The organism is Xenorhabdus griffiniae (assembly GCF_001028135.1).
Classification (GTDB): domain Bacteria; phylum Pseudomonadota; class Gammaproteobacteria; order Enterobacterales; family Enterobacteriaceae; genus Xenorhabdus; species Xenorhabdus bakwenae.
Map to the genome: position 1 here is coordinate 1 of NZ_LDNM01000005.1, position 56,255 is coordinate 56,255.

General features: G+C 40.6%; 66 protein-coding genes and 4 pseudogenes (1 of these 70 running past the window's edge). 59 read left to right on the plus strand and 11 right to left on the minus strand.

Annotated features, from left to right (window positions below; all coding sequences use genetic code 11):
- The coding region (locus AAY47_RS01350; protein ID WP_047766456.1) for a transposase at positions 1-375 on the plus strand (375 nt) is incomplete at its 5' end.
- A 223-nt stretch (positions 376-598) separates the two neighbouring features.
- Here AAY47_RS01350 and AAY47_RS01355 read toward each other — a convergent pair.
- Positions 599-1,156, minus strand: a complete 558-nt coding sequence (locus AAY47_RS01355; RefSeq protein ID WP_047766457.1) for a hypothetical protein — start codon at positions 1,154-1,156, stop codon at positions 599-601.
- Between the two features lie 607 nt (positions 1,157-1,763).
- Between AAY47_RS01355 and AAY47_RS01360 the strand changes: the two genes are divergently transcribed.
- The 15 genes and pseudogenes from AAY47_RS01360 to AAY47_RS01425 all read left to right on the plus strand — a co-directional run bounded on the left by AAY47_RS01360 (position 1,764) and on the right by AAY47_RS01425 (position 15,535).
- Positions 1,764-2,390, plus strand: coding sequence for a hypothetical protein (locus AAY47_RS01360; RefSeq protein WP_053014181.1), 627 nt, complete (start codon positions 1,764-1,766; stop codon positions 2,388-2,390).
- A gap of 119 nt (positions 2,391-2,509) precedes the next feature.
- Positions 2,510-3,595: a metallophosphoesterase family protein gene (locus AAY47_RS01365; RefSeq protein ID WP_047766458.1), complete on the plus strand. Its 1,086-nt coding sequence runs from the start codon at positions 2,510-2,512 to the stop codon at positions 3,593-3,595.
- Positions 3,595-4,353, plus strand: a pseudogene (locus tag AAY47_RS23235) (AAA family ATPase); the annotation flags it as partial. The gene AAY47_RS01365 and the pseudogene AAY47_RS23235, both read left to right, overlap by 1 nt.
- Before the next feature lie 654 nt (positions 4,354-5,007).
- A pseudogene (locus tag AAY47_RS23240) lies at positions 5,008-5,514 on the plus strand (exonuclease); the annotation flags it as partial.
- Positions 5,504-6,376 (plus strand): hypothetical protein, encoded by an 873-nt coding sequence (locus AAY47_RS01375; RefSeq protein WP_047766460.1) that lies wholly within the window; start codon positions 5,504-5,506, stop codon positions 6,374-6,376. The pseudogene AAY47_RS23240 and the gene AAY47_RS01375, both read left to right, overlap by 11 nt.
- A 21-nt stretch (positions 6,377-6,397) precedes the next feature.
- Positions 6,398-6,970 carry a hypothetical protein gene (locus tag AAY47_RS01380; RefSeq protein ID WP_047766461.1) on the plus strand — a complete coding sequence of 191 codons (573 nt, stop codon included), beginning with the start codon at positions 6,398-6,400 and terminating at the stop codon, positions 6,968-6,970.
- Between the two features lie 119 nt (positions 6,971-7,089).
- A complete protein-coding gene (gene nrdA, locus AAY47_RS01385; protein ID WP_047766462.1) occupies positions 7,090-9,378 on the plus strand; it encodes a class 1a ribonucleoside-diphosphate reductase subunit alpha in 2,289 nt (762 codons plus the stop codon).
- Between the two features lie 109 nt (positions 9,379-9,487).
- On the plus strand, positions 9,488-10,609 hold the full coding sequence (gene nrdB / locus AAY47_RS01390; RefSeq protein ID WP_047766463.1) for a class Ia ribonucleoside-diphosphate reductase subunit beta: 1,122 nt from the start codon (positions 9,488-9,490) through the stop codon (positions 10,607-10,609).
- Positions 10,610-10,708: 99 nt separating this feature from the next.
- Positions 10,709-11,518 (plus strand): nucleoside triphosphate pyrophosphohydrolase family protein, encoded by an 810-nt coding sequence (locus AAY47_RS01395; protein WP_053014182.1) that lies wholly within the window; start codon positions 10,709-10,711, stop codon positions 11,516-11,518.
- Between the two features lie 204 nt (positions 11,519-11,722).
- Positions 11,723-12,853: a thymidylate synthase gene (locus AAY47_RS01400; RefSeq protein WP_047766464.1), complete on the plus strand. Its 1,131-nt coding sequence runs from the start codon at positions 11,723-11,725 to the stop codon at positions 12,851-12,853.
- A gap of 12 nt (positions 12,854-12,865) precedes the next feature.
- Complete coding sequence (locus AAY47_RS01405) at positions 12,866-13,303, plus strand: hypothetical protein (protein WP_047766465.1); 438 nt, start codon at positions 12,866-12,868, stop codon at positions 13,301-13,303.
- Entirely contained in the window at positions 13,300-13,791 is a 492-nt protein-coding gene (locus AAY47_RS01410) for a dihydrofolate reductase (RefSeq protein ID WP_047766466.1), read from the plus strand. The genes AAY47_RS01405 and AAY47_RS01410 overlap by 4 nt, the downstream gene beginning before the upstream one ends.
- The gene (locus tag AAY47_RS19850; protein WP_053014183.1) at positions 13,788-14,444 is read left to right on the plus strand and encodes an AAA family ATPase; all 657 of its coding nucleotides are present in this window, start codon (positions 13,788-13,790) and stop codon (positions 14,442-14,444) included. Before AAY47_RS01410 ends, AAY47_RS19850 begins: the two co-directional genes overlap by 4 nt.
- Positions 14,445-14,504: 60 nt before the next feature.
- The gene (locus AAY47_RS19855; protein WP_053014184.1) at positions 14,505-14,966 is read left to right on the plus strand and encodes a hypothetical protein; all 462 of its coding nucleotides are present in this window, start codon (positions 14,505-14,507) and stop codon (positions 14,964-14,966) included.
- The gene (locus tag AAY47_RS01425; RefSeq protein WP_047766467.1) at positions 14,963-15,535 is read left to right on the plus strand and encodes a 3'-5' exonuclease; all 573 of its coding nucleotides are present in this window, start codon (positions 14,963-14,965) and stop codon (positions 15,533-15,535) included. The genes AAY47_RS19855 and AAY47_RS01425 overlap by 4 nt, the downstream gene beginning before the upstream one ends.
- 188 nt (positions 15,536-15,723) lie before the next feature.
- Here AAY47_RS01425 and AAY47_RS01430 read toward each other — a convergent pair whose 3' ends face one another.
- Positions 15,724-15,984 carry a bacteriocin immunity protein gene (locus AAY47_RS01430; RefSeq protein WP_047766468.1) on the minus strand — a complete coding sequence of 87 codons (261 nt, stop codon included), beginning with the start codon at positions 15,982-15,984 and terminating at the stop codon, positions 15,724-15,726.
- A gap of 2 nt (positions 15,985-15,986) precedes the next feature.
- The gene (locus AAY47_RS20250; protein WP_072059717.1) at positions 15,987-17,333 is read right to left on the minus strand and encodes a colicin-like bacteriocin tRNase domain-containing protein; all 1,347 of its coding nucleotides are present in this window, start codon (positions 17,331-17,333) and stop codon (positions 15,987-15,989) included.
- Positions 17,334-17,553: 220 nt separating this feature from the next.
- Here AAY47_RS20250 and AAY47_RS01440 point away from each other — a divergent pair.
- A pseudogene (locus AAY47_RS01440) lies at positions 17,554-17,970 on the plus strand (transposase); the annotation flags it as partial.
- A 100-nt stretch (positions 17,971-18,070) separates the two neighbouring features.
- On the opposite strand, the gene AAY47_RS01445 reads toward AAY47_RS01440, so the two are convergent.
- Together AAY47_RS01445 and AAY47_RS01450 are read right to left on the minus strand one after the other, a co-directional pair.
- On the minus strand, positions 18,071-18,385 hold the full coding sequence (locus AAY47_RS01445; RefSeq protein WP_047766469.1) for a CcdB family protein: 315 nt from the start codon (positions 18,383-18,385) through the stop codon (positions 18,071-18,073).
- Positions 18,386-18,387: 2 nt separating this feature from the next.
- Positions 18,388-18,624 (minus strand): type II toxin-antitoxin system CcdA family antitoxin, encoded by a 237-nt coding sequence (locus AAY47_RS01450; RefSeq protein WP_047766470.1) that lies wholly within the window; start codon positions 18,622-18,624, stop codon positions 18,388-18,390.
- Between the two features lie 339 nt (positions 18,625-18,963).
- Between AAY47_RS01450 and AAY47_RS19860 the strand changes: the two genes are divergently transcribed.
- The 14 genes from AAY47_RS19860 to AAY47_RS01520 all read left to right on the plus strand — a co-directional run bounded on the left by AAY47_RS19860 (position 18,964) and on the right by AAY47_RS01520 (position 28,057).
- Complete coding sequence (locus AAY47_RS19860; RefSeq protein ID WP_053014185.1) at positions 18,964-19,803, plus strand: hypothetical protein; 840 nt, start codon at positions 18,964-18,966, stop codon at positions 19,801-19,803.
- Positions 19,804-19,971: 168 nt separating this feature from the next.
- Entirely contained in the window at positions 19,972-20,580 is a 609-nt protein-coding gene (locus tag AAY47_RS01460) for a phage N-6-adenine-methyltransferase (protein WP_047766471.1), read from the plus strand.
- A 131-nt stretch (positions 20,581-20,711) separates the two neighbouring features.
- Positions 20,712-20,945, plus strand: a complete 234-nt coding sequence (locus tag AAY47_RS01465) for a hypothetical protein (RefSeq protein WP_047766472.1) — start codon at positions 20,712-20,714, stop codon at positions 20,943-20,945.
- 159 nt (positions 20,946-21,104) lie between these two features.
- Positions 21,105-21,356 (plus strand): type II toxin-antitoxin system Phd/YefM family antitoxin, encoded by a 252-nt coding sequence (locus tag AAY47_RS01470; RefSeq protein WP_047766473.1) that lies wholly within the window; start codon positions 21,105-21,107, stop codon positions 21,354-21,356.
- Positions 21,346-21,627, plus strand: a complete 282-nt coding sequence (locus AAY47_RS01475) for a type II toxin-antitoxin system RelE family toxin (protein WP_047766474.1) — start codon at positions 21,346-21,348, stop codon at positions 21,625-21,627. The genes AAY47_RS01470 and AAY47_RS01475 overlap by 11 nt, the downstream gene beginning before the upstream one ends.
- A gap of 650 nt (positions 21,628-22,277) precedes the next feature.
- Entirely contained in the window at positions 22,278-22,523 is a 246-nt protein-coding gene (locus AAY47_RS01480; protein WP_047766475.1) for an AbrB/MazE/SpoVT family DNA-binding domain-containing protein, read from the plus strand.
- Positions 22,523-22,873 carry a type II toxin-antitoxin system PemK/MazF family toxin gene (locus AAY47_RS01485; protein WP_047766476.1) on the plus strand — a complete coding sequence of 117 codons (351 nt, stop codon included), beginning with the start codon at positions 22,523-22,525 and terminating at the stop codon, positions 22,871-22,873. The genes AAY47_RS01480 and AAY47_RS01485 overlap by 1 nt, the downstream gene beginning before the upstream one ends.
- Positions 22,874-23,474: 601 nt before the next feature.
- On the plus strand, positions 23,475-23,825 hold the full coding sequence (locus AAY47_RS01490; protein WP_235428264.1) for a hypothetical protein: 351 nt from the start codon (positions 23,475-23,477) through the stop codon (positions 23,823-23,825).
- Positions 23,826-25,030: 1,205 nt separating this feature from the next.
- Positions 25,031-25,483, plus strand: coding sequence for a hypothetical protein (locus tag AAY47_RS01495; protein ID WP_047766477.1), 453 nt, complete (start codon positions 25,031-25,033; stop codon positions 25,481-25,483).
- A 217-nt stretch (positions 25,484-25,700) separates the two neighbouring features.
- Positions 25,701-26,021 (plus strand): type II toxin-antitoxin system RelE/ParE family toxin, encoded by a 321-nt coding sequence (locus AAY47_RS01500; protein ID WP_047766478.1) that lies wholly within the window; start codon positions 25,701-25,703, stop codon positions 26,019-26,021.
- Positions 26,011-26,295, plus strand: a complete 285-nt coding sequence (locus AAY47_RS01505) for a helix-turn-helix domain-containing protein (protein WP_047766479.1) — start codon at positions 26,011-26,013, stop codon at positions 26,293-26,295. The genes AAY47_RS01500 and AAY47_RS01505 overlap by 11 nt, the downstream gene beginning before the upstream one ends.
- Positions 26,296-26,762: 467 nt before the next feature.
- A complete protein-coding gene (locus AAY47_RS01510; protein ID WP_083446819.1) occupies positions 26,763-27,086 on the plus strand; it encodes a type II toxin-antitoxin system RelE/ParE family toxin in 324 nt (107 codons plus the stop codon).
- A 45-nt stretch (positions 27,087-27,131) separates the two neighbouring features.
- Positions 27,132-27,428, plus strand: a complete 297-nt coding sequence (nadS, locus tag AAY47_RS01515; RefSeq protein ID WP_047766481.1) for a NadS family protein — start codon at positions 27,132-27,134, stop codon at positions 27,426-27,428.
- 323 nt (positions 27,429-27,751) lie between these two features.
- A complete protein-coding gene (locus AAY47_RS01520) occupies positions 27,752-28,057 on the plus strand; it encodes a hypothetical protein (RefSeq protein WP_047766482.1) in 306 nt (101 codons plus the stop codon).
- Positions 28,058-28,716: 659 nt separating this feature from the next.
- Here AAY47_RS01520 and AAY47_RS01525 read toward each other — a convergent pair.
- Together AAY47_RS01525 and AAY47_RS01530 are read right to left on the minus strand one after the other, a co-directional pair.
- On the minus strand, positions 28,717-29,391 hold the full coding sequence (locus tag AAY47_RS01525) for a hypothetical protein (protein ID WP_047766483.1): 675 nt from the start codon (positions 29,389-29,391) through the stop codon (positions 28,717-28,719).
- A gap of 419 nt (positions 29,392-29,810) precedes the next feature.
- The gene (locus AAY47_RS01530; protein WP_047766484.1) at positions 29,811-30,323 is read right to left on the minus strand and encodes a hypothetical protein; all 513 of its coding nucleotides are present in this window, start codon (positions 30,321-30,323) and stop codon (positions 29,811-29,813) included.
- Positions 30,324-30,473: 150 nt separating this feature from the next.
- Between AAY47_RS01530 and AAY47_RS01535 the strand changes: the two genes are divergently transcribed.
- The 3 genes from AAY47_RS01535 (at position 30,474) to AAY47_RS01545 (ending at position 32,388) form a co-directional block, all read left to right on the plus strand.
- Positions 30,474-31,304: a hypothetical protein gene (locus AAY47_RS01535; protein WP_047766485.1), complete on the plus strand. Its 831-nt coding sequence runs from the start codon at positions 30,474-30,476 to the stop codon at positions 31,302-31,304.
- Positions 31,305-31,748: 444 nt separating this feature from the next.
- Positions 31,749-32,060 (plus strand): helix-turn-helix domain-containing protein, encoded by a 312-nt coding sequence (locus AAY47_RS01540; RefSeq protein WP_047766486.1) that lies wholly within the window; start codon positions 31,749-31,751, stop codon positions 32,058-32,060.
- A 112-nt stretch (positions 32,061-32,172) separates the two neighbouring features.
- Positions 32,173-32,388, plus strand: coding sequence for a Cro/CI family transcriptional regulator (locus AAY47_RS01545; RefSeq protein WP_369813301.1), 216 nt, complete (start codon positions 32,173-32,175; stop codon positions 32,386-32,388).
- Positions 32,389-32,694: 306 nt separating this feature from the next.
- Here AAY47_RS01545 and AAY47_RS21935 read toward each other — a convergent pair whose 3' ends face one another.
- Complete coding sequence (locus AAY47_RS21935) at positions 32,695-32,844, minus strand: hypothetical protein (RefSeq protein ID WP_160300187.1); 150 nt, start codon at positions 32,842-32,844, stop codon at positions 32,695-32,697.
- 405 nt (positions 32,845-33,249) lie between these two features.
- Here AAY47_RS21935 and AAY47_RS22350 point away from each other — a divergent pair, with 405 nt between their 5' ends.
- Positions 33,250-34,266, plus strand: a complete 1,017-nt coding sequence (locus tag AAY47_RS22350) for a DUF6453 family protein (protein WP_047766488.1) — start codon at positions 33,250-33,252, stop codon at positions 34,264-34,266.
- A 486-nt stretch (positions 34,267-34,752) separates the two neighbouring features.
- On the opposite strand, the gene AAY47_RS01560 is transcribed toward AAY47_RS22350, so the two are convergent.
- Together AAY47_RS01560 and AAY47_RS01565 are read right to left on the minus strand one after the other, a co-directional pair.
- Positions 34,753-35,043, minus strand: coding sequence for a hypothetical protein (locus AAY47_RS01560; protein ID WP_047766489.1), 291 nt, complete (start codon positions 35,041-35,043; stop codon positions 34,753-34,755).
- A 41-nt stretch (positions 35,044-35,084) separates the two neighbouring features.
- A complete protein-coding gene (locus AAY47_RS01565; RefSeq protein WP_047766490.1) occupies positions 35,085-36,725 on the minus strand; it encodes a DEAD/DEAH box helicase in 1,641 nt (546 codons plus the stop codon).
- A gap of 81 nt (positions 36,726-36,806) precedes the next feature.
- Between AAY47_RS01565 and AAY47_RS01570 the strand changes: the two genes are divergently transcribed.
- The 24 genes and pseudogenes from AAY47_RS01570 to AAY47_RS01685 all read left to right on the plus strand — a co-directional run bounded on the left by AAY47_RS01570 (position 36,807) and on the right by AAY47_RS01685 (position 56,208).
- Entirely contained in the window at positions 36,807-37,508 is a 702-nt protein-coding gene (locus AAY47_RS01570; RefSeq protein WP_235428265.1) for a ParB/RepB/Spo0J family partition protein, read from the plus strand.
- Positions 37,508-38,182, plus strand: a complete 675-nt coding sequence (locus AAY47_RS01575; protein WP_047766492.1) for a ParB/Srx family N-terminal domain-containing protein — start codon at positions 37,508-37,510, stop codon at positions 38,180-38,182. The genes AAY47_RS01570 and AAY47_RS01575 overlap by 1 nt, the downstream gene beginning before the upstream one ends.
- Entirely contained in the window at positions 38,179-38,826 is a 648-nt protein-coding gene (locus AAY47_RS01580) for an ATP-binding cassette domain-containing protein (protein WP_047766493.1), read from the plus strand. Before AAY47_RS01575 ends, AAY47_RS01580 begins: the two co-directional genes overlap by 4 nt.
- Positions 38,810-39,703 (plus strand): hypothetical protein, encoded by an 894-nt coding sequence (locus tag AAY47_RS01585; protein ID WP_047766494.1) that lies wholly within the window; start codon positions 38,810-38,812, stop codon positions 39,701-39,703. Before AAY47_RS01580 ends, AAY47_RS01585 begins: the two co-directional genes overlap by 17 nt.
- Before the next feature lie 16 nt (positions 39,704-39,719).
- Positions 39,720-39,983: a hypothetical protein gene (locus tag AAY47_RS01590; protein WP_047766495.1), complete on the plus strand. Its 264-nt coding sequence runs from the start codon at positions 39,720-39,722 to the stop codon at positions 39,981-39,983.
- 162 nt (positions 39,984-40,145) lie between these two features.
- On the plus strand, positions 40,146-40,751 hold the full coding sequence (locus AAY47_RS01595) for a hypothetical protein (protein ID WP_047766496.1): 606 nt from the start codon (positions 40,146-40,148) through the stop codon (positions 40,749-40,751).
- On the plus strand, positions 40,751-42,010 hold the full coding sequence (locus tag AAY47_RS01600; protein WP_047766572.1) for a phage terminase large subunit: 1,260 nt from the start codon (positions 40,751-40,753) through the stop codon (positions 42,008-42,010). Before AAY47_RS01595 ends, AAY47_RS01600 begins: the two co-directional genes overlap by 1 nt.
- A gap of 34 nt (positions 42,011-42,044) precedes the next feature.
- The gene (locus tag AAY47_RS01605) at positions 42,045-43,610 is read left to right on the plus strand and encodes a hypothetical protein (RefSeq protein ID WP_047766497.1); all 1,566 of its coding nucleotides are present in this window, start codon (positions 42,045-42,047) and stop codon (positions 43,608-43,610) included.
- Positions 43,611-43,633: 23 nt separating this feature from the next.
- Complete coding sequence (locus tag AAY47_RS01610) at positions 43,634-44,500, plus strand: DUF6651 domain-containing protein (RefSeq protein ID WP_047766498.1); 867 nt, start codon at positions 43,634-43,636, stop codon at positions 44,498-44,500.
- 64 nt (positions 44,501-44,564) lie between these two features.
- Positions 44,565-45,449, plus strand: coding sequence for a major capsid protein (locus tag AAY47_RS01615; protein WP_047766499.1), 885 nt, complete (start codon positions 44,565-44,567; stop codon positions 45,447-45,449).
- Positions 45,450-45,514: 65 nt separating this feature from the next.
- On the plus strand, positions 45,515-45,763 hold the full coding sequence (locus AAY47_RS01620) for a hypothetical protein (protein ID WP_047766500.1): 249 nt from the start codon (positions 45,515-45,517) through the stop codon (positions 45,761-45,763).
- Positions 45,764-45,818: 55 nt separating this feature from the next.
- Positions 45,819-46,250 (plus strand): hypothetical protein, encoded by a 432-nt coding sequence (locus AAY47_RS01625; RefSeq protein WP_047766501.1) that lies wholly within the window; start codon positions 45,819-45,821, stop codon positions 46,248-46,250.
- Entirely contained in the window at positions 46,250-47,089 is an 840-nt protein-coding gene (locus AAY47_RS01630) for a hypothetical protein (RefSeq protein ID WP_047766502.1), read from the plus strand. Before AAY47_RS01625 ends, AAY47_RS01630 begins: the two co-directional genes overlap by 1 nt.
- Position 47,090: 1 nt before the next feature.
- Positions 47,091-47,444: a hypothetical protein gene (locus AAY47_RS01635; RefSeq protein WP_047766503.1), complete on the plus strand. Its 354-nt coding sequence runs from the start codon at positions 47,091-47,093 to the stop codon at positions 47,442-47,444.
- The gene (locus tag AAY47_RS01640) at positions 47,429-47,926 is read left to right on the plus strand and encodes a hypothetical protein (RefSeq protein ID WP_047766504.1); all 498 of its coding nucleotides are present in this window, start codon (positions 47,429-47,431) and stop codon (positions 47,924-47,926) included. The genes AAY47_RS01635 and AAY47_RS01640 overlap by 16 nt, the downstream gene beginning before the upstream one ends.
- Complete coding sequence (locus AAY47_RS01645) at positions 47,923-48,303, plus strand: phage tail terminator protein (protein WP_047766573.1); 381 nt, start codon at positions 47,923-47,925, stop codon at positions 48,301-48,303. Before AAY47_RS01640 ends, AAY47_RS01645 begins: the two co-directional genes overlap by 4 nt.
- A gap of 14 nt (positions 48,304-48,317) precedes the next feature.
- Positions 48,318-48,806: pseudogene (locus tag AAY47_RS01650) on the plus strand (hypothetical protein); the annotation flags it as partial.
- A gap of 178 nt (positions 48,807-48,984) precedes the next feature.
- Positions 48,985-49,302 carry a hypothetical protein gene (locus AAY47_RS01655; RefSeq protein WP_047766506.1) on the plus strand — a complete coding sequence of 106 codons (318 nt, stop codon included), beginning with the start codon at positions 48,985-48,987 and terminating at the stop codon, positions 49,300-49,302.
- A 104-nt stretch (positions 49,303-49,406) separates the two neighbouring features.
- Positions 49,407-49,652 (plus strand): hypothetical protein, encoded by a 246-nt coding sequence (locus AAY47_RS01660; protein WP_047766507.1) that lies wholly within the window; start codon positions 49,407-49,409, stop codon positions 49,650-49,652.
- A gap of 2 nt (positions 49,653-49,654) precedes the next feature.
- Positions 49,655-53,695 (plus strand): tape measure protein, encoded by a 4,041-nt coding sequence (locus tag AAY47_RS01665; protein WP_047766508.1) that lies wholly within the window; start codon positions 49,655-49,657, stop codon positions 53,693-53,695.
- A gap of 3 nt (positions 53,696-53,698) precedes the next feature.
- Entirely contained in the window at positions 53,699-54,031 is a 333-nt protein-coding gene (locus AAY47_RS01670; RefSeq protein ID WP_047766509.1) for a phage tail protein, read from the plus strand.
- 52 nt (positions 54,032-54,083) lie between these two features.
- The gene (locus AAY47_RS01675; RefSeq protein ID WP_047766510.1) at positions 54,084-54,791 is read left to right on the plus strand and encodes a phage minor tail protein L; all 708 of its coding nucleotides are present in this window, start codon (positions 54,084-54,086) and stop codon (positions 54,789-54,791) included.
- The gene (locus tag AAY47_RS01680) at positions 54,788-55,561 is read left to right on the plus strand and encodes a C40 family peptidase (protein ID WP_047766511.1); all 774 of its coding nucleotides are present in this window, start codon (positions 54,788-54,790) and stop codon (positions 55,559-55,561) included. Before AAY47_RS01675 ends, AAY47_RS01680 begins: the two co-directional genes overlap by 4 nt.
- Positions 55,558-56,208, plus strand: a complete 651-nt coding sequence (locus tag AAY47_RS01685) for a tail assembly protein (RefSeq protein ID WP_047766512.1) — start codon at positions 55,558-55,560, stop codon at positions 56,206-56,208. The genes AAY47_RS01680 and AAY47_RS01685 overlap by 4 nt, the downstream gene beginning before the upstream one ends.
- 17 nt (positions 56,209-56,225) lie before the next feature.
- Here AAY47_RS01685 and AAY47_RS01690 read toward each other — a convergent pair whose 3' ends face one another.
- Positions 56,226-56,255, minus strand: partial view of a type II toxin-antitoxin system RelE family toxin gene (locus AAY47_RS01690; protein WP_047766513.1) — the end only. Its footprint extends 270 nt past the window's final position; 30 of the gene's 300 nt are visible here — the last part of the coding sequence; the start codon falls outside the window, past its right edge — the gene reads right to left on this strand; the stop codon is at positions 56,226-56,228.

Genomic DNA, 56,255 nt, shown 5'->3' on the forward strand with positions numbered 1-56,255 from the left:
GAAGCTGCCTGGGATTTAGCCGCCCCGATAAAAGGGTATCTACTCGGTGATAAAGGCTATTTAGGTATTGAATTTAAACAGGAAATGAAGAAGCAGGGCATTGAGATGATTACGCCGATGCGTGCCAATATGGATGATCCTCTTCCCAAGGAAACGAGAAGCATGATCAATGCCAAACGCCGTTTAATTGAAACCGTGATTGGTCAACTTGCCGGACAATTTGCTATCGAGAAATGCTGGGCACGGGATTTGTGGCATTTGAGTAATCGAATTGCCAGAAAACTGCTTTCTCACACGTTGGGTATTTTTGCCAATTTTAAACAAGGTAAAAGTCAGCGCGACTGGCTTCAACAAGCCAACGTTATAGGATGTTAAAGTCGAGCATCGCGTATTATTACTATCGATAGCGGTCATGTCACATGCTATAAAGGTTTATTTACTCTTTATAGTAGTCATAGCACTCGCTATAGTGGTCATATGATAGCATTTACCGAAGTGCGTTTTATGGCGAGTAAGATTGTGAAACGCTACTTAGCTGGGAAGATCATCATTAGGAGTGGGACTATAGCCTGCCCCACTAGATTCGATAAGTGATTTGTTATTCTTCTAAACTATCTTTTACCTTAGAAACCCATTTGTTCTTTTCTTCTTTAGAGCAACCATCTAAAAAGCGCATTTTTCTCAAATAACCGTTTTCGTCGTCGTTCGCGTAAGAAAACATAAAGCACTCACGTTCGACTACATCTTCTGCCCTGTTTTTCCATTTAACGTTAACCTCATAAATATTAAATGGAAGTTTTCTATCATGAAAATAGTATTTACCACCCCATACGTGGTCTACGTCAATATCAGTTAACTCAAATCCTGTAGCTTTTCTTGCAGCCCTCATAGCTGATAAGAAAATCGGGTTATCGTCATGCCCAGTCAATTCATCTTCAAGGTAGCTTTTAGTTTCACTTACGTAATTATTACCAAATACCAACCATTTAAAAGTAGTAAAGGCTAAAAACCCTGATAAAACAATAGCTATGGAATATAAAATAACTTTTAGGGGTTTTTCTTCCAGTGGGGGAGCTGAACGATAAGCACGAAGAGATATAAAAAAAATATACCCAGACAGAATACATGTAGACAAGTTTAAAAAAAAGTGAAGCACTTTAATGCACCAAATAAAATGATTAATAATCAATCTGTTGATAGGTTATATCAGTGTACCACAACAAAAATTATTAATATAATGACCATATTTCTATATTCTACCGAGTCTTCCCATTCAACAACTGCGTTGAATAAATCGTAATTGCTCTGTGGATAGAATTTTTCCCTACTCACTATAGTGGTCGTAATTACTATCTACAGCGGGCAATTATCTCTCTATAGTAGTCATAAGTACTGCCAACAGTGGTTGAATTACTCTTTATAGTGGTCACAGATCCATTCTAAAGCCTTACATGGCGCTGGATTCCAGCTACGGGGATCTCTTATGATCTTAAATGGATCTCTCAGGGTCTTATTATTGGAACTATCCTGTGGAAAATATGAATAACTTACTTTTTGATTCCAAAATTAAAATTAACTATTTGTTCTATAATGGAATTATAAGATTTATACTAATAGATTATCTATGAATAACATTTACTAAAAAACCAATGTTGACCACCTATTACCCAATTTACTCAGAATATAAGGCACTGTTTGGTACAACCTTATTTTTTTCAGATACGATTATAGCGCTTAAACAGAAAGAAAAATAAGGCAAATCAATGATCGATCTTAAACAGAAACAAAAAAGAATCAGACGCTTAGAAACAGGTGTCTATACTATTGAACCTGAGTCTCTGCGATCTAGAAATGATCATCTTTGTCGGATTTGCTCAATCATATCTAACTGCCCTCTCCAACGCTCGCTAAAACTCACTCAGAGCTATGCAGAGGCTACCATACGTACTTGTGCTAGATTTGTACCCTCTATCTCATTTAATGCGCCCTACACTGGCTTAGAACACCCTATGTTTAATACGCTAAGGGCAGGTACTACATGGCAAGAACGATTAGTAAAAGGAAAAGTTATTGCGCTGACTGACTCTAAAACAGGTGAAATCCTCCGGTTTGGAATGGTACGTAGCGTTGTTTCAGGTTCTATCGATAAAATGCTTGAGATACACGCTCAATTCAACCATCTTGCTATGGGAGGCAAATCTATCGATGAAGTGAAAACTGTTATTCAAAAGTCCTACGGCCACTTTTTAAAACCTGATTCCAAATTAACCGCTATCTATATTGAAAAAATTAGTCATTCACTTATCGATGAGATAGATAGGAAACTCGGTGATCCACCTGAAACCATACAATCGAACGTGATTAATCTATCACGGCATCGCAACCAGTAATTCTCTCTAAAGGCGCGTAACACCTATAGCAACTTATTTTCTTTCTTCTTTGCCTTTTCTATTCTGTTATTATCCTAATTTCAATATGTATATGAATACTTACATAAAGGTAAAGCTAAATGAAAAAAGCGCTATACGGATTAATATCTGACACGCATTACCATGTTTGGGATGCCTTTGCGACCACTTCGCACAATGGAATGAACTCTCGCCTAAAAATTCAATTGGATGCTACTTGGGAAGCAGCTGTCGCAGCAAAAGAGGCCGATGCAAAAGCGTTATTTCATGCAGGTGATGTTTTTCACGTTCGTGGCTCCATTGCGCCTACAGTTCTTCATTTCACATCAGAGCTGTATAACAAAATCATCAATACACTCGGTTTGCCGGTATATATCCTTGCTGGTAACCACGATCTAGAAACTAACGACTCTGTATTCTCAGCAAATGCTTCAGCTTCATTTTCAAAAATAGGCGCTAATATTGTCTGTTCTAAGGCACCACAATCATTTGATATTGATGGTGTAAAGGTTCACATGATTAGCTGGTATAGCGACCATAAATCGCTACTGAACACAGTCAAAGAACTGGCGAAAACCATCAATATATCAGTACCAAATGATCTGATTATTCATACTTCAATTAATAAAGCGATCCCCGGTATGCCAGATGTAGGTATGGAGGCAGAAGAGTTTAACGGTTTGGGTTTTCGCTATGTTCTTTCTGGTCATTATCACAACCACAAAGAAGTTATTCCCGGTGTTATTTCGGTTGGGGCACTGACCCATCAAAACTGGGGAGATATCGGCACTACCGCTGGCTATATGCTGATTAATCAAGATGGAACATATAGCCAACATGCAACTAAAGCCCCTATTTTCCTTGAATTAGATAACGAACTTACTCCTGAAATGGTGAAAGGCAATTACGTCCGAATTCGCGCTGTCATCAAAGATGATGAACACGGCAAGAAGTTAGAAGAAATGGCAAAGCTGCTAGGAGCAAGTGGTATTACTCGTAATTTTACGAAAGAGGCCTCTCTGGTAAGTGTTGGTTCTGCTACGGCGGGAACAACCAAGATCGACAGCCTTAAAGAATCTGTCGGTAATTATTGTGCGCTTATAGGGAAATCAGATACCTCTATTGATGTGGCAAAACTGACAGCGGTATGTGAGGACGTGTTATCCCAAGCAGAGGGAAAAGCATAATGAAATTCATCAAAATGACTGTTGAAAACTTCATGCGTATTGCAGAAGCAGAAGTTGAATTGAATGACCGTGGCTTGGTCTTGATTCAAGGTAAAAATACAGACGATACATCAGCCAACAGTAACGGCTCAGGCAAATCCACTTTGATGAATGCCTTATGTTGGGGGCTTTACGGTGAAACAGCTAATGGTCTGAAAGCTGATGATGTGTTAAGCACAGGGTTTGAAAAGAATTGCCGAGTTTCTATCGTAATTGAAAATGAAGACAGCAAACGTTATTCCATAATGCACCACCGTGCTCATACTACCAATAAGAACCGCTTGATAGTGTCTTGTGAAGATGGTGATCTGACAAAAGGTACTGACAAGCTCACTCAGGAGTTTATCGAAAAACTGATAGGCGCTTCCAAAGAGGTATTTCTGGCTTCAATCTATGCCAGTCAGGAAAACATGCCTGATTTACCGGGCATGACCGACAAGAATTTGAAAGCTATTGTTGAAGAAGCTGCTGGGGTTGATCGTCTTACCTACTCGTATGAAATAGCTCGTGATCGGCATAACGCAAAACTTGCTGAACGTGACGGTGTTGATGGGAAAATTACTGTTGCCGGCCGTGCATTTATCAGTGCCCTGGAAACTTCCGAGGAAACTGAACACTCTGCTGCCAAATGGGAATCGCAACGTAAGGTACGTATTGCAGAGGTAAAAAAATCCATTGAATTGGCTGAAATTAATCTGGTCGAATTACAGTTGTCCAATAGAGATAACCCATCACTCGAATCAATCGATGAAAAAATTACCGCCATCCATACTGAAATTTCTGGCGTAACAGAACATGATCGCAAGGTCAGTGAACTTGAGTCTGCCATTGCTAAAACTCGTTCAATGCAGACGATTAAACAGAGTGAAATAGATCGTCTAAAAGCACAGGCTAAACGTGCTATGACCAATGCCACGGAAGTTGTGGCTCAAGTCGGTGTGCCATGTTCTGAATGTGGTAAACCTTACTGTGAAAGCGATTTGGCGACTGTCAAAAAAGGTCATGTTGATAAGGCTAGAACAGATATGGCTACCATTACTGCTGAGCTTATACCGGTGATTAACATAATCACCGACCAGCTCACAAAAGCAGAGGAAAAGCTGGAAATCTTAAAAACCTCCCGCCCGAACATTGATGTTCAAATGGAAAACATTGCTCATCTTCAAAAGCAACGAACCTATATTGAAAAATCAGCTTCCAATGAGAAAGCCGCCGAAGTTTATTACAAGGCAGAAACTGAGAAATTAAAAGAGATTGAAGCTGAAACTAACCCATTCACCGTACTCATTGAAAAAACCAAAAGAGAAGCCTTGCTCCTAAAAGATAATTTAAAGAATTTAAAAGAGAACAAGGTAATTTTAGATGGAGAATGTTTCTTGTTAGAACACGCGAGGAAAGTCTTTTCTCCTTCCGGTGTCAGAAGCCATATTTTATCTAATGTTACACCTTTCTTAAATTCCCGCACTGCGGAATATCTTAATACGCTGTCTGACGGTTCTATCGAAGCAATCTGGTCTACGATGGAAACTACCAAAAAAGGCGAAATTAAAGATAAATTTAATATTGCAGTTTCCAAAGAGGGGGCGTCTAAGTCTTTTGCCGGTTTATCTGGTGGTGAAAAGCGTAAAGTCCGTATTGCTACCGCACTGGCATTACAAGATCTCGTTGCTAACCGCGCAACTAAGAACATCCAATTATTCATCGGTGATGAAATTGATGATGCATTAGATGTAGCAGGTTTGGAACGTCTAATGGCAATTCTTGAAGTTAAGGCTCGTGAGCGTGGCACAGTGATGATTATTTCCCACAAGGAAATGAAGTCATGGTTCAGGGAAACAATCACTGTTGAATCAAAAGGTGGTCGTTCTTATGTCAACTAAGTTACCTATCGAATCTGCCATTGCTTCGGCGGTAGCTGTTGCTGATGCAATCAATCTAAGCCGAGTCTACAACTTAATGAACGTGAAAGAGATTCCGGTTTTCGCTTACTCCCATTCAATTGATGAAAATTTATGTGTAGCAGAGGCTGGAATGGAGTTTGAAAAATCAGACGCCACTGGCAGTTTTGCTATTACTCCTGACAAATGGCGTATATCCAAGCTGTTATTGCAAAAAGTTATGTCATCCGCAGCTATTGAAAAAGTTGATAGTTGGTTATCGATGAAAATGTTAGAGGGGAAAGAGCTTCTAATGCTTCATTTCCACCGTGTGCATACGGTACTTGATGGAAAAAGCGAATATATCATCATGCCGATCCTGACTGACAGAGACGGAAAAGATATTCAAGAAAACCGACGTGTTCTGATTGAGGAAATCAATCACCTTGATTTAAACGCAACACTACAAATGGAAACTCATTATCATGCTGCAATTGAAAAGCTCACAGAAACACTTAAAAGAAACTTTTTTGAGTCCAGTTATACCAGTGGGCTATCGGTTTCCAAAAAACGCTGTACAAACCATACAGACAATATTTACGGGGTAACGTGTGGTGACTTCATCTTTAAAGTAGAGGTAAAGCATGATTGTTCTGAACTCACTCAGGATTTAAACGCAATTGCTACTTTGTCACGAAACTACTCCTTGTCAGAACAACTTAACTCCGAAAAATTTAATTCAGTCACAAAAGCACCTGAAACTACAAAAATTGAAATAGCTAAGGTATCGGAAAGAAGCATTATTGATGACGCCATTGTGAGTATTGCTGTTAACGGCAGAGCGTTTGAGTTTGGCTCTTTTTAGTTAAAAAACACAGGTAACACAGTGAATAAAATTATCAAAGTAGTCGGTATCGACCCTTCTCTATCCAATTTTGGTATTGTTTTTGGAGAGCTGGATATCGGAAATAACACGGTTGTGAAAATTGAACGCATGGAGCTGACGCAAACAGAATCAGGCGATACCAAAAAGTCTGTTCGGGTGAACAGTGACGATCTCCGTCGTGCATCGGAGATTTGGAAAAAGGCAAAACCCATTATAGATCAGGCTCAATTAATATTCTGCGAGTTACCTGTTGGCAGCCAGTCAAGTCGGGCACAAACATCATACGGTATTTGTATTGGCGTTCTGGCTTGTATTGATAAGCCACTAATTCAGGTTACACCTATTGAAATCAAAAAGTTTGTTGCCGATAAAAAGACCACGACTAAAGAAGAAATAATTGCATGGGCTACCCAAAAACACCCAGAAGCCCCGTGGTTAACTCGTAAAGAAAAAGGCAAAGTTAAGTTGGTTAATAAAAATGAGCACTTAGCCGATGCCATTGCTGCAATTCATACCGGTATACAAACCGATCAGTATCGCCAAGTAGCCTCCGTTCTATCCTCTCTTATCTAGCTAGCCCAATATATTGGTTACTTAAAAATCAACCACACAATATATAGTTTTTGTGTGGTTGATAATAGGTAAATACTTACCTATTATCTTTAAAATTTATCAAATTAATGGAAATATGTATGACCTTAGTAGTTACTAAACGTGACGGATCGCAAGTACCGTTCGATACTGAAAAATTCAATCGTGTTGCTATGTATGGTACACAAGGTATTGATGGTGTAAGTGCATCTGCTATTGCTATGAAAGTGCATATAGGCGCACAGAATGGAGTTAAAACTACTGATATTCATTCCCTTATGGTAAAAGCTGCTGCTGACTTAATATCAGTTGATTCCCCTAATTACAGCAAAGTAGCTGCTCGCCTTAACATTGGCCTAATTCGCAAGGAAGCTTTTGGTGGCTATGAATATCCTGACCTGTTTGAACACATTCAGCGAATCGTTGCCATTAATAAATACGATAAAGATTTACTGACAAAATACACTGAAAAAGAAATTACAGAACTTGGTGAATACCTTGAGCCTGATCGTGATGAGTTGTTTGGTTATGCCGCAACTGTTCAGCTACGGGGAAAATATTTAGTTCAGAATCGCGTTACTGGTCAGCTTTATGAAGCTCCGCAGCATGTCTACATGTTATCGGCTATGTGTTTTTTTCAAAACTGGAAGAAAGATACCCGTCTGCAAATGGTAAAAGACTTCTATGATGCTACTTCAACTTTCAAACTGTCTTTACCTACTCCGATCATGGCAGGTTTGCGTACTCCAACCCGTCAATTCAGTTCTTGCGTGGTTATGGAGACTGGTGATTCCCTGCCGTCAATTAACGCAACCGCAGCCGCTATCGTTAGTTACATCTCTCAACGTGCCGGTATCGGTCTTGGTTTCGGCGCTATTCGTGCTCTTGGTAGCGAAATTCGTGGTGGTGAAGCGAACCACACGGGGGTAATTCCGTTTCTTAAATATTTCCAAGCTGCGGTGAAATCCTGTTCTCAGGGGGGCGTTCGAGGTGGAGCAGCAACGGCATTTTATCCACTGTGGCATAAAGAATCCCAAAGCTTGTTAGTGTTAAAGAACAACAGAGGCGTTGAAGAAAACCGTGTTCGTCACATGGATTATGGCGTAATGATCAACGGTTATATGTACAAGCGCCTGATTGACGGTAAAAACATTTCACTGATTAGCCCGAATGTTGTGCCCGGTCTTTATGAAGCATTTTTTGCTGATCAAACTGAATTTGCCCGTTTGTATGAAGCGGCAGAATCAGATGAAAATATTCAGAAGATTTCTGTTCCAGCTGTTGAGCTTTTCTCATCCTTGATGCAAGAACGTGCCTCTACTGGTCGTGTGTACATTGCTAACGTAGATCACATGAACACGCATGGTGCATTTAATCCTGCCTTTGCGCCGATTCACCAATCCAATCTCTGTATGGAAATAGCATTACCTACAAAACCATTGGAATATGCGGACGATCCTAACGGAGAAATCTCTCTATGTACTCTGTCTGCATTTAATTTAGGTGGAATCGATAACCTCAGTGAACTTGAACATCTTTCCTATCTATTGGTCGCGGCTCTTGATGTGTTACTGGATTATCAAAACTATCCATTGAAAGCGGCAGAATGTTCTACAAAAGGTCGCCGTAGCTTAGGTGTGGGGGTGACCAATTTTGCTTATTACTTGGCGAAGAATGGATTTAAGTATTCTGATTCTGCGGGGGATCAGTTTGTTCATGACACTTTTGAGGTTTTCCAGTATTACTTGTTAAAAGCATCTAACCGTCTGGCGAAAGAGTTCGGTGCATGCTCTATGTTTGGTGATACTCGCTATGCGAACGGCGAGCTTCCTATCGACCACTATCGTAAGCAATTAGACAAGATAACAGGTGGCGTTACTGAACCTCTGAAAATGGATTGGGAAGCGTTACGCGAGGATATCAAAACCTATGGCCTGCGTAACTCAACTGTATCTGCTTTGATGCCATGTGAAACTTCTAGCCAAATTACAAACAGCACTAACGGTATTGAACCGCCTCGTGGCCCTGTCTCTGTGAAGATGAGCAAAGAAGGAGCAGTGAAAATGGTCGTGCCGGGATATGAACTGCTAAAAGATCAGTATGAATACCTGTGGCAGATGGGCGGAAACAAAGGTTATCTGACCAAAGTTGCGATCATGCAGAAGTTTGTTGACCAGTCTATCTCTGCTAACACCAATTATGACCCTGAAATTTATCCTAACGGACGTGTGCCGATGGAGGAGTTATTACGTGATCTGCTGATGGCTTATTCAATGGGAGTGAAAACACTGTATTACCACAACACCCGTGACCGTTCTGGCGAAGAAGATGAGCGCGAAACCCCAGTTGCTCCAGCCGGTGACGATTGTGGCGACTCTTGCAAAATCTAACCGATTCTAATTGCTACTTTAAGGTGGGTGAAAACCCGCCTTTTTATTCGTCTTGAACACCTAATTGATTGATTAAGAATATAAGAACACCAAATTTAAAGGAAAAAGTATGTCAGGTTATTCCGTATTCCGACAAAAGAAGAATGATGCTACTAAAGAGCCAATGTTTTTCGGATTAAGCGTAAACGTTGCTCGCTACGATCAACAAAAGCATCGCTTGTTTGAAAAAGCAATTGAGCGTCAATTAAGTCTATTCTGGCGACCAGAAGAAGTGGACGTAAGTAAGGATCGTATTGACTACCAAGCTATGTCGGAACATGAACGCCATATTTTTATCTCTAACCTAAAATATCAAACTCTGTTGGATTCAGTGCAGGGTCGTGCGCCAAACATTGCTTTCCTGCCAATTTGTTCATTGCCGGAGCTGGAAACATGGATAGAAACATGGTCATTCTCTGAAACCATTCATAGCCGTAGTTATACTCACATCATTCGTAATCTGGTTAATGATCCCGACACTATCTTTGATGGCATTGTTGAAGACGAAATGATTCTGACTCGTGCCGCATCTGTTTCAGAGGAATACGACAAACTTATTAAGCTCTTTGTTGCTCGTGAATATCTCGGTATTGAGGAATTTGAACGCAAATACGGCGTTGAGACAATTCATGAACAAGTGTTTAAAACATTGGTAGCTGTAAATACCCTTGAGGCTATCCGCTTTTATGTGAGCTTCGCTTGTACGTTTGCATTTGGCGAACGCGGTGTGATGGAAGCTAATGCCAAAATTATGAAGTTTATTGCCCGTGACGAAGCTCTTCACTGTCACGTCACTCAGGAAATGATCAAACTGATGTATTCCGGTCGTGAGGGCGATATGTGGAAGCGTATAGCCGAACGTAATCGCCAGTTTGTTATTAATACAATGAAGTCTGTTGCCGAGCAGGAAATGGCTTGGGCTGAATATCTGTTTAAAGACGGATCAATGATTGGTCTGAACGCTGATATGTTGAAGAAATACGTAAAGCACCGCTCAAATGTAGCTATGAAACGTATTCACTTTACCCCTATCTTTGATGATGTGAAAAGCGATCCGCTACCGTGGATGGATAGCTGGCTGTTATCTGACAATGTACAAGTTGCCCCTCAAGAGGCTGAAAAGGCCGACTATTTAACAGGTCAGATTGACTCTCAAGTAAGTACTGGTGCTTTAGCTGGCTTTGAAATCTAACCCAACTACCGCTCATAAAAGAGTGACTGCCTCTGTCACTCTTTATTGTTATTAACAATATCTAATTAACAAAAATATCTTATATTTGAAAATAACTTAATGAAGATCAATAACCCGACACTTAGCCTAAAACCCACTGATAAAACTGCAATTGCTATTAACAACCACATTAAACCACTCTATGAGTTGGTGAAGGAGTTTCATCAGGTTTTTGGTCACCCGATAGACGAAACAGAAATAACATCTGAAATGCTGTACTTACGTGCCAATTTGATTCGTGAAGAAGCCGAAGAAGGCTTAACTGCGCTTGATGAAGGTAATGCTAAGGAAATTCTTGATGCTGTAGGTGACACTGTTTATGTGCTGGTTGGTACTCTTGTTGTTATAAAAAATTCAATGAGCCATGCCTTATCACTCGACCATTCCCAATTAGGTGCAAAAACCGTTTTCAACATAATGGCAACTGAAACCGGATCGTGCTTTGTGAGAGATTTAGAGACAGGCTTTAATTTAGCTATTACTACGGCTGGTTTGCTTGTTGATATCGCTGATTATTTAGACGCTGGTGAGGGAGTTTCCGCATGTGAGGGAATTTCTTGTTTGCCAGATTACATTTCAGATTGTCTGGTTGTATTCCGGCACGTATTGCATTTAAGTGGTGTACCTCTGTATGGGCTGACTCAGGCTATTCATGAATCTAACATGTCTAAGTTGTGGTCTGCTGACACAGAAACTCGCAAAAGTCAGGTTGCTAACTGTAAATACAATCCGGCAGATTTAGCATTCCGCACCTGTCTCTCTCGTGATGGGGTGATCGGTTATCGTATTTCAGACGGTAAGATATTGAAGTCACCGAGTTATACACCAGTTGATTTGATGCCTTTTATCGAGCAATGCAATTCTCTATAAAATAATCATTGATAAGTAAATAGATACCTATTAATATTTGTTATGCCTTATTTACTGTTATCGGTAATAAAATTACCACTATTGACAGACTTTTTATAGTAAATACTATCCTTGAGCGCGCTTAACAAGTGCGCTTTTTTTTATTTGCTACTTAACTAACTTATATAAAATGTAGTAAGTGAATGAGTACGGTGATAATTTAAAATGACAGAATCAAATAAATCAACTAGCCAGAATAACTTCCCGGTTCTCAATGATGAATCATATCGTGATATCGTTTCAGATATAGCTCAATTTGGCCTTTCGTCCAGTGCAGACAGAACTGGTATTGGCACAATCGGGCTTTGCTTCATTCCAAGTTTTTATCACTTGGACGGTGGCATTATTCCAATGATCTCCGGTAAAACGGTTAACCAAAAGCCATTATTGGTAGAACTTGAATGGTATTTCAAAGGGCTTACCAACATTCACTTCCTCAATGAGAATGGTGTATCAATTTGGGATCAGTGGGCTGACGAAAATGGTGATCTCGGCCCCGTTTATGGGAAACAGTGGCGCAAATGGCGTGATACTCGTGTTGTTACGCCTGAACAATATGAGCAAATTAAAGATCGTGGGTATGCCATTGAGGGAATTCTGACAGATGGACGCTTAGCTATAACCCGTCAAATCGACCAGTTACAACGCATCGTTGACAATCTGCGTAATGATCCTGAAAACCGACGTAATATCATGACAGCATGGAACGTAGGTGAGCTGGAAGATATGAAACTTCCGCCTTGCCATTTTGCGTTTGGTGCATGGAGCCGTGAAACTGATCCGGTTACTCGTCTGGTAATGGCATTCCGCATTGGCGTCAATCACATTGAGCATGATATTGACTCAAAATACGCTAACTTTGCTCTGGCGATTAAGCCAATAATGGAAAGAGATAGTGTAAATTATGATGACTTCATATCGAGCCTTACTCATGAATGGCTTGATCATCACAATATCCCCCGTCGTGTACTGAATACAGGTATGGTGCAACGTAGTGTTGATACTTTCGTTGGTATGCCTTTTAACATTGCGGGTTATAGCATTATTACCCACTATCTCGCTCATATTACCGATCACATGGCCTGTAACTTCACTCACTTTGGGTTTGATGTTCACCTGTATAACAACCACGAAGATGGTGTAAACACTTATCTAAGCCGCTCTGACATGTCGGATAACAACCCGATTGTTGTTTTCCCTGACTCATGGAAAGAACTGAATGATTTTAATTGGCAAGGGATCAAGATTTGCGGTTACAAATCTCACCCGTGGATCAAAGTGCCTGTAGCGAAATAAGGATATTTCACCATGCAACCCCTAGTTATATGCACCATTGACGGTGTACTTTCTGACAACACTAACCGTTTTCACCTGATGAAAGAGGGAAGCATTATTGAGTATAACGAACGGCATGAGCGTGATGAGGCAATTATCGCGTCCATTCGTATGCTTAAAGGCTTCCAGCGTACCGGTTGTGACATTCTCATTGTTGACGACCGCCCTGCCGAATATATGGAGCAAACAGAAAGTTGGCTTAAAGAGTACGGTGTATTCTTTGACTACCTGTATTTACCATCACCAAAACAATCCGGTCGTAGCTTTAAAATGAAAGCAGTAAAAGAACATTTAAATGAAAACGGTGGTCAGATTATTGCTGTCCTGTGTACTGAACGACAGGATGAGCACGATTTTCGTAACCACCCACATCGCCCTACCGTTTATACAGTTTCGAGGGGTGCGATGTGATCTCATTAATTGCTGCGGTAGCGAAGAACAACGGAATAGGTATTAACAACACCTTACCGTGGCACAGCCCGCGTGATTTGAAACTGTTCAAGCAGAGAACTCTTGGCGAAATTGTGGTAATGGGAAGAAAAACGGCTGAAAGTCTGGGGAAGCCATTAAAGGATCGCATTAATTTTGTCCTGTCACGTAACCCTAACCGTGTACCAGCCGGATTTTCAATTATCCGTGACGCTAATGAGGTGAAAGCATTAGCCGAATTTCATGCGGTGTACATCATTGGTGGTGCTGAAATCTATCGTCAGTTTATTAATATTGCCGACCGAGCTTTTATTTCCCACATAGAAGTCGATGCCATTGATGCCGATACATTCTTTCCGATGGATGAGCTGAAAGTCGCATTTGGTCGCCGTCTGACCCTCAATTACTACGATGAACTGGAAAATGAGCCTGCTTTTGACCATGTGATGTATTGGAAGCAAACACCATGAAACCTATATTTCGACTTGGCTTAACAGGAGCACAGGGTACAGGAAAAAGTACTCTGGCTAAAACCTTTTCAGAACAGACAGGTATTCGTTATTTTGATGCCAATGTACGCGGTATTCTCAAACGCAACGGATTTGATTGTCGTTCTGAAATGACGCTTAAACAGTATTTCAATATGCAGGAGACAGTTGCTCATGAATTGTATAGCAGCTATCCCGATGAGAGCTTTATAACAGATCGCACGCCTGTTGATGTAATGGCCTTTACGCTGGCTTATGTACCACCAACTATTGTTGAAGCCTCAGAGGACGGTAAGTCTGTTGAGCTTTCTCTGAACGATATCTTAACCCAATCACGGTTGGCAGTAGCTCGTCATTTCTCCCACGTTATTTTGGTGCATGGCGGCTTTAAGGTCGATGAAGAAAATATGAAGCGCAAAGATAGAGCTTCAATGCATTTGGGTTATCGAATGAAACTGGAAAGTCTCATAGAGGGTGAAATTGGTCGATTTTCTAATTTTACAAACACAAAAAATGTTGAGTTTCGCATGATCCCTCGTGATATGACTGAACTTCAACGTCGTGTCAGTTCGTTGATTGGGGTGTACAACCGCTATATCGACTCATTTAATTACGAAACCAGTACCGTTCATTAATCCTTTTATGCCTGTGTGGTTAGTTGAAAATTAGCTGACCACACAACGGAGATTTAAAGCATGTCAGAAGCTATTAACAATGACGAAGCAACACGATCAGAAGATGAGTTGATTGATTTGCGAGAAGAGATAGATCGCAAGGCACTAGTGGCTATTGAAAATATTGTAGGTCGATTTGAGAAGAACATGATTACAAGGCGTGAGGCATTTGTTGGAGTATCTGCCGTATTCGATTCTGTGCAAGGTCTGGTTAGCCGTGAAGTCGGAGAAACACTGAATGTTGTTTTCACCGAAATGCAGAAATCCAATAAGCAAGATAAGTTCCCTATGGTATTCGCGCACAAGGGGACAGTAGTGATTTTGAAACTGGATATGTTCTGCCACACATTAACTTCTATGATAGTCACTGGTTCAGGCCAAAAAGCGGAGAAATCAGAATCATTTGAGAATGAACCGGACGCATTGAAAGCAGCTATTTCTAAGGCTATGACGTTTAGTAAAAATGGGGCGATCCGACTATGACAAAAATAGCCGTTGGGCTTGATCTTGAAACTACGGGGTTAGAATACGCTGACGGGCATCGTATCTTTGAAATTGCATTATGTGCTCGTGATTTGGCTACAGGCGCAGTTATTAAAGATCTTGCTATGCGTTTTAATCCACGGAGGGAAATATCAGCCAAAGCACAGGAAATTACGGGTGTTAGGTTGTCTGACTTGGTTGCAGAACCGCTGTTTGAGAGCAAATGCCACTCTATTGCCGCAATATTGAATAATGCCACAGTGATTGTGGCACATAACGGATTAGGGTTTGATAAACCGTTTATTGACCATGAAATGAGACTGAACGGTGTGACACTGAGACAAGATCTCATCTGGATGGATACTATGCTTCACGGCCTATGGGCTACACAGGATGGTAAACGCCCGACCTTACGTGAATTAGCTTTTGCGCTTGGCTTTGAATACGACGAAGAAAAGGCACATGGTGCTTTGTATGATACTCAGCTTATGATGGATTGTTTTTTCATTGCTCGGTTGAAATACGGGTTATTTCGATTACCAGATGAAAATTGTATAAAATTTAGTTAAAGCCAGCCTCTCTTGGCTCCAGTTCAAGGCTTGACTATTTGGAGGGCGTTTTTAACAAATCTATGTACAGGCTCCCGTTTTGTTTTTTTCATCTCACACACTCCCTGTGTTGTTGTGAATGAATACCCGCTTCTCATCCGTGAGTAACGGGTATTCGACTACTTTGTTAATCCGTTAACGTAATTTTATTAACCCTTTTTAAAGCCGGGCTTACCATTTTTGGCTCGCCATTCTTTAACTGTTTTCAAAATGCCTGCCGGAGAGTCATCCTCACCATCATTAGGATGATAGATCAGGCCATTCCCACGAGGATGCTCCGATAATTTAACGAAATGTCTAACCCATGATTTGTGTTCTTCCTCACTGGAAGCCTCTACATTACAAATCACCTGTAACAACTTTAAAAACTCAGCTTCGGTGTAATCACTGATACTGTTTTTCTGTTCCATGTTTATTTTCCTCTGTGAATATCAATATGGCGCTTAGGCGTTGTAACGCGAATATTATCAATATCATAAACACCACCACCTTCACTGATTGGCTTAACGTGATGAAGTTCAAATGTTTCTCGTCCACCGACTTGTTCTTCTGGAATAGGGTAAGGCGCATAGCCTTTCTCTATTAACTTTTGATTACTTTTACTAAACTGCTTAGCTAACTCAGGATCTTTCGATACCTCTTCCCAGAACTGCTTCCGGAAGTCATCAAAGTTATTAAACTTCTTACCCCGCAGTTTATCCGCAATCCGGTCAGGAATAGGCACACCGGATCCTTTACCCGCATCATGAAGCCATTTGTCACCGACTTTCTGACCTTTCCCTGTGGCGGTACCCGGCTGCTTACGCTTCTCATCCCGTTTTGTCTTGACCTTATCCTCAGCGGCTTTTTTTTCTTCTTCCGCCTTTTTAGCCTCAACATAAGGCTTTATCCACCATTCCTTCCGCGTCACCGAAATATAAACCGGCAGATGGTCATCTCCGAAATCAATAAACGCATGGTGGGTTTTTCCGCTGTCCGGCTGAGGAAGATAATGCTCTGCGGCCGGAAATTTCACACTTTCTGAGGGAGTAACCGGCTTACCGGATGGTGACACCATTTTTATCCGCAGCGGTTTCATACCAGGAACAACCTTTGCGGTATACACATTCGGTTTTTTCGTTTTTTGTGCCGTGATGACAGGAATATTCGCATTTCCAGCCAGTGTGAGTGCAACTGTATGTTCCTGCTTAACAGCATCGACAACACCCTGCGCCACAACCATTGCGGGAACGTTTTTTTTCCCTCTGATATCTTCCGGTTTTACCGTGGTGACCAGTTCAGACGGCAGCGTGACAACCATATCTGCCTGACTCAGATTGATAAATCTTGCCCGGTTTAAATCAATAAGGCTGGTGCCCTGATATAACTCGGCGTTCCCCATTTTAGTCGGCCACAATAATGTGGCAAGACCGGTTATCCGCCCTGCCAGTGGTAATGCCTCTCTTAACCCTGCCAGAAGTGGACTGAAATCGAAAGACTGAATCCATGATGCAATGGTTGCGGCCAAGGTGCCGTTAACCGGGAATATTAATGCACTCCGGCCGACAGCTGCTGCGGCACTGCTGAGATATACCATCCGCTCCGGCTCCTTGCGTGCCTCATTCAGATATTCTTTCAGAATGGATGGGCGGTTGTAGCTGGGATAAAGGAACACGTTAAAATTATCAATAGACGGCCATTCGTCATTATCCCGGGAGTCACTGTGCACAGTAATCTTAAGATGGGTAGTGCCGTCTGAAAGGTCTTGTTTATCTGACATAAAAACTCCTTTTTTTATTTAAAAGTCCGTTTAAATATACTGTATATATTAACAGCATAAGTGAACTATAAACCGCACCGCACAGAATGTCAAAATCCTTCCGGTAAAATATCTTTATTTTTTTAATTAACCCGAATTCTGGATAAGAAATTGACGAGAAGCCTGTTCCGGGAGCAAAGTTTTGGTGCACACCAAAAACCGCTCCGAGGTGGAACAGGCTATGGACAAGTTAGTTGAAGTTTTCTGTGATGTCGATGATTTTTGCCGTTTTTTCATCCCTCAATGGGAACAATTTTGTCTCGATAGCGGGCATCGTTTACGCCGCCGACAAGGTCATATGTACCCCAGTGAAATCATGACCCTTTTGATCCTTTTTCATATGTCGCATTACCGTGATTTTAAACATTTTTATCTAGAGCATATTTGGAAATATCACCATAAGGATTTTCCAACCTTGCTCAGCTATCCTCGCTTTGTCAGTGTGGCTTCTTCCGTTCTGGTGCCACTATGCAGCTATCTGACTCAATTAAAAGGGAAACCCACAGGCATTGCTTTTATTGATTCCACCAGTTTGAGTGTCTGCCATAACATTCGCATCCCTCGACATAAAGTCTTTGCGGGGATAGCAAAGCGCGGATATACGCTAGTTTTCCGAAAAGATAATTATCTTCGACATCAAATTCAATCGTTCCGATATAACCTTTATAAGTCAGGTGCTTCATAGCCAATCTACCTTTTTAAATACCATCAAAGATGAAATCTATTGCAGCCTTAACCCGGTTACGGTATTGCGTAGCATCGCAAAATTCAGCACCCAAGGCACGAACAGATATACTTGCCATTTCATGAGTCATTACAGCATATTCTTTGTCGTCTATAAGTCTGACAAGGGGAATTATACGATCTGGACGACGGTTGTCTGGATATTTTTCAATGGGCAATAGTGGAATAACAATTCTGCGGTTTAACTGCCCTATAATGTCGCTCGTTACGTCCAGTAACAGTGGGTAAACGGCAGTTCTTCCAGTATTACGATAAACGGTGAATTGCATAGTTAAAACGTCCTGTATTCATCACTGAAACAACCATGTTCATCATGGAAACGGTTTAATGCCTCCAAAGCTTCTGTGTTCTCTTCTTGCCATTTCCTTGCCTCATAATGACGTAATTCTGTATCTAGAGCAGCAGAAAGTGTTGCACTAAAGTTAATTCCCGCTTCACGTGCCCGATTCAGTAAACCTCGTTCAATAGTCATTGTTACGCTCTGTGTATTGCGTTGTTTTGCTGTCATGATTTATCTCCATCATTAATTATACGTGCATATTACACGTGCATATACACGGAGTATAGTTCTAAAAAGACCAGAGCTTCGGTGATAGTACAATTTGTTCATTAGCTTAGTAGTTTTAACTGTGTTTAGGACTCGGTAGATTAGAGTTTCACCTGATATGTATTTAGGTAGATCCATTATGAGACAATCAGCAAGAGCAGAAAAAGTGGATAAATGCGAGCAGTTATAACTACTCGGTCACTACATTTGCCTATTATTTCAACTTCATCGCCTAATCAATTTGGTCATAATTACTTAAAAAGTAGTACGTTAAATGTTAAAGGAAAAAATAAAGTGACTATGAATACTGAAACACAAGCAAACACTTCAAGCGATCTGTCTTTAGATGAAATGTTAGCAATTCTTGACTCAGAAGGCGTTGATTCTAAATCTGAAACAGTCACTTTTAAAAACGATGTAGGCGGGTTGAGTGAGCTGGATAAATTGAGTACAGAGTTGGAAAATCTAGATGTGAAAGACATCTCTGATGCTATCCGGCTTGAAGGTTTACCTGTTGTTAACGGTAAGATGGAAACTTTGGTAATTTCAAAACTACTAGGATCTATTTCTGAACCAGTTGATCTGAATTCCTACGCAGAAGAAGATAATTTAGAGGCAACTCTGGCTGCGCTGTCTGATGAGATTGTCACAGACACACCTTCAATTGACCCTATCGAACCAGAAATAAAAATCAAACCTGCTCGCCAAAAGGCGATTCGTAGACGTGAAACAGTCGTGCGCCCCCGTTTCCAGCTATCTGATTTAACCACTGAAGATTGCGAAAAACTTGGTGTAACAAAAGAGGTCATGATAGAAGCGGTTGATAAGTGTCCGGTTAAGGCGAAAGACAAAGTACTTAACTTAGCTCAGTGGGCATTACGTGGTAACGAACTGTCAGTATATACGCAGTTAGGGATTGAATGTTTAATCAAGAACAATACGGCATCATCTGAAATTTTCCGTATTTACATGATGAGCAACCCGACTCGACCTTATCCAACTACAACTGCTGGCACTCAGGCAGGTCAGTTAATGGCTGTATTGCCAGCTATGGGTATTGCTGACCGTATTGGAAAGAATGTGACATTGAAAACGGATAGCCCTCTGGTAAGGATGTTCAGAGAACAATTCTCTCAGTAAACAGAATCTCCTGAGGGGACGTATTATGATTATTTAATACGTTTCCTTATCTAACTGTCAAAAACGTATCACAATCGATTATAAACGTGTTCCCGACAAACAAATCAACACTTGAAGATCAGATCACTTGTTATAAAATTATTATTTTTAATAGGTATGTGAATACACATGGGAACAGCAACAACAGTTAAGACTCGGAAAAGAGATAAATCACTAAAGGATTTATGGCGGACACCTCGATGGTGTGTCACTGCCACCGAGATCATTCTCTCGCTGAAATTTGACGTGGATATTGCCTGTAACAAAGAGAATGCATTATTTGAGAAGTTTATAGGCGTTGAAAAGGATGCTCTGAAATGTAGTTGGGGAATGTCAGGCACGAAAGCCTTTCTAAATCCTCCATATTCCAAAATTGAACCGTGGATTGATGCCGCCATTCGTGAGCAAATTCAGGGAGTAACTACGGTTATGTTGATCCCTCAGTCCATTGATACCAAGTGGTATTTGAAAGCTAGAAAATTCGCCAATGAGATTGTGATGATTGTTGGTGGTCGTGTGGCGTTTTTGGAGCCAGATGTAACGCTGGGATTAAAAGAAAGCCGCATGAACACTGGCGGCAGTATGCTGGTGGTTTTTCGTGGCTATTCCGGTGGTATTGGCTGTATTAACCGAGAAATTGAAATTGAAGTCATGAAGACAATCGGTGGTTATGTTCCGCCTGTCAGAGCAAAACGTACAGTTAAATCTATATCCAAAAAAGAGAAAGCCGCAGCTTAGTTTTAGTAGCCTTGCTCCCATATATATTTAATAGATTTTTATTAAAATCACTTAAAGAAATACATATAGATATTATAGGAGCACGGCATTAGAAAAACTGCGTAAATGATGATACCTGCGGAGATAAAATAATGTCAGAACCTTTTAATGTAGTTGCTTTCGTTGAAACTGATTTCACTGCCCATGTACGTGAACGACTTCAAGATAAAGGTCAGTCTTTTGAGCTGGCGGAATGGGCTTTTAGGTGTATTGAAACTGGTGAGAACAAAGACAATATGCGGCAATTGGTTAGTGTGCTGGTCAATGAGGTGTTTTTTCAGCGTAAAATGATCGAAGACATAGATAACTTTATAAGAAACAACTAAAAGTTCTGTTTGAAGTTTAAGATTTCATACAATTAATACAATAACTCGCTATAGGTTAGTGCAAACCGTCGTATACTCCGCCGATAACGATGCTTTTATTGATGCTTTTAAAAGTGCTATTATAAGACATTAAAAATGCAGTTAACTGTGGGGTTCAATATGGCATACCAGATATTAACGACGATAGCGGCCAGCATTACTGATTTAAAACGTAATCCAATGGGAACCATTGAAGAAGGGGAAGGTGGGGCAGTTGCTATCCTGAATCGCAATGAACCCGCATTCTATTGTGTTCCTCCTGAACTTTACGCTTATTATCTGGAATTAGCGGAAGATGCAGAATTAAACCGTATTGCAGATGAACGGCTGGCAGATTCTGAATTTGTGAGCGTTAGCCTCGATGATCTATAAACTTGAGTTTGAGAAGCGAGCGCTTAAAGAGTGGAGAAATTTGGGTCACACAATACGGGAGCAACTTAAAAAGAAGTTGGCTGAACGTTTGGAAAATCCTCATGTTCCGGCTTCTCGATTGAGTGGAAGGACTAACCGATATAAGATCAAACTTAAATCGTCAGGATATCGTTTGGTCTATGAGGTAAATGATAACAAAATAGTACTTCTTGTTATTGCTGTTGGAAAACGTGCCGATGATGAGATCTATAAATTAGCAGACAAACGATAAATGAGTCTGAAAACTAATCTGAAGCGCTAATCTAAGTAGCGTTTCATTTTCTAACGGCAATAAAAGTCTAATGACCTTATGGTGGCATAGGATTAGGGAGCTTACGGCTTTAGCAGCTTTCAGCCTTCCATACCAACATGAAGAATCTGTCTTAAAATACGAGAGTCAAATATGCAGAACCTCATTTGGGAGAGGTCGTCCCCGGCATCCATGCAGCTTTTACGAAAAATCGTGGTGTATGGTCTTGGTTGATCCATCAAGGTTAGATAGATCTCTCAAGGACACCGGCTTATTAGCATGGTTAGTTATTAACTCGCTGCCACCATAAACCTGCTTTATCCTCGGTCAAAAAGTCATTCGCCCGTAAGTTTCCGCCTTTTTCATTGGTCTTGAGCGCAATTTATTTGTTTTCAGGGGAGGAAACGCTACCACCTAACCATCATCACCACTTACTGAATAACTGGCGGTATTTATTCAGTCGCTGGGTGACTACCAATGGCGGATGATGATAAATACATATTTTAATGCAATCAATAAGTATATACATACATTTTGAGCGTTAGCTTATAAATAGACCGATAAAGTCTTTGTGCTAAACTGATAAAGTGAGTTATACTATGTTTAAACAACTAAGTTATTTGGAGGCTGCTATGAGTGTAGCAATCAAAAAATGGGGTAATAGTCAGGGCATTATAATTCCAGCAAATATTCTGAGCAAAATAGGTGTAAAAGTTGGTCAAGTCATGGACTTGACTGTAGATGAAGGGAAGATTGTTTTGTCCCCCCGTAAAAGAAAAGCTGTTTATTCAGAAAGTTATTTGCTTTCCGGTTTAAATGAGCATACCGCTCATTCTGATGAGATTGCAAGTGTTTCCAGTACAGAGTTAGGTGAATAATGCTCCCTTATATCCCAAACAGAAACGATATTATTATGCTTGATTTTGAACCAACAAAGGGTAAGGAAATCGGTAAATATCGCCCTGCACTTGTTCTTTCGAGCCATGAATACAGCAAAAAAACAGGGCTTGTGATATGTTGTCCTATCAGCACAAGCATTAGAGGTGGGGCAACGGAAGTTTCGGTTGATAATTTGGATAAACCGAGCGTTGTGGCCTCAAGTCTGATCCAAACGCTGTCATGGAGAGAAAGAAAGTCAAAATTCGTTATCCAAGCTGAACTCGAAGTAATGGATGAAGTTTTAGCTAGAATCATTCCGTTAATAGGGGCTAATGTATTCTTTGAATAAAATCGTTCTAAAAATAATATCCATAACGATAGGTAATTAAATACATATTGAATTTAATGTATTTGTGCTGTTATATTGCCATCGTCATGGAATGATGCGCTCAGCGGCAGCTGTATTACTCAGGATGAGTAAAAATCGGGGTAGTGGGATCAGGTTTTCTGATTCCCTCTCCACCGCTCAAGTGACAAGGTGCCAGTCATTACGTAATTTTCCACATAAATCATTCCTCAATAATACTAATCCCCCTCTTGCGTCCATGTATGGGTGAATAAATAAACCTAAAGTTACTACTGACTCAGTTTCCTGATAACCAAATATTCTAAATAATTTATTTTATAAATTTCCATATGCATAAAAATAGTCTCATTAAGAAAATTTTATTATTTTCATCGAGAGGTAAACAATAAATACAACCGTTTCTGTTTTGAATTCAGATATCCCATCACTGCACATATTCTTCGGGAACAAAGACTGATTTTACATAATGCTCATGGTGGAATAGCCGTATCCAAAAATTCGGTTGCTTGATTGTGGCAGTTATTTTATAACACGCTCACTAAATTCTTTATCAGAGATATCCACAATAATGTTGTCATCACTCATGAATACTTTAGATCGTGTCTTAAACAAACCTAGAACCTCAGACGAAGAAGCGGAGCAATACACCCCTGACCAACTCCTTTCATGGGCACAAGGCTGTATGCTTGAAGGATTACCTGATGATTTTGATGAAGCGTTCATCGAGTGCGAGAGACTACAACGCCCTGATGGTAAAACGGAAATGAAAATCACGCATCAGTTTAAACTTAATGCAGATTCCGCATATGAAACATTTTCCCCAGCAGATGACCTTTATCCTACTCAATGTATAGAGATGGTTCTGACAAAAGAAAATTGGAAGAAAGCTAGGCTGACATTTAATCCAAGAAAGGCTACATTTTCTTGGGAGTAAGTCTCTAAGAAGAACCAGAGTGACTAATGGTGATACGTTTACGAAACCACAGGTGTGACAGTAAACGTGTTTATCATCGATAGGAAGTAAGGTCAAAGGATGGAGGGAATACTTGATAATTACCTCCATCTATATTTGATATTCTCGGCAAATAATAGCTCGTCAAATATGGTGTCAAAACATTACCTATGATTGATCATTTCTATAAGTGTGAATTGACCTGTACCTTTAGTCTTATGAAATCAATTTAATTCAATTAAATCAATTAGATATACTAATTCCGGTATTAAAATAACTAGGTCAATGAAATATCAACAAAAAATCAACTTTCCAATACCAAAAAGTTGATCTACTTGCAGGCTAATTCTTACAGTTTTAAATTCCAATTCTCTAATCTGAATCTATCAATAAGAATCCCAATCCGGCAAGCTCAAATAGAAACAATCCCACCTGATAAACTCAGGCAAATGGCCAACCTAATTCTGCTAGGCAACTGACCAAACCTAATCTTCCAACGGAAAATCTAACAGTAACAATTCAGGCAATTTCCTGAATACGTCAACACCAATAGCTACAGAAAATCAGCAGAGGCAAGATAAGTAGGAATCACCATATTCCAACTATAGAATCAAGGAATGCGCAACAGTAAGATCACTAAGAAAACTAGGTGAATTTCTTATGTTTAAAAATAACAAAATAAGATAAGTATTTAAACTTCAATCAAAATGACAAAGAAGAAAACAAGAGGTGACGGACAATAACCCATACAGTAAGAGAAACCATCAATCCAATAAGACAAAGATTAAAAAGACGGCGGGTTACATCCATACAGGAAGCTACAAGAAACGAATATGTAGAGAGAGTAGTAGCAAGTGGAGTATGTAAGGTAAAAATATAGGAGGGAACGCGTACTTTTCCCGTATTTTTCAACCCTGAACCTCCTCCCCCCTCACTAAGCCTTCGGTGAAACATCTCCCCTCCCCTACGGTAGCATTCGGCAAGAAACGGTAAAATAAGAAACCTCTCCCTATGGGGAACGGTTGCCTACGGCGGCATAATCAACCTATAACAACGAAAGGTCTATTCATTCCATTTCTTCTATTGGTAACCTAAGAAAATAAATAAGAAAACAACTTGAATAACAAATTGTAAAAGTTAAGATAATTACTCCAATAATGGAATTAAATAAACAAGGAGTTGTTATCATGAAAGAGATTACGCGCTCAAACCTCGCTTTCGACATGTACTATTCATCCGGCAAGAATGCAGTCGCCGGTGAGAAAATTGCAGAAATCACCACCATTGTTCGTGATCGCGCTACTGGTGAAGAAGTTACCACCACCACATTCAAACGTATCACTGGTAAAGATCGCAGCCAGAAATTTGATTTAGGTGTTATTCGTTTGAGTCGAGGCAATGATCGGTTCTGTACATCAGTAATCGAACACTATCGCAAAGATGTAGAAGGTCAATTCAAAAAACTGATGATTGAAGTGAGCGACGTGCTGGAAAGCGGCTTAAACAATTCCACATGGATTGGCACTTATGGCCTTCGCATTATGGGTGACATGTCTGCCGAACAATACCTGCCAGAATCAGTCTTGGCATTGGTTGGCAAAAAGCCGATTGAACAACCCACGGCAGAAGTAGGCAAATAACGGTCGATAGATTGATACCTCCGAGGGCGTAGAGTAAAAACTACGCCTTTCTATTTCTTACTGACCCTAACACATTTCCTTTGATGCCTATCTGCTGGTGGCACTATACATCCATCTAAGTGATAATTATTCATTTCCTATAAGTTATACATAACTTTTGAGTTATCATATCTTATAGGTTATACTTTCTTTGGTTAGTTAGGGAAGGAACTACTTTGTGTTTGAACTGATCTTTCATCCTGAAGCACAACAGGAAATATTAGACCTTGATAGCGCTATGCAAGGTAAAGCATTTTCCGCATTGGATAAACTTGAATCTCAAGGTAATCAGTTACGTTACCCCCACACTGATATTATTCAGGATGGTCTGTTTGAGCTGAGAGCAGGTAAAAAGGATATTACACGTACCTTCTTTGCTTTTACTAAAGGTAAAAAAATATATATTTTACGTACGTTTATTAAAAAGACAGCGAAGACACCCCCGGCAGAGATTCAATTAGCATTGAAGAGACTTGAGGAGCTGACAAATGAAAGTTAAAGGTATTCCTTATTCTGAAATAAAGGCAAAAGCATTGCAGAATCCAGATGTAATGGCGGCTTATCTTGCAGAGAAGAAAGAGGAAGAATTGCAAGAACTTTTGGCTGATCTACGCCGCCGAGCTGGTTTAAATAGTACACAGGTTGCTGAACGAATGGGAATAACGCAACCGGCAGTTAGTAAATTGGAAAAAAATGCTCGTAAAGCCAGTATTTCTACTCTTGAGAGATACGCCGCTGCATGTGGGGCAACCATACGTATTGTGATGGGTTAATTCATAGATAGAAGGTTGAACAATAACTGCTGGTTATACCCCTAGTTATGCCATTTTATTGCCGCTAATGTAGCGGCTTTTTACCCACCTCTTTCCCGCAGGCAATGGACCTCTTTCTACCCGGCTACCGCACTTTCCCGTGAAAAACCGTAGAGAGTAGAAGAAAAAATCTATCGCAAAGCTGATGGGAAACTCATTGATACACGGATTGCGTTGAAGCGTAAAGACAGGAAGACGTGTTACAACAGTTGCCAAACACTACACAATGTCAGAACGCGATAAAGCGATCAACGAAATGGTGACATTAACTCAATGGGCGATTATGGAAACAGGCCAAGAGAAAATGGCGAAATAAAGAATTCACATTTCTTACATTGCAAAAAACATCGTACGCAGTACGATTTATTTATTGACTATCGTACTCTGTACGAGTATAGTATTTCTCATCGATGGCAAGGATGTTTGTTATGGAATACTTAGTTTTTATCGAAACTCCTGTATTTAGTAGAGAACGAGCTGGATTATTAACTGATAATGAATTCAGACTATTACAGGAGCACTTATTAAAGAATCATGAACAAGGCAGTACCATTAGCGCTACTGGAGGATGTAAGAAGATTCGCTGGCAACGTGAGGGAATGGGTAAAAGTGGCGGTGTCAGAATTATTTATTACACAATAACCAAAACTGGAAAGCTCTATCTTCTTTTGATTTATCCTAAAAATAAAAAGGATAATGTAACGGCAAAAGAAAAAGAAGTGCTCAAAGCCATCAGTAGCAAATTGCAGTAATCAACGCCGCGCCTTTGCGCGGCATGTTCATACAACGGAGAAACTATGGACAAAGAACTTTTTAATGACTTGGTTGAAAGTATGGAGCAGATGGTAGCGATTGAAAAAGGCGAACTTTCTGTCCCTAGTGAGAATATCCATTACCATCGTTTACCCGATGTAAAAAACTTGCGTGAATCCTTTGGGTTAAAACAGAGCGAATTTGCTGAGGCTGTTGGTGTCTCATCCTCCCTAATTCAAAGCTGGGAACAACATCGTCGTATTCCTTCTGGTTCATCATTGAAACTTCTTAAGATGCTTGAACGCCACCCAGCACTCATTAAGGAATTAAATTCACTTTAACATTTTCATTAGAACTCCCCCCGCATTTAAAGCGGGAGAAGTCAGAAAAAAATCGGAAACAAGGTTCATTCCCACGCCGCTAATGTAGCGGCTTTTTATCCACCTCTTTCCCGTAGGCAATGGACCTCTTTCTACCCGGCTACCGAACTCTCCCGTGGAAAACCGTAGAGAGTTTATTTAACGCATGTATTCAGTATTTCTTTGCCTGCATTATGAGATGTATTACTTACTGTGCCCGTCTGCTATCTCTTTGTTACCGTACTCGGTATGTGAAAATAACTCCATTAAGAAAATAATATAAATAACCAAATGGAGTAAACAATATGCGCTCTAACGCATTTAACCACAGCAACGCTCAAAACTTATTTATTGATCATGATGCTCTTGAACACGAGCTTGAATTGGACAATCAAATCGCTGAACAAATCGAAGAAAACCGTCGTCATTTACGTTTAAAACTGCGTATTGCTGACGAGATACGAAAAGAACGTGAAACCTATAAACATCCATCAGCCTGTGAAAATATATCGCTCTCATTCTATCTATTGGATAAAACGCCAATTTATTCAAATGGCACTGAGCTTTTCAGATTGAAAAAAGATTTTAGTCGAGAGCCTTTTTACCTGTAATGTAATACTGTGTTGTGCGTGAACTGGAACGAAGAAAGCGGAGGAAAGTCCGGCTTTCTTTTGTAAGTCATCAGCCGAAGGGAATAGGTGCAATGAGGTGGAGTAAAACCTTCGGCTGCGAAAGGGAGTATTTTAAAACTTTCAAAACGGCTGCCTTCGGGAAAAGGTCGGTTTCGGGAAACGGGGAAAGGGTCGCATCACGTTAAGGTGCACAGAGCAAGTTAAATAGTTTAATAATAATTAATTAAGAAATTATCAATTATGAAATCATATTCTTTAATGTAATAACATAAGTTATAACTATGACGTATATGATTTTGTTACGCTTATTATGATTCATTCATCTAGCCAATCAACAAAATGAATTAGACTATTGTAGGTGGGCAATAGAACTAAATGTATCGCATTATGAGCGATTTTATCTTTTACTAATACATTCCTTTGTTTTTAATCTAAAAACGTCTCTAAATTGATTGTATGCGTTTTTATGGTGTGTTCAATATTACTATTTATCAACGACAAAACAGAAAAGCACTAGAACGCTATGAAAAGGATTTTAAGCGATTTTTTTCGCTGGCTGGTGGATTTGTACAAGAAAGATAATCAAAACGCTATAAGTGTGCTTTATGGCTTTGTAAGAGTGGATTTTGTAAAAGTAATTAATTTTCGATTGATAAATCTAACTCGTTTTGTGTCTCTTTATCTTTGGTAAAAATAGATTTTAAATATTTAACTAACTCGTTTTCTGTGTTGATTTTATACTCACCATAACCCATACTTATTTTTCCACCAGTATAAGACACAATCCCCAGACGTTCACAAAGTTTTAACGCCTGATTTGTCTGCGTGAATCCGTTATCTGCTTTCTTGTCTGCTTTTTCTTTGTGTGCTGTCATTTGGTCACGATATTGGCGCATACTAAATTTAACTTTACCCATAATAATAAAATCTAAAACTGCCATGATATTAGATGCGCTCATATCTGATAAATCATAATTATAAAAGCTATTAGCAACGCCGCTAATAATAAAACAAAACTTATTTAAGCTATAAGAGTTAATAGCAATTTCTTTTAATAAGTCGCTAGGATCTTTTTTAGCGTTTTTAACGATGAAGTATAAAGCGGAAACAGCTTTGTCATTTTTCGCAACTAATTCAGATAATCCAGAAAAGTATTTAACTTTGGTAATTGCAGCTTGTAATTCTGCTTTTTCCGCACTGGAAGGAGTAGCAATAGTGGATAAGTGTTGCTTGATATCGTTATATTGTGTATCTAACAGTGAAGCGACAGAAGCGACAGAAGAAACGATAATAGATTTAGACAAGTTAGCCATGATTTAGATTCCTTTATATATAGTAGCGCATTGGCGCATAATTATTTGATTTTTGTTTTATAGTGTTGTCATCACTTGATGTCGCTTATAATAACGATTTAAAAAAACAGATCAAGAATTTTTATGAATTTTTTATTTATTCTTAAAAATAAAAAGTCTTAGAGATAATTTCAAAATGACTAAAGGTGTTGACTGAATAAATAATGTTTTTCAACATTCAACCTTATATTTATTATAAATACATAAAATATTATTTCATATATGGATTATCTTGATAGGTAGAGTTATTAATAGACGCTTTCAGTAGGAATGTGGATATTTTGGAAAGAATAATACGTGAGAATTATCTCGACGAATTACCTTATAAAAACTCTAGTTTATTTAGGGGAATTTCACCTATCCCCTAATGTTTAGAGCAATTATTCAGCCAGTGTTCCGTCAGCTTCGAGTGGAATAATACGTTTTATGGCATCGTACATGATGGTTAGAGTCCTACTGCCTATTAAAATAGTAAAAGAATCAAGATCGCTACTTCCATGTTTGCCCTTATAAATATCTCCATTTTTCATGAAAACAGCAACTTTTTTTTCAGTGGCGTGAATTTTCTTGAGGATTAAATGAAAGGTTTTCTGATCAAAATATTCTCTTTTTTCGCCTGGCAAAGATGTGTCACTTTCTACTGAGATTTTATCCACTGGTTCAAAGAAAGCGATGTTGTAATCTCTGATACGTTTATCTTCAAAAACAAACACCCCTCCCCGATTAATTTTGACAAAATTAGTAACCATAGTACTTCCATCAATAAGGGTTATTTTGACAGATTGATTGTTATTGCTAATTGCATTAAGTCTTATTTTGCAGCCTTTATAACTTCTATCACCATGTCGTGTTGTACCGTATGTAATATCAACTTTTGGCAATTCATTGTTCATTTTCTTCTCTACTTAATGATTTTCTTGATATGAGCGGATCATACCAAACACATGACGGGTTAAAAATTAGATAATCGGTGTACATTTATATTGTAATAAATACTTATACAATCATACAATGCGAACAATTATCAATAACAGGGTGGTTGTATGAAAAATAAGATATTATTGGTTGTTTTTAGCGCAATTTACTTATCTTTATCTGGTTGTGTCGTTCAACCTAAGCAAGTAAGGCCTGTCCATAAATTTGAACCTTATATCACTGGTGAAAAATTGGTCACAACACCAGAGGTAATTGAGAATTCTAAAAAGATGAGGACAACAACTCCAGAAGACATAGTAAAACTTTATAAGAAGTTAGGTGGAGACAGAGGGGAGTTTGAGACAAATGCAGACTTCCAAAAAAGAATGTCAAATGTTGGCATTATGAAGATGTGTTATCCAATTAATTTTACTGATTATAAGTTTGATCCAGATACAGGTTTAACCGAGCTATCAATAGGTGCTACTCATGGTAATTATAATCCCTATCTAAATTTTGATAGTGACGAGTCTTGGAAGAGCACTAGATACCTAAATGCACCACATATCCGAATGGGGAGTTTTGAAGTAGAAAGAAAAGGCGGATATAGAGCAAACTCTTTCGGAGTAAGGGTGTTTGTAGAAGATAAAGATAGAGATCTTATATATTTAACCCTAAGTCCGTTTTATACCGAAAATCGATCTATGAGGTCGTTTTTATCGGCTGACATAACTGATACAAAAAAATTAAAGGGTATGTCGTATTGCGTTGTCGTTAAGCCTATCTCACCTTTTATTTATAAATCAGACTCTCATTACCATAGAGCAACATTTGATGCGTCATTTGAAGGTTACTTCACTGATTATTATATTAACTCAAAGATTATTGATTTGTATTTGCAAGATGGAAAAGGAAATAGGTTAAATGACAAATTATCTGTAGTTATCAAGAAAAGGTAGCCGCACACATAGCAACCGTATCTTTCGTGCTAGATGGTAGGCTGACATACTACTTTTCTGGTACTTCAATGTTTAAGGCCACCCGATGGCCTTAATTAGAAGCGCGATTTTCCCAATCTTTACACTGCCTGCCCAATGGGTTCTTATCATTGTCACCTGTCAGAAAGTTTATAAACAACCAATTGTAGTGGTTCGCTTATTGATCCCAATAAACCAATCGGTTAAAGTTCTTCTGCCATCGGCAAAATCCGATGGTCAAGGTTTCGCAGCCTTGTAAAGAGTCATCCACTGGTAGAATATTTCTACCAGTGTGTCTGCTATCGCCCTTTCAATGGCGGTTCAGGCAGGGGAGGCTTCGGCCTCGCCGGACGATGACTCCCGGTACTGCGAACCCTGTCTTGAATCGCCACCATCAATACTAATTAATGGAAAGGGGTAGCAGGAATGAATAATGCTAGAAATGACTGGCATCAAGCCGATATTATTGCAGCCATACGCAAACAAGGAACAACCTTAGCGGCACTCTCTCGTGACTCAGGACTTAGTTCGTCTACACTGGCAAATGCCCTCAGTAGGCAATGGCCTAAAGGCGAATGGATTATTGCCAATTACCTCGGAATACACCCATCAGAAATCTGGCCTAGTCGATACTTTGACAAAAATGGTCAACTTATTGAGCGAACTCTCTATAAAAAATCTCAGATACATAACCCCGAAATCTCTATTGAACGTTATTTCAGAAAAATAGAAATGTGATTGCTCAAAATAGAGAGCATAAAATATCTATATATTTTCCAAATTTTATGCTCTCGTCGAAACCATATATCGGACGGTTTGCTTATTATCTGGCAAAGTAGCAGGTAACTGAATGTTTGAACATAATGAAATGAAAACAATCCCATTATCAGAATATGTAAAGCAACATGGTCAGGCGGAAACAGCAAATGTACTGGGTGTACATCAAACAGCGATTAGCAAGGCGTTGAAAGCGGAACGTAAAATATTTTTGATCCGCCAAGAAGATGGCAGTTATAAGGCTGAAGAATACCGTTCATTTCCTAGCCAGAAAATATCCATCTTTTAGTGATTTTGCCTATTCCTAAACCGAATTAGCCTAAATATTCACCATAATAACCATGCTAAAAATAATAGCATACTGATTTAGAGCTATGAGAGGTGTAAGAGCTTATTTATTTAGTGACAAAGTTTTACGGTTAGATAAAAATAACGGTTTTCCCTATTTGCAGTAAGGTTGTATATTAAACACTCACTAAAAATGATAATAGCAGCAGGTTCTATTTTATTAACAGCCTGTTCATCTAGCGATGATGATATTCGAGAGTCTGTTAAAGAACAGGTTAACAGGGCAATGAAAGACCCTACATCTTCTTTATTTCGTGATGTTGACATCTACCGTGATGGCGAGGACGGTAATTGTCAGCATAGTTGTCACCCCCATTAACAACACTGATAGAGAGAGCAGCTGGTCGATATCGTGACGTTGAATCTCGAACGAAAAAGACAGGTCTCTTAAACTCATTAATAGTGCCAATTATGTTGACAATTACCGTAGTGGTGAATATATGATTGGAGAGTTTCTTAGAAGAGGGGCATGTCTTCCGTTTTTGAAAACTCTGTTAGTGAAAGTAAAACCCAACTCAATTAATGTATTTAGAGTTAAAACAACATTTATGGGAGCGAATGGAGGTGATTTAGATTTTAGTTTATGTAGCGTCAAGCTGTATCAAATCTGGAACTTGGACGATATAGATTGCAGCTGGGTTAATAATAGGTTTGGTATTTTTTGAATTTAGTACTACCTGTATAAAAAATATTATGTAATGATAAATTTTTATTAGTTTTTTAGGTTAGCAACATGAGCTTGGGAAACTGAAAGGTCTAAACTTACTATAACCTGCAATTGGATGCTGTTGGGTCGATTATAATGGAAAAATCTGGATTAGTTGTTTACCCATCGGATGGTGGAAAACCCTTTTTATTAAATGAAAATGGCCACCTATTAACAAAATTAACAACAATTAAACAAAAGCAAGAGGGAAAAGGTGCAAATGTCAAATATCAATATAAACATTTTGTACCTAATGCTGAAAACTATCAATTGGTCATAGTGCCTCGGTGTTCTTGTTTGTATTATGTATTGTATTATTTGAGAGCTGATATGTATTCAGTACCAATTACAAAGTTCGATATTCAAGGTAACTATATTGTTTGGGGAATTGATAGTTATTCTCTTGAGGATTTTTATGATATTTCAGAGTGGTTATTTACTGATGAGTTTATTATAGATGTATATGGCTATTCTAAAAATACAAGAAAAGATAATTATGGTCTAGATTTTAAGGGTGCAAATCAATTTTTAACTGTCTCTAATGAAAAAGAGCTTGGTTATTGTGTATTAAGGCAAAAAATTAAAATGAGCGCAGGGCAGTCATGGAGTGTTCCATCAGATTTGCCAAACCCAGATAATCAAGTAGTATTTGTCCGAAGTGATAATCCAAATTGTGCTGTCTCTACTGACAGAATATACAATAAAGTTACCGTGTCTCATGATTGCAATTTATATGTGGTTGTTTTTTCCTCTGGATTCACTCCACAGAAAGATGGTTGTGGTGTTCATATTTGGAATGAACGGGGAGAGTTAACTTACTCCAGTCGATACGTACCATTCTTCCATGGTGAAAATGTTGTTTTTAATAGCGAGAATGATGTGGTTACTACAAATTTAAAGTCCCCAATGATTAGGGCTACAGACTTATATCTTCTATGGAGTAAAAGAAATGATGACTGGAATTTTTATTCGACCGCATATAAATTTCATGAAAATAAAATAACTTTAACAACAGGGATAAAAATTGGTGATGGTAATATTGGACCGAGGCATGAGCTTAACGATTACGCAGCAGTTCCGACATATGCAATAGAATTTTCCGACTATTTTTAATACTAATAGAGTAATAGTCAGAACACCAACCATCTTGCTCTCTGCCATTTTCTAGGGCAGGACTTATCAGCTAACAACTGTAGATTCATTTCAAGATGATTCAATCAATTAAAATGATGGAGCGGGTGATTTGTCTTTGTGCTATACGAGATTGGTAGCCTCGGTTCTGGTGCATTACTCTTCAACTAACATCGTCAGTCTAATGCCTCAGCATAGATCTATCTAGGGCATCACTCGACATTTTATCCAATCACGGGTTTCCAACCTCTCGGGTTTATGTCCTGTGCTCCTGATAGCGCTAGTATTCTCCTGAGTGACTGTATTGTGGAGGGTATGGCTGTGGTCAGTTCGGCAGGCTCTTTAACTATACTCAGCGTCTCTAACATCAGTGGCATGATGTTAAATTGCTGATATTTATTCTCTCCGCTTAATTTAATGTTCCATTAAGCGGAGCGAATAATAACGAATTCATAGAGGGGAAAAGTATCAATTGTCAGCGGACTGCTCTGCGTTTTTCATTAATATTTCGAGCATTTCCTCTGTGATCCTGCCTTCTTTGAACATTTCGAGAAGTTGTGTTTTAACACTGTTGTCGGCAATGATCTGTTTAGTGCATTTATCGAATTCTGCTAACGTGATGTTCTCTAGGAGTGCATTAAGCACTATCTCAATACTTGGTTTAACGTTTTTCGATTTGAGTCTAGATTTCAATTCATTAATTTTTTCTTGTGCTTTTGGTGTAGCTCTGAACTGCACAACTTTTGCTTTGTCAGTCATAATATACCTATAAAAAAATACCTTTAATATTATTATATCTATTAGTTAAGTAAGTGAAAAGGTAATTCACTACCTTCCGATAAAATGCCCTGAACAAACCCATCGGTTTCTTTGATAATGTTTCTTCGCTCAAATGAGTGTTGTAGTAAGTTATTATTGGAATAGTCGAGGAAATCCACGACAAAGCAGATATTCGCCTGATCGGTTTTTTTACGAAGTCCACGGCCTACACGTTGACGCAGTTCTACCTCCGCTTTCCCACCACCGGCAAGAATGACACCACCAACGCCGGGAACATCAACACCTACATCAAGTATTGTAGAGCCAATCAGTACATCAATCTCACGGTGACGCAGCTTATCAAGTTGAGCCATTCGTTCAGCCTGTTTGCTCTCACCGAAGATGAATTCTGTTTTAATACCTATACTTCTCAGCATTTCCTTCAAAATCTGACCGTGTCGTTTGAGCCTAACAAGGATCATTACGGTCAATTTGTGTCCTACCATTTTTTTTGCCTGATGGACGATTAGACTATTTCGAGCAAGATTGTAAGTAATGCCAAGTTGCGCGGCTCGTGTGTATGGGGAGTTACGACCTAAACGTGAATTTCCAACCTTTTCAGAAAGATCTTTTTTGATATTCACATCATCAGGTGTGTAATCTGTTCTTAGATAAAGGAAGTAAGGTTTTGCCAGAATACCTCTGTCTATGAGATATCGTTCCGATACTTTAATTCCAATAGAGCCGGTAACAGCCATCAACCGCATATTGGCTTCTGCGGAATCTTTCATAAATGGCGTTGCTGTTAGACCTAATCGGTAATCGGCATTCACACACATGCGGCTGATATCATAAAAAGCGTTGCCCGATGATTCGTGTGCTTCTTCCAGTATCAATAAGCGAACTTCCTGCAACAGTTTTTTGATTGCCGCCTGTCTACGATAGTGAAACTCTCGTTTTTCCCCCCACTCTTTGCGTTGTTCCTCTTTGGTTGGATGCGGCTTGGTTGATTTTTTACCTTTGGGTGGTAGTTTTTCAACAAAACGGGGGAACTCGTCAAGAAAGCTAGCAAGAGTCTGAATGGTTGCTACGTTAATATGGCGCGAAAAGTGGAACATGCCGTCACCAACGATCCCGATTTTTTCTCCTTTCAGGTGAGGTTCGCTGTTTTCTGCTCTGTAGTTGATAGAACGTTGAAAATTGTCTCTCATTTGGTGCATTAGCACCGATCGTGTGGTGATAAACAGTGTCAGTTGATTAATACGAGCGGCGGCTTTACAGCCCACTACGCTTTTCCCACCGCCAGTTGCAATCTGAGCAATCATCCCTCCCTGCTTGACCATACGCTCGACTGTTTCATCCTGATAAACGTAATCAGGATTGTACGGGAACTCGTTTATCTTTGGGTTAGGTTGACCCAATGGCAGGATCATGGGTTTACGCTGCAAAAGTACTCTGTGACCTGCTTTCTCTAACTTCTTTGTCACTGCCTGAACAAAACCTGATGGAAAACTGCGTGTTGTCCAGTTGAACATTGTCGATCTTCCATCCCATCCGCTTGATTTAAACTGTGCCCCATCAACCTCATAGCTCAGTGCATCTTGAACACCGCGTAAAACACCCTCATCGGCATTTTTACTTATTAATGCGTTGACTGCATTATATGCAATAACGATATCCATAAATAAGACCTTATATTTTTTAAAAAAACAGATATTATATTATGTATGTAAATACTTATGGAAAAGTATGGAAAAAATACAATGGAAAGTAAAACTAAATTTTTAGAGGTGGAGACGGGAAAACTCGTTCCTAACGGCTGGAATACCAACAGTGTTCCACTAATGAACATGGACAAATTAAGAGAATCACTCACTCGCCTCGGTTTGTTTAAACCCATCATTGTTCGTGAGGTCAGGGACAAATACGAGATCTTAGGTGGTGAGCATCGTTGGAGAGCTGCTGTAGAACTTGGTATGCCGACCGTCATGATTGCCAATTTAGGTGAAATCAGTGATTCAACCGCAAAACAAATCTCTGTTATCGACAATGAGCGATACGGTGAAGACGATGCGGACAGTTTTACCCGTTTGCTTGAGGAAATTCAGACAGATCTTTCCTACAGTTTTGCAGACCTTGCTCCGGTTGATGACATTCTCAAAGACGTAATGCCTACAATCTCGACAGAAGCAGCGTTTCGGGAGTTAGAAGCTCTAAGCACTGAAATGGGGGCAAACACTGAAATGGATGAATTCGGTTCTGAGTTATTACGTGAAAGAGCTGAAAGAGCCGAGGTGAGTTCTCACCAAACCATGCGATTTAAGGTTACGACAGATGCGGCGGAAATGATTGAAGCCGTGATAGCGGCCGTTATCCGTGACGAGAACATTAAAACGGGCAACAAGATGGAAGATGCCGGGGAAGCACTGTTATTCATTGCAGAAAAATACAGGGAAGTACGCTAATGGAAAAGAAATTTGAAATTGTCTATTTAGACCCTCGTGCTCTTATCCCATATGAGAAGAATGCAAAAAAGCATAATGAGCAACAAATTAAAGATCTTGCCGAAGCCATCAAAAAACGTGGTTTTGACCAACCTATCACAGTTGATAAAAACAGGGTGATTATTACCGGTCATGGTCGAACGGAAGCGTCAATCTTTGCCTGCCTGACAAAAGTACCCGTTATTATCCGTGATGACTTGACTGAATCCGAAGTTGCTGCGAAAAGACTGGAAGATAACCGCCTAGCCAGTACCGACTACGACGCTCTGGTACTGCAAGAAGAACTGAAAAACCTGATTGACGGTGACGTGGCTGTTTACGGATTTTCTGATCGTGAATTGAGTGTATTGGTTGAAGACATGATCGACTCAATGGCAACTGATGGCTTAGTTGTGGATCTGTCAGTTGAAACTGAAAGACAGAAAGACGAGCACGATGTGGTCGCTCATAAAGTGGCAAACGAAGATGTCCGGCTGGTAGACGTAATGGGCTTTAAATCGATTCCTGCCAGTTCTGCGATTGTGGTTGGTGATTTGCTTGCTCACATGGAAGAAATGACGGGAAAGAGCGGTATAGACGCTTTTCTGGCGTTTGCAGAAAAAGTCTCTGAGGAAATGTACGGAGAGCAACAATGAGCGATTACATCATCAACATTGCATTCGATACTCGCGTAACTAAAACAACCCGTACACTCGAAATTGCGGAATCATTCGGCTTAGGTATGGATGATAAACAATTCACGCTCTATGACAATCTACGGGTTCAAATTGATCAGGGTGATGTTGTGTATATCACGGGTCAATCTGGTTCGGGTAAGTCGGTGATTTTACGAGAACTGCAAAGATTAATGAAAGACGAAAATAAAACCGTCTTATCCATTGATGACATTACCTTTGATAACGACAAGAATGTTATTGATCAGGTCGGAAAGACCACCACAGAAGCGTTGAGCTTACTGTCAATGGCAGGTTTGAACGATGCTTACCTGTTTATCCGTAAACCGTCTGAAATGTCTGACGGCCACCGTTACCGGTTGAAAATTGCAAAATTGATTGAATCTGGTGCTCAGGTATGGGCGGCTGATGAATTTGGCGCTGTGTTAGACCGCGTTACCGCACAGGCTGTAGCGTCAAACTTCCAGAGAGCGGCGCGTAATGTTGGTGCAACCGTTATGGTAGCCACTACCCATGAGGATCTGATCAATGCATTACGCCCTAGCATAACAATTACCAAGCACTATAAAGAGCGGGTGAAGGTGGAATATGGACGTGATCATTAATCGGCATAAACCGGAAGATTTCCCGAAACACTTAGACTTCATGAAAGACATGGTTGTTTCGAAAGGAACGGTCGAAGATTGGCATGAGCTTAAATCACTCCACTATAAGACAGATGGCAAGCCGTTTGCACCGAGCTACTACAAATGCACATTAGGTGATCGCTTAGTGGGGGTTGTCGTGATGGCATACCCAAAGCTGCTGCTTGCACCACGACACCGGATGTTTCCAAAACTGAAACCGACCACTAACACTACGGTTGCTAACCAGTATTGGGGAAAATACGTTAACGCAAATTTCGCAGTTATGAGCCGTTGTGTAGTCGATACGCTGTACCGAGGTCTTGGCGTCAGTTACCGGTTAATCAATATTGCCTCACGTATGCATGATAAGCCGATCATTGAAATTCAGTCCTCAATGAGCAAGTACAATCCATTTGCAATGAAAGCCGGATTTGATTTCATTCGACCAGAACGGCCGAAAACCTATGAAAGTGCGTTGCGTGTATATCAGCGTCATTTCCGATCAGATGCTGGTGACACGGAATCAATCGTAAGAGAGCTGTTTTCTATGACTGATGCGCGTAGGCGTAGAGCGTTATCTGATCTAGTCGCTAATTATCATAAAAACTCGTCATTGGCGAAAGCCGGTCGGAATAGAGGCACAACAATTCAGGATATTTTGGACACCTTAACGACCGAGGAAGCGATCGTTAAATTTCTCAAAGAAATCCATAACCTCAGTTTTACCACACCCTTATATGGGGCATATCGAAATCCAGACTTCGGGAAAGCGTTGCCAAGTGACATCCCACTTCTGGTATTCGATAACCAAGATGTACGCTCACAAATGGATACAAAGCGTTTAAATGTGATTTAAAAAAGGATTCTTAAACATGGACGTAACTGAAAAGCAAAAATCAATTATCCGCACTGTCTGGATTGGCGTAGAGCGGGGTAATCCTGTCGATATGGACGAGTTACTGGAAATGCTGCCTTATAAAACCAGCAAACAGTCTATGCAATTCTCTATCCGTGCCCTTATCAAAAAAGGGATCGTTGTTAAAAGCGGTTTGAGAAAACGCGCAACAGATGGGTATAACCGTGTGGTGTATGAACTGACGGATCTCGGTAGAGCAGTTGCAAAAATGTATAGTTAATAATACCGTGCTCTCAATAATATATATTAGTAAACAATATAAATTTGATATCTATATTGTTTTGATATTTGTTTTGTTCTTATGTCTTTCTTAGTAAGAAATTTATATAAATATTATGGGAGCAAGGTCTTTTTATTAACACTGCGGAAAAGGAATTTTCGAGTGGCAATCAGGGAAGAAAGAACACGACTGTCTGCTTCACAATGGGCGGAAGCTGAGGCGGCTTGGTCTTCTGGGGAGTTTTCATTATCTCAGTTAGAGGGGCGCTTCGGTGTAAGGCGAGAAACGCTTTCACGTCATTTCAAAAAAAAGAAGGTCATCAAAGGCACGGATGCTGTTGGGAAATTAGTTCGTGAATCAATCAGGTCAGATGCTGAAATAAGGGCGAAAGAACGCTCCGCGTTAATTGAAGAAAGGCGGGGTAAATACGACCGCTTTGCATTCAATATTGCCGCTCTGCTGATGAGAGAAGTCACTGAGGGTTCTAAAGCCTCAGCAACAGGCTCGGCAATTGGTTTTGCTGAACGGGAAGCCAATATAAAGGCACTACAACGGGCTTCAATCACACTGAGTAAATGCTTTGAGGTGTCTAGCAAGTCTCTCAACATGGATAAAGTTGATGTTGAAGAAGATGAGCTTCCGGCACTGATGTTTGGTGAACTGACACAAGCACAGGTTGCGGAATTGCGAAAAGCTGAGGAACCGGCTGACCTGTCAGAAGAACTCGACCTTGACACTGAGAGTGAAGAAAACGGCGGGGGTGAATGATGGCTCAGAACAATAGTGGTCTGCAATTGGTTCAGCTCCATAAAGGGCAGATGTCAGTATTCAAATCACCTCATCGATTTAAAGTCGTCTGTGCTGGTCGGCGTTGGGGTAAATCCCGCCTATCTATCTCTAAGCTGATGAAAGAGGCTATAAAAGCGCCTAAACAGCGAGTTTGGTATATCGCCCCGACTTACCAGATGGCAAGGCAGATTCTTTGGGATGATTTGCAGGAATTGATCCCCCGTAAATGGATCAAAAAGAAAAACGACACCACAATGACCATCTTGCTGAAAAACGGCAGTGAGCTGGGATTAAAAGGCGCTGATAAGCCGGACACTCTGCGTGGAGTCGCATTGCATTTTGTTGTACTTGATGAGTTTCAGGACATGAAGCCTGATACTTGGTACAAGGTCATTCGTCCAACTCTTTCATCCACGAAAGGAAAGGCGCTGATTATCGGTACACCGAAAGGTTATTCCGCTTTCCATAAGCTCTGGACTATCGGGCAAAATCCCTCGATGCAGAAGAAAGGGCATTGGAAAAGCTGGCAGTACGTTACCGCTGATTCGCCATTTGTTCCAGATTCAGAGATTGAGGCGGCCCGTGAAGATATGGACCCTAAATCCTTTGCTCAGGAATACCTTGCTTCTTTCGAAAATATGTCAGGCCGAGTGTACTATCCGTTTGAACGAAAAACACACGTTAAGCCATGCGAATTCAACCCGAAACTACCTATTTGGATAGGGCAGGACTTCAACATTGATCCTATGTCGTCGGTGGTATTGCAGCCTCAACCGAACGGAGAACTGTGGGCGGTAGATGAAATTGTCTTGTTTTCATCGAACACAGTTGAAGTGTGTGACGAAATCGAACGCCGTTATTGGCGATGGAAAAATCAGGTTGTTATCTTTCCTGACCCAGCGGGTAGCTACCGTCAACATGCACGAGGCGAGTCGGATATTGATATCTTTAAGGAAAAGGGGTTTGTGCGCATTGATTTTCCTAAAAAACACCCTCCGATTGCAGATCGTGTCAATGCGACAAACCGCTTGTTGATGAGTGCTGCGGGGACAGTTAGACTTCATATTGACCCAAAATGCAAGCATCTCATTGAATCATTTGAAAAAGTTATTTACAAACCGGGTTCTAGGGATATCGATAAGGCAGCGGGTATTGAGCATAGTACTGATGCGATAGGTTATCCGATTCATAGACGATTCCCTGTCAAAGAACGCACAATTCTCGGTGGTTCACGTTAACAATGTAGTTATATAAATATCTAAAGGATTTTAAATGGAAGTTGAATCTTTAGACCAAAAAGTATTGAAGGAATTAGTCAGTCGCCGTCATCCCGAATATGAGGGACGACTAGAGCATTGGAATTTCTTGGCAGCCACTTATGCTGGTGGACGTAATTGGTTCCAACACAATATTTTTCGTTATTTCAAAGAAGGTGATAAGGAATTTAAGGAGCGTCTGGAACGCGCCTATCGCTTCAACCACACACGCGAAGTGGTCAACCTTATCAACAAGTACATCTTCAGAGAAAACATTTCTCGTGAGCGATCTGATGCCCCTGATGCAGTAAAAGCATTCTGGGATCGAGCCACCCGTGAACAAATGACGCTTGATGAACTGATGTCTGCAATTGATATTCAAACATCAATCTTTGGTCGGATCTGGATTGTCGTTGATTCAACAATGAAAGATGTTGAGGTGACTTCTTTAGCCGATGAGAAAAAAGCGGATGCTCGTGCTTACGCCTACTGGTTGCCGCCCCAGCAAATGTTGGACTTCGCCTATGACGATGATGGCAACCTGCTTTGGGTACTAACACATGAACTGGTGCGTGATGATGCCAACCCGTTCACCTCATCCGGTGATTTACAAAATCGGTATCGGCTGTGGACGCGGGAAAGTTGGTTTCTGTTCCGTGAAGTTAAGGCCAAGAAAGGAAACGCTAAGCAAGCACAAATTGAGCTGGAGAATTATGGTGAACACAAATTAGGTGTTGTGCCTGTGTTCCCTGTGGATTGTATGGGAAATGCCCAGTCACGGTATTTCAGCCCGTCATTAATTGATGATATCGCATACCTTGATAGGGCTGTTGCTAACTACCTTTCTAACCTTGATGCCATTATCCAAGATCAGACTTTTAGCCAATTGGCTATTCCTGTTCAGGCGATGATGCCGGGCGATGAAAATCATACGAAGGTTTTGGAATTTGGCACAAAACGCGTCTTTACCTACGATGCTGAGGGTGGATCGCAGCCATTTTATATGTCGCCAGATCCGAAACAGGCATCAATGATCATTCAGACCGTTCAAACCGTTATCAATGAGATTTACCACTCAGTCGGTGTGGCTGGTGAACGAACCAAACAGGATAATGCAAAAGGTATAGATAACAGTTCAGGGGCGGCAAAAGCCTACGATTTTCAGCGTGTAAATAGCTTATTGATCACCAAAGCTGAACGATTACAGCGCGCAGAGCGGCAGATGCTTTATTTGGCTGCGAAATGGATGGGGCAGGAGAAAACACAGGAAGAAATCGACGAATTGGTCGCATATCCTGAAAGTTTTGACGTTCGTGGCCTGATGGATGAATTTGATGTTGCTAAACAGCTTAAAGAAATCGAAGCACCTGAATCAGTACGTCGTCACCAGATGGATATTCTGATCGAAAAAATCTTTCCAAACGTTTCTAAGGAGATGCGAAGTGCCTTTGATAAGGATTTAGAGGAATTTCCGCCAAAAAATAATCAATTAATGCTTGAAAGTAAGTATTTAAATACCTATGATTCAAGTAATAAAAAGGATCAAGAAACCGATCCGAAATCGACTCAAGAGACTGAGTGATTTATTTACAAGGAAAGTAAGCAATGGATTTAGGGTTCAAGTTGATGGCTCGTCGCGGCATTTTAATGAGCGAAGCTGATGATGGTACACAGGGCGGTAGTGGGGGTGGTGCTCCAACTTCACTGCCAGAAAAAATCCCAGATGCAAGCACGGACGGTTATTCAGAACTTTCACAAGAAGAACTAATCGCTCGTCTGAAAGTGGCTGATACGGAAAAAGCAAATCTCATCAAAGAAACGATGAAACGCAAAACTGATAACAAGACACTGGCGGAAAAATTAGCGGCATTTGGTGATGCAACCCCTGAGCGAGTATCTGAATTACTGGCTGCTCAACAGGCTGCGGAAGAAGAAAAACAACGCCGTGAACAAGAGGAACAAGAGAAACGTGGTGAGTTTGATGCCGTCAAAAAACAGATGGTTGACGCTCATAAAGCCGAGCTGGAAGGCCGTGATGATCAAATCACAACTTTGAACAGCGAAAAGCAGGCTCTGCGTTCTCAGATCCTTGAACTAACAGTAGGTTCGGCGTTCTCCGGCTCAAACTTCTTACGTGAAGAAACGCTGATCACACCAAGCAAAGCTCGTGTGATTTACGGTACTCATTTTGAAGTCGGCGAGGACGGTAGTGTTCTTGGTTATGATAAACCCGCCGGAACTAAAGATCGGGCTATCTTAGTTGATGGTAACGGTAGTGCTTTAGGTTTTGAGCAGGCCATTGAACGCATTCTGAAAGCTGACCCTGAATCTGATGCTTTACTACGCAGCAAAGCCAAACCGGGGGCGGGTTCAAAGAGTGATCCTGTACTGGAAAAACAGCCGGTGTCGAAAGAAAAGAGTTCTCTCGACAAAATTGCTGGCGGACTTGCCAAGTTACGAGCCGGTAAGTAATTAACAAGGGGAACTGGACGTTCCCCTCTAGCAAAATTTGTGTGTATACTAAAGGGAATTTACGATGCCATTACTACGAGAAGAAGCTGAAAAGCTGTCTAATAACACGCTTGAACAGGGTGTTATTGAAACCATTATCGACCGTGAAGACTTGTTTGCGGTATTGCCGTTCATGAAAGTGGACTCAAAGGCATACCTGTATAACCGTGAATCTGAACTAAGCGAAGCACAATTTATCGATGTGAATGATGAAGTACCGGAAGGTGCGGCAAAGTTCTCTGAACATGTTGCTAAACTGCGCATTTTGGCAGGCGATGTGGACGTTGATAAATTCCTGTCCTCTACAATGGGCGACACGAATAGCCAGATGGCTATTCAAATCCGTTCCAAAGTAAAAGGTCTGGCTCGTGCATTCCGTCGCAACCTGATCCTCGGTGATAGCTCCTCTAACGCTAAAACCTTTGACGGTATTCCTAAGCTGATCCACAACGACCAGAAAATCATTGCTGACTCTTCAATGACGTTCTCCATGCTGGATGAGCTGGTTGATGCGGTCAAAGACTTAGGTGCTGATGCAATCATGATGCGTTCTGAGCATATCCGTGCATACCGTGCTCTGCTGCGTACCGTGAACGTCGGCCCTACTGAAATCATGATCGAAAACTTTGGTCGTCCAATGTTGACTCACAACGGTGTACCATTCCTTGTGAATGATTTCATTCCAAAAACCAGTGATACAAAAGCGCAGAAAGCCGACATTTACTGTCTACATCTGAGCGAAGAGAACGGTCTGACGGGTCTGTACGGTGGTGATAATGCAGGTATCGTTGTTGAAGATATCGGTACTGTACAGAACAAAGATGCCACCCGTACCCGTGTTAAATGGTATTGCTCTCTGGCAAACAAACACGACAAAGCTATCGCGGCTCTGACAGGCGTAGCTCTGTAATAGGCGCAGGTGACCGAAAGGGGTGAGGCGAAAGCCCACCCTTTTTTCTTATAGGGGGAGTAATTATGACCGAAAAGCAAGTGAAATTGACTGAAAGTTCAATGCGTGGTTATAACGGGCATCTGTTTATGACCGAGTTTCAAAATGGCAAAACAATAACGCCGGTATCTCAACGAAAGCAGGATCGTATTTTGGCTACCGTTCGTTCTGAAATTGCCGCTAAACCGGCAACGAAAGAGTTGGAAACAATGCCGCCAGTCACACCACCGATTAAAGAGCCTAGCGTATCGGAAGACAAACACGAAGAAAGTTAAGTAATAACAGTAGTGCGGTCGGGATGACCGCACCTTCTCATTAAGGAAAGTGAAAATGAAACCCGCCAAAGTAAAACTCTTGGAATCAGCATTTTCCGGTTATACCGGTGTCATGTCTGGTGTCATGTTTGAGAACGGTGTAAGTAAAACCGCTATTCCGTTTATTGATCAACAGCGGATATGTTCAATTATGAAAGCCGAAACCGTGGAGGGTAAAAATGTGAGTGGGGCGGCTGCATTAGCCGAATCTCGTGAAATTACAGCAAAACAAGCGTTGGAACTGGAAACAAAAGCAACGCCAACCACTGAATTACTGCGTGAAGGAGAAAATGATCTTCCTATTATCCGATTCACACGAAATGAACTGGAAGCGTTGGCTGATAAAGGCGGGATTGCTGCTTTGCGTAAAATTGGTAACGAGTTCAATGTGCGTGAAAAATCAATTGAAGCGATGATCGAAAGTATCCTCAACGTGGCAGGTGAATAATGTCAAAACTGGACGTAATCAAATCAGGCGGTGTATCAGAAATTACTGTGATGTTTGATGCGCTTGATATAGAGAAAGCCTCTTATTCATTGTTCGACATTGCCGGTAAAACGATTATTGCTGACCAAGACATTACTCTGAATAGCGGCGATCTGAGCGCCTCCTTTTCTATCTCAGGTGAACATAACGTTTTAGCGGATGGCAAAACCAAAGACATGCGTCGTGTTGTGGTAAAAACAACTACAGCAAGTGGTCGGGTATCTGAATTTGAACAGTATTATGCTGTTATTGTCTCAATAGAATTAGCTGTACCCAGTGAATCTTTCATTACCCTGATGGAAGCAAAACTAGCTGCTATAGATATGTATTCCTCAGATGCATTTTTGTTCCTGAGTGATCATACTCAGCGTCAGGCCTTAATAGAGGCAACAAGACGCCTCAAGAATATGAAATTCAGTCTCAAGCGGATTTATAAGATATCGGATAGCGAATACGACCGACCTCAAAACGTGTTAGCGACTAATGCATTACCGTTTTATCTGGCTGGTGAATTTAAAGGTGACGCAATTGATTTCTCTGAGCTGACAGAAGAAGAGTACCGAGCACTGCCTGATTATTTCCTCAATGATATGGCGCAAGCCTGCATGATTGAGGCTGTTTCTGTTGTGACTACCGGTGGTGCGGCAGATGCCCGTGATGAGGGCGTACTGTCTGAATCTATTGGTGAAACAACCAATATGTATCGTAGCGGCAGGGCAGCAACACAGGCATTGTCGCGTAAAACTTGGCGCTTAATTGCACGCTATACAGACAATGTGATTCGCATTCGCCGAGGGTGATATGAATATCAGTTGGCAATCAACCGCAACCATTTATCGTAAATCTGAAACATTGAATATTTATGGAGAACCTGAATTACAGTTTGCTGGAAAATCACCGGTCGGAATTGTTCGTTTTATTCAGGCATATGATCGTTCATCTGTACGAGCGGATAGTTCGGCATCACGAGGTAAAGCGGATATTGAGTTGTTTGATGCCGTTCTGATCTTCCCCGAAAAAACAAAGCTCAATATTGACGATGTGTTGTTGGTTGAAGGTGTGAAGTTGGAGATTAAAAGCATTCACAACAGATTCGGCTTAAGGGGCAAGGAGGGGCATTTTGAAGTGGGGGCAAACTTGTGGGTATCTCAGTAGACATTGGTTCATTTAAACGTGTTCAGAAACGTTTGACGCACAGTCAGCATGCTCTCAAAAAGAACTTACTCAATGAATTACGGAAAATGGCGGTTGAAATGCAGAAGTATGCCCGCGCCATGATCCCCCGTGAGACAGGTAGCCTTGAAAGTGCTGTCTTCGCTCATGTTGTAAATAGAAGGGATGAGGTTCATGTGAATCTTTATGTTTCTGAGCACAAGAAACGTGAAGGATTTAATATTCGTGGTAAGTCCGTCAAGAGTGTTTCAGTCGGTCGTTATGCCAAATACATGCACAATGGACAATATCGGCTTGGGATATTGTCACGAATTAAACAGCAGAGTAACTACGCTACCAATATGCGGGTTAAAGTGGGTAAAGGGTTTATTGGACGAGCCGGTAATACTGTATGGAAACGTTACCGTAATGATCTAAAAGAGGCGGGCATAAGAGCGGGTTTTGGTCGAGGTCGATGGAAATGATTTTAGAAGCATTTACTAAATATCTTGAATCAAAAGGAGTGGGAAAAATAGGAAAAGATCTGTTTTGCCACTATATGCCCCCCAAAATACCTCGTGGCTATCTGGTTATGTCGCCTAGCGATGGGATTAAAATTGATTCAGAGTTAAAAGGCTACTATCAAGACATTTTTCCGTTTATGATTAGAGCAGAAAGTATTGGAAAGGTTAACCAATTAAGTAATGTGGTTATGGAGCACCTTTCAGTACGTGATATTGAGATAAATGGAGTTTATTTCAATTTAATACAAGTCATTACATTGCCTACTATCTACCCCCAAAATGACGGAGGTTCTTTTGAAGCAGGCGTTGTGATAGAGTTCAGTTGTTATTTAAAATAAGTAAGGGAATACTTATGGCAGGTTCAAAAGTTGAAAATATTAAGCTAGGTGCATGTAACGTTTCTTTCAAAGGCGTTGATTTGGGTTATACCAAAGGCGGTGTAGAGGTGGAGGTTACTACTGACACACTGAAAGTGACGGTTGACCAGTTTGGTGAAACCACCGTTTCTGAACTGATTCAGGGGCGTAATATCAAAGTCACTGTACCACTGGCAGAAACTGTCCTTGAACGTCTGGCTACCGTAATGCCGGGGAGTGAAGTCGGCGGTGCGGGTGACGAAATTACCATCAAGACGGGTATTGGCATCAACCTTGTTGAAGTCGCTGAATCTCTGGTTCTGACACCGCTCAACAAAGATGATTACGTCCTGACTCTGCCACGTACTGCTACAGCAGGTAGCTTCACCATGGCATACAAGCATGATGATGTTCGTGTGTTCAATATTGAATTTAATGCTTACCCTGATGACAGTGGTGTATTGGGGAAAATGGCAAAAAAAAAGTAGTTACTGAATCTGCTTCTAAAGATAAAAAATCTGAGGGAAGCAAAGTTCAGAATAATCAATCTGTGGCATAGCGCGATACAAACCAAGATTAATTAATTTGATCTGGTAAGTATGTTTATACCTATTATATTATAGGGCTTCTATTTGAAGCCCTTTTTATTACATGGAGTTTAAGATGGCAAAATTACTTGACCTTGATGCAATTGCCCCAAAACCTAAAGAAGTCACTTTGCGTGGCGTAAATTACAAAATGTCACCAATGACAGTTGGCCTGTTTGTACTGGCGCAGCAATTCCAATCGCAGGATATTGAAAATCAAACTCCTGCTGAGCAATTAAAGGCAGGTATTGAGATTGTTCGCAAGCTGCTACCTGAAATGCCGGAAGCAGAAATAGATAATCTGACTCCAGAACAGGTTCAGCAAATTGTTCTCTTTGCATTTCAGGAAGGTGAAGAAACCAATGAACGTCACGCTGGAGAAGACGCAAAGTAATAACCCGTCAAGAAAGCGGAGTCGAGATTGTTTCTATCGATTTTGGTTTCTACTTTTGTCGTGTTGTTGCTTTTTATGGCGAAACCACGGAATCGGTTATCGCCATGCCGCTTGAACGGTTCTGGTTATTAAGTCGAAACATAGACCGCATCAAGTCAGAAGATGATATTCGTCGCTTGCAGACAGCAAGGGTTGCCCAGGCAACGGCGGATAGTTACACGGCATTTGAGAAAAGTTTACAGCAGCGATTGGGGCAGCCGGTCATTATGAAAAAGGTGTTGTCACCTTTCCATGCCGAGGCTGATCCAGATGCCGAATTGAAATTAAGGAATATATTCGGTAGGAGCTAAGGATGGCTGACTCATTAGGTTTTCGATTGTCGCTGGACAGCAAAGAGTTTGAGATAAAGATCGATAATGCGGGTCGTTTACTCAATCGTCTCTCCAATCAAGGTACAAAAGCCAGTACGGGTGTTAAGCGTTTAGAGGGCGGGTTTAGAGGTTTTGGTCGCACGTTGTCAGATACGATTACTACAATCGGTATGGCATCTTTTGCAATTGGAACACTAAAGACTGCCTTTTTTGATTGGCAAAAAACCATTCTTGATAGCGCAGGAAAATTAGAACGCCTGCAAGTCATGTTACAAGGCTTGGCGACATCTTCGGATAAAGCAGCCGAGTCAATGCGAGACTTCCAATACATTATTTCATCGGCAAAACAAGCTCCTTTTTCTATTGATGCTATTTCAGATAGCTTCGTTAAATTAAAATCATCAGGAATAGATCCAACCAAAGGTTCTATGCAAGCTCTGGTTGACGCAACTGCTCGATTTGGTGGTGATAGTGAGCTTTTGAAACGGGCTACAATTGCAATCCAACAAATGTCTGGTAAAGGCGTTGTCTCGATGGAAGAACTTCGTCAACAACTTGGTGAAGCAATCCCTACCGCGATGCAATCAATGGCATTAGGTATGAACGTGTCAATGGCTGAATTGGTTAAAGCAGTTTCTAGCGGCTCTGTTCGTTCAAAAGATGCTATTGAATCAATGATGAACATTTTGGAAGCCTCATACGGCGGCTCTGCCAAGCGAATGATGAACACCTATGTTGGTTTGTTATCACAAATGCAAACTAACGCCGCCCTTTTAGCCAAATCCATTGGTGACTCTGGTTATATGGATGCCGTTAAAGATGCAATTCGAGATATAAACAGCTTATTGGGTAGTAACGCGGCTGTTTACTATGGAGAGCAATTTGGCAAGATGGTTAAGGAAATTATTGACGCCTCTAAAGAAATGCTTGTTTGGATATTTAATAACAAAGAAATGCTACTGTCTTTAGGCTCAGCATTAATGCATATCGCTGGCGGTGTACTTGTTCTGTCCTTTTTTAAGTCAATAACTGGTGCGTTAACAGGTTTTAACAGAATGATCGCAACGACTGTGACAAGTTCTGGCGGTCTAGCAAGACAAATGGTTTTAATCTCTCAACGTGCTTCTGGCATGGGGCAAAATCTTAACCTTGGAACAATTGCCATTGGAAGAATGAAACATGCTTGGCGTGGTTTAGACGCTGCTATGAAAGCCAATGCGATTATCTTTGCGGTTACTACGATTATCGAGGTTCTTGCTTTACTTGCATGGTGGTATGACAAAGTAAATGAAAGAGCCAAAAACGCGATGGAGACGGCTAAAAATACGCCTGAATTGGTGACTGATGAACAAATGGAGGACTTAAAAAAAGCAAAGGAGAACCAATTAAAAGAATTAGAGGAAATTGAAAGAAAAATAAAATATCAGCAAGAGCTTATGCAACCTGCTTTAGAATATAAAAAGAGTGGTAAATCTCCCAACGAAGAAGCGTTGAATCAAGCTTTGGAAGTAGAAAAAGCCTTATTAAAGGAAAAAGAAAAAATTGCTGGAAAATTACAAAAATTACAAGATGCTTTAACTAATACCGAAATCGCTAAAGCTAAAATTGCGTATGAAAGAAAACTATCCCAACTTGAGAATAGTATTGAAAGAGAAGATGGGGTCAGAAAATCAGAGTTAAGATCCAAACTTGAGGCTCTTAATGCTGAAATGGTAGCGAAACTCAACGCGGTAAAAAATGATACTGCGTTGCAACTTTCTATCCGGAAGGAATACGGTGAGAAAATGGGGGTTTTGTACAATGAGGAATTAGAACGTGGTAAAGAAAGTATTACCAAACAGGCAGATTTAACTCGAACTGAAATTAATCGCGTAATGAAAGAGTTAACTAAAGTTCGGACTCGGGCTGGAAATAATACAACTGATATTCAGAAACAGCAGATTACTCAACTTGAAAACCAGCTATTATCCGCCACTAACTCTCTAAATAATTATGAAAAAATGTATCAAACCACCCTTGAACGTATAACCAATTCTGCAAAGATGTTTATGGGGTCGATGATAGGTATTAATGGTGAGGCTATAGATGCTACATCCGATGCCCTCGGTGATAAATTAAAAACTATAGAGGATTCGAGCCGTAGAAATTCCGCATCAGCACGTTTAGGTAATGGTGAGAAAATAAAGACAATCGATGGTAGAACCGCCACCTCACAACAAGAATTGCAGACTCATTACAATATAGTGGATGCGCTTAAAGAAGAAAAAATTAACGTTGATAATCTTGAAGTTGCCTATAAAAATTTAAGTAAAAGTCATAAAGCAAGTATAGATGCAGCAATGGCAAACGCACGTATGGCGGGTAATGCTGCGAATGAAAAGAAGGATAACTCCAAAGCTGAAAAAGCTAAACGTGAAGCTGAACGTATGGCTGAGGCACATCGTAAGATCTTGAGCGATGCTGATGCTATGTCGGCAAAGATCGGTTTTGGGAGCCAAGAGGTTGTTAAATATAATCAATCATTAGATGAATTGAGAAAAAGCCTTGAAAAACTCTCCAAGGCCTCTCCACAAGAAGGAATTTTGTCTCAAGAGCAGATAGATGATGCCACAGCGTGGTTGGCGGAAATCAAAGCTGAAATAGAAAACGATGATTATCTAAATGCTTTGGCAAAAAACTCTGCTGATCAACTTATTTCAAAATGGGCGGGGTTTGCGAATACAGTTAAAGGTAATATGACACAATCCATTGCAGAAATGCGTAGCGAGTTTGAAAAGAATTACCAAGCAGCCGATAATTATTTTGCCAAGATTATCAAGGCAAATGAAAAAAATACCGAAGTTTATGAATATCTAGAAGCAGAGCAAGCAAAATTCCACGCTGGCAAAGAAGAAGCAATGGTGCGTATGACTGAAACCGCTACGGCGAAAATGGCATATGATTACCAGAATCTGGGTAAGTTAATTGACGATAATTTCAAGAATATTTTCGATAACCTCGAAGATAAGCTTATGGAATTTCTTGATACCGGTAAATTTAATATTGCTGATTTCGGTAATTTTATTTTTAAAGAGCTTCAACGTAGTTTTATCCGTAGCATGGTTATTTCACCGATGATTAACGGGCTAGGCTTAGGTGCTGGCGGAGAGACTGGCGAGAGCTTCATCTCAAAAATCGGTGGCGCGATGGGGGGCATGTTCGGTGGTTCTAGTGCTAATGAAGGTGACGATGGCATTGCCAAATCTACTCAAGCTCTCGGTAAGGCGGCTACTGAAACAACTGGTGCACTGGAGACAATGCAATCAGAAGGTATCTTCTCTACTATTGCCGGTTATGCGCAACAATTATGGGCAATGATCGCTGGTACAACCGCAACCCAAACAAAATCAGCCGCTGATGTTTCAGCTACCACAACAGTTACTTCATTTGCAATTGCATTAGGTTTGGCAAGAAGTGCCGTTATAAGTTTCATGGCATCCCTGATGACAAGTAGTTCAGCAAGTAGTGCTAGTTCTATTGTATCAATGGTAGGAACAATCGGGTCAGCAGCAGCTTCTGCATATGGCGGAGGAGCAGGGGCGGCTGGTGCAGCAGGATCTGCGGCTAATACGGGGGCAATGGGAATGTCAACCAATTGGCAAGCCTATACATCCTCTTTTGCAAAAGGCGGCATAATGGGGTCGTTGGGGGAAGTTCCGCTAAAAACCTATTCCAAAGGTGGCATTGCCACTTCACCTCAGTTAGCCCTCTTTGGTGAGGGGGCGCACAATGAAGCTTATGTACCTTTACCTGATGGCCGCCGTATTCCTGTGAATATGAACATTGCTGGTGACGACATCGGAGCTGGTTCAGATAAAAATGTAATCATTTCTATCTCTGTAGTAAATCAGGGAGGGGATAGCAATGAGGAAAGTAATTCCAGTAATGAATCGGCATGGAACGAGACGGCTCAAAAAATTAAATCCATTGTTATTGAAACAATGACTGAAGAAAAACGCCCAGGTGGTATGTTAACGGAGTAACTCATGGAACGGAAAACCTTTAAGTGGCATCCAAAATTTGAATCGCGTAAAAACTTCAAACCGACAATAAGCAAGCAGACGTTTGATGATGGTTATGAGCAACGATTAACGTCAGGGTTCAATTGGCGAAAATACGAATGGAATTTGGTATTTGAGGGGGCGTATCCCCTCATTCAAGAAATAGAGGATTTTCTTTACGAACATGGCGGAAAAGATTTATTTAATTGGGTATCCCCAGATAAAAAACCTTATTTGATTGTATGTGAAGATTTTAATGTTACAAGAAATACAGGGAGTGCAACCTTAACAGCGACATTCAGACAAGTGTTTGAGTAAAACTGTGCTTATCCCAATACGGGAATAGTATGATTTCAAGGAGAGAAACGTAATGACAGGAAAGTCAATCAGACAGCACATTCAACTATTATCACCTGAATCTATCTTTGAGTTTTTTATTATCGATCTGCCTAAGAATACGGGCGGAGGTAGATTTTATTTTCACGCTGGTACAAATGATCTGAACCAACCTGTTGTATGGCAGGGAAAGATCTATCAACCTATGCCGATAAAGGCAACAGGCTTTGATATTAGCGGAGAAGGTAAACTTCCAAGACCTAAGTTAAAAGTTGTTAATCTGCATGGATTGATTTCTGCTGAGCTGCAAACTAAAGACGACTTGTTAGGTTGTCAGGTGACACGCAAACGAACGATGCAATGTTTTCTTGATGCAGAGAATTTTCCTGATGGTGTCAATCCTGATGCAAATCCCGAACAGCATTTTCCTGATGATGTGTGGTTTATCGATCAGAAAACTATTGAAACCTGCGAAATAGTGGAGTTTGAACTGGCGTCAGTTTATGACCTGATGGGAGTACAGCTTCCTAACCGACAAGTGATCCGTAATTCCTGTCAGTGGGATTATCGTGGGGCGGAGTGTGGATATACTGGCCCCGCTTTTGATAAAGATGACAAACCAACTTCCATCGCTGGAGCAGATTTTTGTCCTAAGCGATTATCTAGTTGCCGAGCGCGGAAGAATTACTTTGCTGATGGCATCATTATGTTTGGCGGTTTTCCGGGAGCGACACGAGCATGATCCAAGAAATGATGAGTACATCTCTGTACTTGGAAATGCAACAGGCCGCCGTCACAGCTTATCCAAACGAAGCCTGTGGGTTGTTGGTCAACACTAAAGGAACTAAGTATGAGCTTGTGTTGTGTAAAAACGTTGCGGAAGACCCCGTTAATTTTTTTGTGATGAATGCAGAAGATCAAATAGCAGCAGAAAAAAGGGGGGAAGTCGTAGGGGTGTGGCATAGCCATACGGATGGAACTAATAAAGCCAGTGAAGCAGATATGGCAGGTTGTGAAGCCTCAGAACTTCCTTGGCTTATCATCAATGTGACAAAAAATTATAACCCTGAAATTGACAGTGAATTCATCATCAGTGATGTGAATGTCATTTCTCCGAATGGCTTTGAAATGCCTTATGAGGGAAGACCTTACGCTTTTGGAGTATTTGATTGTTGGATGTTATGTCGCGATTACCTCAAGCGAGAATTTAATATTCAGGTGGGAGCATGTTCGCATCTGCATATCCCTAATTGGTGGGATGGCGATAAAGATATTCTCAGTGACAACATCACTGAACAGGGATTTATTAAGCTGCCTTACGGAACACAGCCAAAACGTGGTGATCTATTTCTTATGAAAATAGGAGCTAAGATGCCGGATCATTGTGCAGTTTATATCGGTGATAACCTGATTTTGCATCATCAATCTAACCGGCTAAGTTGTAAGGCAATTTACGGTGGTATGTATCAGAAAACAACGATCCATCATTTACGGCATAAGGAATTGCTATGAGTGAAAAGATAAAAGAACCTAATCTCGTTACATTTGAATTTGGCGGCGTGTTGGGCAAGAAATTTGGCAAAGAGCACAAGGTAAAATGCACGACGGTACGACAAGGAGTCAGCATTATTAACTGCAACAGACAAGGGTTGCTCGCTTGGATGAAACAGAATGCCCGAAAGTACCAGAAATACCATATCCGTGTGACGAGAGCCAATGGCGCAACACGCGAAATGAGCGAAACCGAATACCAGATGGAAAATAACGGGGACATGGTTCATGTTTGTATTACACCTATTTATCGTGGTGCTGGCGCTAAGGCTATGAGTATTGTTCAGGTCGTTGTTGGTGTAGCGTTAATGATAGCTTCAATTTGGCTCGGTCCAGCAGCTTTTATGGCTGGTCTTTCCATGTTGGCAAGTGGTGTAGTCGGTCTTTTGTCAAAACAACCGAAGCCAAACACGGGAGGGGCGGATAACCGCAAAAACTCAACTTATTTTGACGGTCCTGAAAATACGGTGGAACAAGGGGCACCCGTGCCTCTTATTTACGGCGAAGAAATCCTTGTTGGCTCTCAGTTAATCAGCCTTAAACTGTCCGTAGAACAGCTAGTACCTGATCCGCCAGAACCCAAGAAGATTAAAGCTTTAGTGGCTTAAAAACCAAAAGAGGCTAATTAAAGCCTCTTTTTCACAATTTCATACAC

What these genes read in the sequence shown, in the direction of transcription:
- AAY47_RS01580 (WP_047766493.1), top strand. Translation starts at nt 38,179, where the DNA reads ATGAGCGATTACATCATCAACATTGCATTCGATACTCGCGTAACTAAA.
- AAY47_RS01485 (WP_047766476.1), top strand. Translation starts at nt 22,523, where the DNA reads ATGCTCCCTTATATCCCAAACAGAAACGATATTATTATGCTTGATTTT.
- AAY47_RS01360 (WP_053014181.1), top strand. Translation starts at nt 1,764, where the DNA reads ATGATCGATCTTAAACAGAAACAAAAAAGAATCAGACGCTTAGAAACA.
- AAY47_RS01675 (WP_047766510.1), top strand. Translation starts at nt 54,084, where the DNA reads ATGACAGGAAAGTCAATCAGACAGCACATTCAACTATTATCACCTGAA.
- nrdB (WP_047766463.1), top strand. Translation starts at nt 9,488, where the DNA reads ATGTCAGGTTATTCCGTATTCCGACAAAAGAAGAATGATGCTACTAAA.
- AAY47_RS01670 (WP_047766509.1), top strand. Translation starts at nt 53,699, where the DNA reads ATGGAACGGAAAACCTTTAAGTGGCATCCAAAATTTGAATCGCGTAAA.
- nrdA (WP_047766462.1), top strand. Translation starts at nt 7,090, where the DNA reads ATGACCTTAGTAGTTACTAAACGTGACGGATCGCAAGTACCGTTCGAT.
- AAY47_RS01625 (WP_047766501.1), top strand. Translation starts at nt 45,819, where the DNA reads ATGAAACCCGCCAAAGTAAAACTCTTGGAATCAGCATTTTCCGGTTAT.
- AAY47_RS01680 (WP_047766511.1), top strand. Translation starts at nt 54,788, where the DNA reads ATGATCCAAGAAATGATGAGTACATCTCTGTACTTGGAAATGCAACAG.
- AAY47_RS01655 (WP_047766506.1), top strand. Translation starts at nt 48,985, where the DNA reads ATGGCAAAATTACTTGACCTTGATGCAATTGCCCCAAAACCTAAAGAA.
- AAY47_RS01685 (WP_047766512.1), top strand. Translation starts at nt 55,558, where the DNA reads ATGAGTGAAAAGATAAAAGAACCTAATCTCGTTACATTTGAATTTGGC.
- AAY47_RS01565 (WP_047766490.1), bottom strand. Translation starts at nt 36,725, where the DNA reads ATGGATATCGTTATTGCATATAATGCAGTCAACGCATTAATAAGTAAA.
- AAY47_RS01665 (WP_047766508.1), top strand. Translation starts at nt 49,655, where the DNA reads ATGGCTGACTCATTAGGTTTTCGATTGTCGCTGGACAGCAAAGAGTTT.
- AAY47_RS01405 (WP_047766465.1), top strand. Translation starts at nt 12,866, where the DNA reads ATGCAACCCCTAGTTATATGCACCATTGACGGTGTACTTTCTGACAAC.
- AAY47_RS01520 (WP_047766482.1), top strand. Translation starts at nt 27,752, where the DNA reads ATGCGCTCTAACGCATTTAACCACAGCAACGCTCAAAACTTATTTATT.
- AAY47_RS01375 (WP_047766460.1), top strand. Translation starts at nt 5,504, where the DNA reads ATGTCAACTAAGTTACCTATCGAATCTGCCATTGCTTCGGCGGTAGCT.
- AAY47_RS01450 (WP_047766470.1), bottom strand. Translation starts at nt 18,624, where the DNA reads ATGACAGCAAAACAACGCAATACACAGAGCGTAACAATGACTATTGAA.
- AAY47_RS01575 (WP_047766492.1), top strand. Translation starts at nt 37,508, where the DNA reads ATGGAAAAGAAATTTGAAATTGTCTATTTAGACCCTCGTGCTCTTATC.
- AAY47_RS01540 (WP_047766486.1), top strand. Translation starts at nt 31,749, where the DNA reads ATGAATAATGCTAGAAATGACTGGCATCAAGCCGATATTATTGCAGCC.
- AAY47_RS01635 (WP_047766503.1), top strand. Translation starts at nt 47,091, where the DNA reads ATGAATATCAGTTGGCAATCAACCGCAACCATTTATCGTAAATCTGAA.
- AAY47_RS01425 (WP_047766467.1), top strand. Translation starts at nt 14,963, where the DNA reads ATGACAAAAATAGCCGTTGGGCTTGATCTTGAAACTACGGGGTTAGAA.
- AAY47_RS01490 (WP_235428264.1), top strand. Translation starts at nt 23,475, where the DNA reads ATGAATACTTTAGATCGTGTCTTAAACAAACCTAGAACCTCAGACGAA.
- AAY47_RS01530 (WP_047766484.1), bottom strand. Translation starts at nt 30,323, where the DNA reads ATGAACAATGAATTGCCAAAAGTTGATATTACATACGGTACAACACGA.
- AAY47_RS01620 (WP_047766500.1), top strand. Translation starts at nt 45,515, where the DNA reads ATGACCGAAAAGCAAGTGAAATTGACTGAAAGTTCAATGCGTGGTTAT.
- AAY47_RS01645 (WP_047766573.1), top strand. Translation starts at nt 47,923, where the DNA reads ATGATTTTAGAAGCATTTACTAAATATCTTGAATCAAAAGGAGTGGGA.
- AAY47_RS01525 (WP_047766483.1), bottom strand. Translation starts at nt 29,391, where the DNA reads ATGGCTAACTTGTCTAAATCTATTATCGTTTCTTCTGTCGCTTCTGTC.
- AAY47_RS01585 (WP_047766494.1), top strand. Translation starts at nt 38,810, where the DNA reads ATGGACGTGATCATTAATCGGCATAAACCGGAAGATTTCCCGAAACAC.
- AAY47_RS01365 (WP_047766458.1), top strand. Translation starts at nt 2,510, where the DNA reads ATGAAAAAAGCGCTATACGGATTAATATCTGACACGCATTACCATGTT.
- AAY47_RS01430 (WP_047766468.1), bottom strand. Translation starts at nt 15,984, where the DNA reads ATGGAACAGAAAAACAGTATCAGTGATTACACCGAAGCTGAGTTTTTA.
- AAY47_RS20250 (WP_072059717.1), bottom strand. Translation starts at nt 17,333, where the DNA reads ATGTCAGATAAACAAGACCTTTCAGACGGCACTACCCATCTTAAGATT.
- AAY47_RS01535 (WP_047766485.1), top strand. Translation starts at nt 30,474, where the DNA reads ATGAAAAATAAGATATTATTGGTTGTTTTTAGCGCAATTTACTTATCT.
- AAY47_RS01510 (WP_083446819.1), top strand. Translation starts at nt 26,763, where the DNA reads ATGGAATACTTAGTTTTTATCGAAACTCCTGTATTTAGTAGAGAACGA.
- AAY47_RS01560 (WP_047766489.1), bottom strand. Translation starts at nt 35,043, where the DNA reads ATGACTGACAAAGCAAAAGTTGTGCAGTTCAGAGCTACACCAAAAGCA.
- AAY47_RS01600 (WP_047766572.1), top strand. Translation starts at nt 40,751, where the DNA reads ATGGCTCAGAACAATAGTGGTCTGCAATTGGTTCAGCTCCATAAAGGG.
- AAY47_RS01590 (WP_047766495.1), top strand. Translation starts at nt 39,720, where the DNA reads ATGGACGTAACTGAAAAGCAAAAATCAATTATCCGCACTGTCTGGATT.
- AAY47_RS01460 (WP_047766471.1), top strand. Translation starts at nt 19,972, where the DNA reads ATGGGAACAGCAACAACAGTTAAGACTCGGAAAAGAGATAAATCACTA.
- AAY47_RS01610 (WP_047766498.1), top strand. Translation starts at nt 43,634, where the DNA reads ATGGATTTAGGGTTCAAGTTGATGGCTCGTCGCGGCATTTTAATGAGC.
- AAY47_RS19850 (WP_053014183.1), top strand. Translation starts at nt 13,788, where the DNA reads ATGAAACCTATATTTCGACTTGGCTTAACAGGAGCACAGGGTACAGGA.
- AAY47_RS19860 (WP_053014185.1), top strand. Translation starts at nt 18,964, where the DNA reads ATGAATACTGAAACACAAGCAAACACTTCAAGCGATCTGTCTTTAGAT.
- AAY47_RS01495 (WP_047766477.1), top strand. Translation starts at nt 25,031, where the DNA reads ATGAAAGAGATTACGCGCTCAAACCTCGCTTTCGACATGTACTATTCA.
- AAY47_RS21935 (WP_160300187.1), bottom strand. Translation starts at nt 32,844, where the DNA reads ATGAGTTTAAGAGACCTGTCTTTTTCGTTCGAGATTCAACGTCACGAT.
- AAY47_RS01660 (WP_047766507.1), top strand. Translation starts at nt 49,407, where the DNA reads ATGCCGCTTGAACGGTTCTGGTTATTAAGTCGAAACATAGACCGCATC.
- AAY47_RS01395 (WP_053014182.1), top strand. Translation starts at nt 10,709, where the DNA reads ATGAAGATCAATAACCCGACACTTAGCCTAAAACCCACTGATAAAACT.
- AAY47_RS01470 (WP_047766473.1), top strand. Translation starts at nt 21,105, where the DNA reads ATGGCATACCAGATATTAACGACGATAGCGGCCAGCATTACTGATTTA.
- AAY47_RS01480 (WP_047766475.1), top strand. Translation starts at nt 22,278, where the DNA reads ATGAGTGTAGCAATCAAAAAATGGGGTAATAGTCAGGGCATTATAATT.
- AAY47_RS01605 (WP_047766497.1), top strand. Translation starts at nt 42,045, where the DNA reads ATGGAAGTTGAATCTTTAGACCAAAAAGTATTGAAGGAATTAGTCAGT.
- AAY47_RS19855 (WP_053014184.1), top strand. Translation starts at nt 14,505, where the DNA reads ATGTCAGAAGCTATTAACAATGACGAAGCAACACGATCAGAAGATGAG.
- AAY47_RS01615 (WP_047766499.1), top strand. Translation starts at nt 44,565, where the DNA reads ATGCCATTACTACGAGAAGAAGCTGAAAAGCTGTCTAATAACACGCTT.
- AAY47_RS01445 (WP_047766469.1), bottom strand. Translation starts at nt 18,385, where the DNA reads ATGCAATTCACCGTTTATCGTAATACTGGAAGAACTGCCGTTTACCCA.
- nadS (WP_047766481.1), top strand. Translation starts at nt 27,132, where the DNA reads ATGGACAAAGAACTTTTTAATGACTTGGTTGAAAGTATGGAGCAGATG.
- AAY47_RS01545 (WP_369813301.1), top strand. Translation starts at nt 32,173, where the DNA reads ATGTTTGAACATAATGAAATGAAAACAATCCCATTATCAGAATATGTA.
- AAY47_RS01570 (WP_235428265.1), top strand. Translation starts at nt 36,807, where the DNA reads ATGGAAAGTAAAACTAAATTTTTAGAGGTGGAGACGGGAAAACTCGTT.
- AAY47_RS01475 (WP_047766474.1), top strand. Translation starts at nt 21,346, where the DNA reads ATGATCTATAAACTTGAGTTTGAGAAGCGAGCGCTTAAAGAGTGGAGA.
- AAY47_RS22350 (WP_047766488.1), top strand. Translation starts at nt 33,250, where the DNA reads ATGGAAAAATCTGGATTAGTTGTTTACCCATCGGATGGTGGAAAACCC.
- AAY47_RS01465 (WP_047766472.1), top strand. Translation starts at nt 20,712, where the DNA reads ATGTCAGAACCTTTTAATGTAGTTGCTTTCGTTGAAACTGATTTCACT.
- AAY47_RS01400 (WP_047766464.1), top strand. Translation starts at nt 11,723, where the DNA reads ATGACAGAATCAAATAAATCAACTAGCCAGAATAACTTCCCGGTTCTC.
- AAY47_RS01630 (WP_047766502.1), top strand. Translation starts at nt 46,250, where the DNA reads ATGTCAAAACTGGACGTAATCAAATCAGGCGGTGTATCAGAAATTACT.
- AAY47_RS01505 (WP_047766479.1), top strand. Translation starts at nt 26,011, where the DNA reads ATGAAAGTTAAAGGTATTCCTTATTCTGAAATAAAGGCAAAAGCATTG.